At 31.5% G+C, this 57,671-nt stretch carries 51 protein-coding genes and 4 pseudogenes (2 of these 55 cut by a window edge); 18 read left to right on the top strand and 37 right to left on the bottom strand.

Features of this window, described 5'->3' with window-relative positions; all coding sequences use genetic code 11:
* The 27 genes from AC0L5U_RS06865 to AC0L5U_RS06995 form a co-directional block, all read right to left on the bottom strand.
* A protein-coding gene (locus AC0L5U_RS06865; RefSeq protein WP_473415454.1) for an N-acetylneuraminate synthase family protein crosses the window boundary here: on the bottom strand, positions 1-506 show its 5' portion. The gene continues 496 nt to the left of window position 1, outside the view; 506 of the gene's 1,002 nt are visible here — the first part of the coding sequence; the start codon lies at positions 504-506; the stop codon falls past the left edge of the window.
* Between the two features lie 157 nt (positions 507-663).
* Positions 664-1,155, bottom strand: a complete 492-nt coding sequence (locus AC0L5U_RS06870) for a class I SAM-dependent methyltransferase (RefSeq protein ID WP_473415455.1) — start codon at positions 1,153-1,155, stop codon at positions 664-666.
* A gap of 32 nt (positions 1,156-1,187) precedes the next feature.
* Positions 1,188-2,096: a glycosyltransferase family 2 protein gene (locus AC0L5U_RS06875; protein ID WP_473415457.1), complete on the bottom strand. Its 909-nt coding sequence runs from the start codon at positions 2,094-2,096 to the stop codon at positions 1,188-1,190.
* Complete coding sequence (locus AC0L5U_RS06880) at positions 2,089-2,754, bottom strand: glycosyltransferase family protein (protein ID WP_473415459.1); 666 nt, start codon at positions 2,752-2,754, stop codon at positions 2,089-2,091. The genes AC0L5U_RS06875 and AC0L5U_RS06880 overlap by 8 nt, the downstream gene beginning before the upstream one ends.
* Positions 2,755-3,151: 397 nt before the next feature.
* Positions 3,152-3,346 (bottom strand): hypothetical protein, encoded by a 195-nt coding sequence (locus tag AC0L5U_RS06885; protein WP_473415461.1) that lies wholly within the window; start codon positions 3,344-3,346, stop codon positions 3,152-3,154.
* Between the two features lie 3 nt (positions 3,347-3,349).
* A complete protein-coding gene (gene wecB / locus AC0L5U_RS06890; RefSeq protein WP_473415462.1) occupies positions 3,350-4,444 on the bottom strand; it encodes a non-hydrolyzing UDP-N-acetylglucosamine 2-epimerase in 1,095 nt (364 codons plus the stop codon).
* Positions 4,416-4,649: a hypothetical protein gene (locus AC0L5U_RS06895; protein WP_473415464.1), complete on the bottom strand. Its 234-nt coding sequence runs from the start codon at positions 4,647-4,649 to the stop codon at positions 4,416-4,418. The genes wecB and AC0L5U_RS06895 overlap by 29 nt, the downstream gene beginning before the upstream one ends.
* A gap of 403 nt (positions 4,650-5,052) precedes the next feature.
* Positions 5,053-5,571, bottom strand: coding sequence for a glycosyltransferase family 2 protein (locus AC0L5U_RS06900; RefSeq protein ID WP_473415466.1), 519 nt, complete (start codon positions 5,569-5,571; stop codon positions 5,053-5,055).
* Between the two features lie 223 nt (positions 5,572-5,794).
* The gene (locus AC0L5U_RS06905; protein WP_473415467.1) at positions 5,795-6,400 is read right to left on the bottom strand and encodes a glycosyltransferase family 2 protein; all 606 of its coding nucleotides are present in this window, start codon (positions 6,398-6,400) and stop codon (positions 5,795-5,797) included.
* Positions 6,393-6,827 (bottom strand): glycosyltransferase, encoded by a 435-nt coding sequence (locus tag AC0L5U_RS06910; protein WP_473415468.1) that lies wholly within the window; start codon positions 6,825-6,827, stop codon positions 6,393-6,395. Before AC0L5U_RS06910 ends, AC0L5U_RS06905 begins: the two co-directional genes overlap by 8 nt.
* A complete protein-coding gene (locus tag AC0L5U_RS06915; protein WP_473415469.1) occupies positions 6,827-7,132 on the bottom strand; it encodes a hypothetical protein in 306 nt (101 codons plus the stop codon). Before AC0L5U_RS06915 ends, AC0L5U_RS06910 begins: the two co-directional genes overlap by 1 nt.
* 183 nt (positions 7,133-7,315) lie before the next feature.
* Entirely contained in the window at positions 7,316-7,534 is a 219-nt protein-coding gene (locus tag AC0L5U_RS06920) for a hypothetical protein (RefSeq protein WP_473415470.1), read from the bottom strand.
* A gap of 52 nt (positions 7,535-7,586) precedes the next feature.
* Entirely contained in the window at positions 7,587-8,417 is an 831-nt protein-coding gene (locus AC0L5U_RS06925; RefSeq protein WP_473415472.1) for a glycosyltransferase, read from the bottom strand.
* A gap of 62 nt (positions 8,418-8,479) precedes the next feature.
* A complete protein-coding gene (locus tag AC0L5U_RS06930) occupies positions 8,480-8,794 on the bottom strand; it encodes a hypothetical protein (protein WP_473415474.1) in 315 nt (104 codons plus the stop codon).
* Positions 8,795-9,101: 307 nt separating this feature from the next.
* Complete coding sequence (locus AC0L5U_RS06935; RefSeq protein ID WP_473415476.1) at positions 9,102-9,455, bottom strand: glycosyltransferase family 2 protein; 354 nt, start codon at positions 9,453-9,455, stop codon at positions 9,102-9,104.
* Positions 9,456-9,490: 35 nt separating this feature from the next.
* Positions 9,491-10,294 (bottom strand): glycosyltransferase family 2 protein, encoded by an 804-nt coding sequence (locus AC0L5U_RS06940; protein ID WP_473415477.1) that lies wholly within the window; start codon positions 10,292-10,294, stop codon positions 9,491-9,493.
* Between the two features lie 6 nt (positions 10,295-10,300).
* A complete protein-coding gene (locus AC0L5U_RS06945) occupies positions 10,301-10,939 on the bottom strand; it encodes a class I SAM-dependent methyltransferase (protein WP_473416196.1) in 639 nt (212 codons plus the stop codon).
* 104 nt (positions 10,940-11,043) lie between these two features.
* A complete protein-coding gene (locus AC0L5U_RS06950; protein WP_473415479.1) occupies positions 11,044-11,478 on the bottom strand; it encodes a GNAT family N-acetyltransferase in 435 nt (144 codons plus the stop codon).
* Positions 11,479-11,483: 5 nt separating this feature from the next.
* Positions 11,484-12,458 (bottom strand): glycoside hydrolase family protein, encoded by a 975-nt coding sequence (locus AC0L5U_RS06955; protein WP_473415481.1) that lies wholly within the window; start codon positions 12,456-12,458, stop codon positions 11,484-11,486.
* Between the two features lie 5 nt (positions 12,459-12,463).
* On the bottom strand, positions 12,464-13,423 hold the full coding sequence (locus tag AC0L5U_RS06960) for a glycoside hydrolase family protein (protein ID WP_473415483.1): 960 nt from the start codon (positions 13,421-13,423) through the stop codon (positions 12,464-12,466).
* Between the two features lie 8 nt (positions 13,424-13,431).
* Entirely contained in the window at positions 13,432-14,133 is a 702-nt protein-coding gene (locus AC0L5U_RS06965) for a WbqC family protein (protein WP_473415485.1), read from the bottom strand.
* Entirely contained in the window at positions 14,130-15,203 is a 1,074-nt protein-coding gene (locus tag AC0L5U_RS06970) for a DegT/DnrJ/EryC1/StrS family aminotransferase (protein WP_473415487.1), read from the bottom strand. Before AC0L5U_RS06970 ends, AC0L5U_RS06965 begins: the two co-directional genes overlap by 4 nt.
* Entirely contained in the window at positions 15,200-15,955 is a 756-nt protein-coding gene (locus AC0L5U_RS06975) for an FkbM family methyltransferase (protein WP_473415488.1), read from the bottom strand. The genes AC0L5U_RS06970 and AC0L5U_RS06975 overlap by 4 nt, the downstream gene beginning before the upstream one ends.
* Positions 15,956-16,339: 384 nt before the next feature.
* Positions 16,340-17,599: an ABC transporter ATP-binding protein gene (locus AC0L5U_RS06980; RefSeq protein WP_473415491.1), complete on the bottom strand. Its 1,260-nt coding sequence runs from the start codon at positions 17,597-17,599 to the stop codon at positions 16,340-16,342.
* Positions 17,600-17,618: 19 nt separating this feature from the next.
* Positions 17,619-18,482: an ABC transporter permease gene (locus AC0L5U_RS06985; RefSeq protein ID WP_473415493.1), complete on the bottom strand. Its 864-nt coding sequence runs from the start codon at positions 18,480-18,482 to the stop codon at positions 17,619-17,621.
* Complete coding sequence (locus AC0L5U_RS06990; protein ID WP_473415494.1) at positions 18,479-20,977, bottom strand: exopolysaccharide transport family protein; 2,499 nt, start codon at positions 20,975-20,977, stop codon at positions 18,479-18,481. Before AC0L5U_RS06990 ends, AC0L5U_RS06985 begins: the two co-directional genes overlap by 4 nt.
* A 7-nt stretch (positions 20,978-20,984) precedes the next feature.
* The gene (locus AC0L5U_RS06995; protein ID WP_473415496.1) at positions 20,985-21,776 is read right to left on the bottom strand and encodes a polysaccharide biosynthesis/export family protein; all 792 of its coding nucleotides are present in this window, start codon (positions 21,774-21,776) and stop codon (positions 20,985-20,987) included.
* A gap of 172 nt (positions 21,777-21,948) precedes the next feature.
* Here AC0L5U_RS06995 and AC0L5U_RS07000 point away from each other — a divergent pair.
* A pseudogene (locus tag AC0L5U_RS07000) lies at positions 21,949-23,813 on the top strand (ABC-F family ATP-binding cassette domain-containing protein).
* A gap of 2 nt (positions 23,814-23,815) precedes the next feature.
* Complete coding sequence (locus AC0L5U_RS07005) at positions 23,816-24,580, top strand: O-methyltransferase (protein ID WP_473415498.1); 765 nt, start codon at positions 23,816-23,818, stop codon at positions 24,578-24,580.
* 37 nt (positions 24,581-24,617) lie between these two features.
* Here AC0L5U_RS07005 and AC0L5U_RS07010 read toward each other — a convergent pair whose 3' ends face one another.
* Positions 24,618-26,159, bottom strand: a complete 1,542-nt coding sequence (locus tag AC0L5U_RS07010) for a DUF5723 family protein (protein WP_473415500.1) — start codon at positions 26,157-26,159, stop codon at positions 24,618-24,620.
* A 370-nt stretch (positions 26,160-26,529) separates the two neighbouring features.
* Here AC0L5U_RS07010 and AC0L5U_RS07015 point away from each other — a divergent pair, with 370 nt between their 5' ends.
* The 7 genes and pseudogenes from AC0L5U_RS07015 to AC0L5U_RS07045 all read left to right on the top strand — a co-directional run bounded on the left by AC0L5U_RS07015 (position 26,530) and on the right by AC0L5U_RS07045 (position 35,644).
* Complete coding sequence (locus AC0L5U_RS07015; protein WP_473415503.1) at positions 26,530-26,955, top strand: hypothetical protein; 426 nt, start codon at positions 26,530-26,532, stop codon at positions 26,953-26,955.
* Positions 26,956-27,011: 56 nt separating this feature from the next.
* A complete protein-coding gene (locus AC0L5U_RS07020; protein ID WP_473415504.1) occupies positions 27,012-27,584 on the top strand; it encodes a cob(I)yrinic acid a,c-diamide adenosyltransferase in 573 nt (190 codons plus the stop codon).
* 364 nt (positions 27,585-27,948) lie between these two features.
* Entirely contained in the window at positions 27,949-28,170 is a 222-nt protein-coding gene (locus tag AC0L5U_RS07025; protein ID WP_019387375.1) for a DUF2795 domain-containing protein, read from the top strand.
* A gap of 167 nt (positions 28,171-28,337) precedes the next feature.
* Positions 28,338-31,690: pseudogene (gene secA, locus AC0L5U_RS07030) on the top strand (preprotein translocase subunit SecA).
* A gap of 391 nt (positions 31,691-32,081) precedes the next feature.
* The gene (locus AC0L5U_RS07035; RefSeq protein ID WP_473415506.1) at positions 32,082-32,519 is read left to right on the top strand and encodes a DUF1801 domain-containing protein; all 438 of its coding nucleotides are present in this window, start codon (positions 32,082-32,084) and stop codon (positions 32,517-32,519) included.
* Positions 32,520-33,267: 748 nt separating this feature from the next.
* Complete coding sequence (locus tag AC0L5U_RS07040; RefSeq protein ID WP_473415508.1) at positions 33,268-34,440, top strand: SMP-30/gluconolactonase/LRE family protein; 1,173 nt, start codon at positions 33,268-33,270, stop codon at positions 34,438-34,440.
* 187 nt (positions 34,441-34,627) lie between these two features.
* On the top strand, positions 34,628-35,644 hold the full coding sequence (locus AC0L5U_RS07045; protein ID WP_473415510.1) for an alpha/beta hydrolase family protein: 1,017 nt from the start codon (positions 34,628-34,630) through the stop codon (positions 35,642-35,644).
* Positions 35,645-35,672: 28 nt separating this feature from the next.
* Here AC0L5U_RS07045 and AC0L5U_RS07050 read toward each other — a convergent pair whose 3' ends face one another.
* Entirely contained in the window at positions 35,673-37,826 is a 2,154-nt protein-coding gene (locus AC0L5U_RS07050; RefSeq protein WP_473415512.1) for a TonB-dependent receptor, read from the bottom strand.
* A 171-nt stretch (positions 37,827-37,997) separates the two neighbouring features.
* On the opposite strand from AC0L5U_RS07050, the gene AC0L5U_RS07055 reads away from it, so the two are divergent.
* The 3 genes from AC0L5U_RS07055 (at position 37,998) to AC0L5U_RS07065 (ending at position 40,159) form a co-directional block, all read left to right on the top strand.
* On the top strand, positions 37,998-38,708 hold the full coding sequence (locus tag AC0L5U_RS07055) for a DUF998 domain-containing protein (protein ID WP_473415514.1): 711 nt from the start codon (positions 37,998-38,000) through the stop codon (positions 38,706-38,708).
* 319 nt (positions 38,709-39,027) lie between these two features.
* The gene (locus AC0L5U_RS07060) at positions 39,028-39,522 is read left to right on the top strand and encodes an RNA polymerase sigma factor (RefSeq protein WP_473415515.1); all 495 of its coding nucleotides are present in this window, start codon (positions 39,028-39,030) and stop codon (positions 39,520-39,522) included.
* Positions 39,523-39,526: 4 nt separating this feature from the next.
* Positions 39,527-40,159: a hypothetical protein gene (locus AC0L5U_RS07065; RefSeq protein WP_473415516.1), complete on the top strand. Its 633-nt coding sequence runs from the start codon at positions 39,527-39,529 to the stop codon at positions 40,157-40,159.
* Here AC0L5U_RS07065 and AC0L5U_RS07070 read toward each other — a convergent pair.
* From AC0L5U_RS07070 to AC0L5U_RS07080, 3 genes and pseudogenes are all read right to left on the bottom strand, one after another.
* Positions 40,148-40,728 (bottom strand): annotated as a pseudogene (locus AC0L5U_RS07070) (pseudouridine synthase). The gene AC0L5U_RS07065 and the pseudogene AC0L5U_RS07070 sit on opposite strands and share 12 nt — an antisense overlap.
* Before the next feature lie 4 nt (positions 40,729-40,732).
* Positions 40,733-43,020, bottom strand: a pseudogene (locus tag AC0L5U_RS07075) (type IA DNA topoisomerase).
* Positions 43,021-43,418: 398 nt separating this feature from the next.
* A complete protein-coding gene (locus AC0L5U_RS07080) occupies positions 43,419-45,854 on the bottom strand; it encodes a T9SS type B sorting domain-containing protein (protein ID WP_473415517.1) in 2,436 nt (811 codons plus the stop codon).
* Between the two features lie 303 nt (positions 45,855-46,157).
* Between AC0L5U_RS07080 and AC0L5U_RS07085 the strand changes: the two genes are divergently transcribed.
* Positions 46,158-47,273 (top strand): fibrinogen-like YCDxxxxGGGW domain-containing protein, encoded by a 1,116-nt coding sequence (locus tag AC0L5U_RS07085; RefSeq protein ID WP_473415519.1) that lies wholly within the window; start codon positions 46,158-46,160, stop codon positions 47,271-47,273.
* A 119-nt stretch (positions 47,274-47,392) separates the two neighbouring features.
* On the opposite strand, the gene AC0L5U_RS07090 is transcribed toward AC0L5U_RS07085, so the two are convergent.
* The 3 genes from AC0L5U_RS07090 to AC0L5U_RS07100 all read right to left on the bottom strand — a co-directional run bounded on the left by AC0L5U_RS07090 (position 47,393) and on the right by AC0L5U_RS07100 (position 50,728).
* Positions 47,393-48,856, bottom strand: a complete 1,464-nt coding sequence (locus tag AC0L5U_RS07090; RefSeq protein ID WP_473415521.1) for a PQQ-dependent sugar dehydrogenase — start codon at positions 48,854-48,856, stop codon at positions 47,393-47,395.
* 374 nt (positions 48,857-49,230) lie between these two features.
* Positions 49,231-50,037 carry a lysophospholipid acyltransferase family protein gene (locus AC0L5U_RS07095; protein ID WP_473415523.1) on the bottom strand — a complete coding sequence of 269 codons (807 nt, stop codon included), beginning with the start codon at positions 50,035-50,037 and terminating at the stop codon, positions 49,231-49,233.
* A gap of 49 nt (positions 50,038-50,086) precedes the next feature.
* The gene (locus AC0L5U_RS07100) at positions 50,087-50,728 is read right to left on the bottom strand and encodes an NUDIX hydrolase (protein WP_473415526.1); all 642 of its coding nucleotides are present in this window, start codon (positions 50,726-50,728) and stop codon (positions 50,087-50,089) included.
* Positions 50,729-50,733: 5 nt separating this feature from the next.
* Between AC0L5U_RS07100 and AC0L5U_RS07105 the strand changes: the two genes are divergently transcribed.
* Positions 50,734-51,444, top strand: a complete 711-nt coding sequence (locus AC0L5U_RS07105; protein WP_473415528.1) for a peptidylprolyl isomerase — start codon at positions 50,734-50,736, stop codon at positions 51,442-51,444.
* Positions 51,445-51,505: 61 nt separating this feature from the next.
* On the top strand, positions 51,506-53,263 hold the full coding sequence (locus AC0L5U_RS07110) for a sulfatase-like hydrolase/transferase (protein WP_473415530.1): 1,758 nt from the start codon (positions 51,506-51,508) through the stop codon (positions 53,261-53,263).
* Positions 53,264-53,274: 11 nt separating this feature from the next.
* Here AC0L5U_RS07110 and AC0L5U_RS07115 read toward each other — a convergent pair whose 3' ends face one another.
* Both AC0L5U_RS07115 and AC0L5U_RS07120 read right to left on the bottom strand, forming a co-directional pair.
* Positions 53,275-53,886: a trimeric intracellular cation channel family protein gene (locus tag AC0L5U_RS07115; RefSeq protein ID WP_473415531.1), complete on the bottom strand. Its 612-nt coding sequence runs from the start codon at positions 53,884-53,886 to the stop codon at positions 53,275-53,277.
* A 142-nt stretch (positions 53,887-54,028) separates the two neighbouring features.
* Entirely contained in the window at positions 54,029-54,748 is a 720-nt protein-coding gene (locus AC0L5U_RS07120) for an RDD family protein (RefSeq protein ID WP_473415535.1), read from the bottom strand.
* A gap of 25 nt (positions 54,749-54,773) precedes the next feature.
* Here AC0L5U_RS07120 and AC0L5U_RS07125 point away from each other — a divergent pair, with 25 nt between their 5' ends.
* The 3 genes in view from AC0L5U_RS07125 to AC0L5U_RS07135 are tightly spaced (each overlapping or abutting the next) and all read left to right on the top strand, a layout consistent with a single transcriptional unit that may run on beyond the window.
* On the top strand, positions 54,774-55,757 hold the full coding sequence (locus tag AC0L5U_RS07125) for a stage II sporulation protein M (protein WP_473415538.1): 984 nt from the start codon (positions 54,774-54,776) through the stop codon (positions 55,755-55,757).
* Entirely contained in the window at positions 55,758-56,483 is a 726-nt protein-coding gene (locus AC0L5U_RS07130) for a hypothetical protein (protein ID WP_473415540.1), read from the top strand. It abuts the gene before it with no gap.
* On the top strand, positions 56,484-57,671 hold the 5' portion of the coding sequence (locus tag AC0L5U_RS07135; RefSeq protein WP_473415543.1) for a DUF4350 domain-containing protein. 18 nt of this gene lie beyond the right edge of the window; only the first 1,188 of its 1,206 coding nucleotides appear in the window; its start codon is at positions 56,484-56,486; the stop codon falls past the right edge of the window.

Genomic DNA, 57,671 nt, shown 5'->3' on the forward strand with positions numbered 1-57,671 from the left:
GATGTTGTGCATTGTAATATTGAAAAATCTATTTGCTTGGACTTTAAAAACGCTACAGTTTTATCCAATTCTTCATAAGAACTCATTCCTGATGACAGAATAATTGGCTTACCAGTTTGTGCAATTTTTTCCAGTAACAAAAAATTATTAACCTCTCCTGAACCAATTTTATAACGTTTAATACCAACAACTTCTAGAACATCAACCGCCGCGTTACTAAATGGCGAGCTCATAAATTCCAATCCAACTTCATCGCAATGTTGCTTAATATCTTTCCATTGTTCTAGAGTAAATTCCATGCGCTTCCAATAGTCAAAACGGGTATTATCCTGTTTCGAAAACTTGACTCTAAAAGGCTCGTAAATACTACTTTCGGCTTCAGCTATGTGCGTTTGGAATTTTATGGCATTAACACCTGTTTTAGCTAAGGTATCAATGTAACTATGTGCGGTACCCAAACTTCCATCGTGTGCTTGTCCTATTTCAGCTATTAATTTTACGCTCATTATTTAATTTTTCGTGCTACCAAACCATAACTCATACCTTTTGCTAACGGATTTTTATGTTCTATATAAGATTCAATATTGTATTTCACCCAGTCTTTAAAAGAATTCCTTCTTATGTCTTTGTACTGTGTATCTACAATTGCATACTCTAAAACTTCTAAATTACTTCTTTTAAAAATTCGTAAACAACATGTTTCCAAGGTGTAAATACATGATTTTCTACAATATGCTTTTCTTGAAATGCATAAAGAGAGCCTCTTAAAAACAAACTTAATGTATTTTTACTAGACTGAGGATTTGGAGTGCTTAAGATTAAAATACCTCCCTTTTCCATATGATTTGAGATATTTTGAATTCCTAAAAACGGGTTATCTAAATGTTCTAAAACTTCCAGAAAAATAACCATTCCTGCTTTTTTAACACCTGCAGGCACAGGGTTGTTTAAATCCCAAATAACTGCTTCTTCTATTTTTCTCACATAATCAAAGGGTTGCCATTTGCCTCCAATATTTTCGACTTCAATTTTCATATTACCAAATCCAGAACCAATATCGCTTACAACTTTATTTGGTACTTGGGATGTATACTTTTGCAACATGCTTTTAGCAAATTCTGCTCTGTTTCTGTATGTTTTTATGTTTGACTCCAAACTCTCTTAAATTTAAATGTATTTAACTACTTTTACTTTGCTGGCGACCAATATAACCTTGCATCAGACAATTTAGAATAATCTAAAAACTCCTTTTTAGTAAGCCTATTTGATTCTTTTATAAGTCTTATCATATTAAATAATAAATCGACAAATGCCAGAAAAACAGCTTTAAGCGCCTTAAAATCACCTTTAAAAACCTTTAGTTTTAGTTGCATCCATAACGTGTAGACTATGCGCTTAGGAATTACTTTTAAAGGATAAAACAATATATAGAGATACCATCCTGATCGTAAAGATAGCCTAAGTCTTCTTACATAATCTTTCTGCTTTTTTCGTTTTTTCAAGTCAACTCTATGATGTACAAAAAAATCTGGTGTATAATGTACTTCTTTGCCCTTTTTAAATAATTGAATTGACATAAACTCTTCTTCTCCATAAAACACAAACCATTCTGGTAATTTAGGAATAGATTTCCAATCTTTCATTTTAATAGCATGTCCACCAGCTCCGAAAGACTTTACTTGAACAGGAACTTCGTTGGACTCCAAAATATTTGGTAATTCTTCTCCCCAAAAAATCCTAAATGCCATTATAGCACATTCGGTATGAGTTTCAAAGTAATTAAATATATTCTTTACATCAAATGATTTTACAAAATTAATATCATCATCTATAGTAATAGCATACTTAGTTTTCACATTACTAAACATTAAATTTCTACTGTAAAAAATCCCCATCTGTTTTTCATTTCTCAAGAGTTTGATTTTTGGAAACTCTTTTTGAATATAATTAGAGGTTCCATCTGTAGAACTATCATCACATATTATGAATTCTACCCTCTCATCTTCCAGTAAAAAAGCACTTCTTTCTAATGTTTTTTGAAGTTCTTTCAAACGATTTCTAGTGGCGATTAAAACTGTTACCTGGCTTTTATTCATTATACAAATTGATAATTTGTTCCTTCAAATAGGACGGTGAAATATAATTCTCAATATCTTTTCTATTTAATTGAAAACCTTCCTTATTTGTTTTCCATTCAATGTAAAGATCTCTAATTTTAGATGCAATTGCATTAAAATCATCAATTTCAGCATGATATTGATAATCTTCTCCTAACAACCTTAAAACCTCGCTTTTCTCAGGGCCTAGATGCAAAATAGCCTTATTAGCAGCTATACAATGTGGGAACTTACCAGGTAAAAATGGACTTACTTTGGCCTTAGCTTCTAAAATTACATTTACTGAAACATGTTGTTGTAACCAGTAAACATTTTTAAAAGGTAAACTTTTTAGGTTAGCATATAATCCACTTATTTTGTTATTATAACATTCTATTAAGTGTCTATGATATTCCGCATTACCAATTAACAATAAATTAGAATCTTCTACAGCACTTGGAGTGTTTTTAAGGAATAATTGAAAACCCTTCAAGAGCCCTTCAGGGTTTCGAGGTTTCATTAAATTACCTGCATGTAATACATTAAATTTATTCTTATTGAAAAAATCAGGTGACTGAATATCTTTTATTTCCAATTTAAAATTTTGGTGCGGAATTACCATTCCTGTTTTATTGAAGTTTTCAAAAAAATCCCCCATCCACTCTTTTAATAATAAACTAGGGAATGCTGAGTATTTTGCATTTTTAGCAACTTCATGAAAAAACTTTTCTTTTATTTTAAAACCAGGCTCTTTCCAATCATAAGGAAAAGGGTAACAGCTAAAAGGAAATGGATCATGAACATATGCTATCCATTTTTTATGAAATTCTGGTAAATCATTAATTGCATAATGTGGTCTAAAACTAGCTGCTTTACTAAGCGTTAGTACAAAATCTATTTTAGAGATATCAACATTCTTAAGTTCAGATTTGATACTATTAACATCATTAAAAAAGTGAATGAAAAACCAAATAGAGGCTCAATATATTGGGCTAAATTAATTTTAAAAACCCTTTGTATAACACGTTGCAGACGACTTAGCACATATAGATAATTCAACTTTTTTCCTTAATTGCTACACATTTAATAGTGTCTAGTTTTATAATTTTTCTTGTAAAATGTAAAACAGTAAGATTAAAACCAGCTTTCGCAAGGTTATTAATAAGAGCTACTCTTCCTTTTGAAGCGCTACTATCATTAATATCAATAGAATCTACTATAATTAATATGTGCCTATCAGCTTCTACCACGAACTATACAAGAATTTTATTTATTAAAACATCTACAATTCTTTGTGCCGCTTTTCCATCCCATTTCTCTGGAATACCTCCATCCTTCCATTTATTTTCAAAAAGTTTATTTAAAATAGGTTTAAACGCTTTAGGATTTGTTCCTATTAATTCATTTGTTCCTACATGAATTGTTTCTGGTCTTTCAGTATTATCTCTAAACGTGATACATGGCACACCCATTACTGTAGTTTCCTCGGTTATTCCGCCAGAATCAGTAATTACAACTTTAGAATTTTTAGTAAGAAAGTTAAATTGTAGATATCCTAAAGGTTCAATAACATGTAGGTTTTCATACTCTATGTTTAAAGTTTTAAATACTTTTAATGTTCTAGGGTGTACAGAAAAAACAACAGGTAACCCTCTTACATTTTCACAGACAGCGGCTATTATTGATTTTAATGTTTTTGCATCATCCACATTTGATGGTCTATGCATTGTGAGTAAAACAAATTTTTTGTTTTCTAATTGTAATTCATTCCAAAATACTGGTTTTTCAAACTTAGAATAAAACTTTTTTAAAGTATCAATCATTACGTTTCCAACAAAATATATTTTTGAGGGCTCAACTCCTTCATTAATCAAATTGTTACCTGATAAATGAGATGTTGTGAAATAATAATCAGTAATACTATCTGTAATCATTCGGTTTATTTCTTCAGGCATTGTAATATCTCTTGATCTTATTCCTGCTTCTACATGTGCTACTTTAATATTACTTTTCTTTGCTACTATAGCACAAGCCATTGTTGAATTTACATCTCCAACAACGATACATAAATCACTTTTTTCTTTTTCAAGTAAATTCTCATAATTTAACATTATTGCCCCTGTTTGCGAAGCTTGAGAGCCGCCACCAACATTAAAGTTTATGTGAGGTTTTGGGATTTCTAAATCCTCAAAAAATTGCGAGCTCATATTTTTATCATAATGTTGCCCAGTATGTATTAATCTGAACCTAAGTTTAACTCCATTTCTAACTTTATGCTCAATTGCATCTATTATAGGTGCTATTTTAATAAAGTTTGGCCTAGCTCCAGCGATTAAGTCTATAATCATTTACTTTTTTTAATATTTTTAAATGGTGTTTTTCTGAAACTTCATTGTTAAGATCTCCAAAAATTACAGCTACGTATTCGTTAAAAACTTTACTATCAAGTCTTACTAAATTTGTTGAAGCTATTTTAGTCCCTATTACAGGTTTTATGATAGGACTAATATAAACGTTATCTCCAAATATTTTTAAAATGAATACTTTTTCCATTTTATTTTTTATTCCATTTTTTAATAAACACCCAAATTGGGTATAACACGAATTTCGATTTGTAGAAGATTTCTGTTTTTACAGCAAAATTAGAAATCCTAAAAATAGTTTTTAATAGATTAAAATCCCTGAACGAAATTGCCAAATTCACTAAATAATTAAAAATATTTGGAGATAACATTCCTGCTTTTTCTAAATTTGAAACAATTAATATTAGTGCCTTTTTTTCGAACCTACTTTAACTGAATCATTTTTCCAAAACTGCCCTGTATTTGACGCCACATGTTTTCTATTATAGTACAAAATATTATTGAGCGATATTCCCTCAACACCATTTAACATTACCCTTGTATAACATTCCCATTCTTCTGCATACATTAGAGTTTCATTAAATCTAATGGTCTCAAAACATTTTTTTCCACAAAACCGTGCAAGACGCTAAACTATGATTCCCATTAATAATATCCTCGATATCATCTTTGGTTATAGTATTGTATATTTTTAAATCTTCAGTTTTAACTTGAGGCAACTTATTTTCAAAAGATTGCTTTTGGTAATGACAAAAATCTGTTTGAGTTTCGCCTATTGCTTTTAAACCATACTCTAGATTATTTGGATGTACAAAATCATCGTCATCAAAAAAAATAACATAATCACCTTTAGCCAAGTCTAAACCATAATTTCTAGCCCCAGGTAATCCTTTTAAATATTTATCTGGTCGTTTAAAAAACTTGAATCTTAAATCCTTAGTTAAAATATCAGCAATAACTTCTTTTGTATTATCTGTACCACCATCATCTACTATAATACATTCCCAATTTGAGTGAGTCTGCTCTTGAATTGAATGTAATGCTTCAAGAATAAATTTAGACCTATTATAAGTGGCCATTATAATACTTACCATTGGAAAGCGGACAATCATGATAATAAATTCTTAAAAAAACTTAACGGTTTTATCAGTAGTTTTCCTGTTTTATACTCTATAGTTGATTCTTTTTTTATCTTTTCTTTTTCCTCTCTCTCTATTCTTCCCAATAAATATTGCACAAACAATTCATAATTATCTGTATACACGTCCTTGTGCTTTAAGTAAATGTATTTTAATAAATCATACTTTTTAAAATTTGCTTTTTGCGTTGTAGAGTTTAAACGCCTTCTATAGTTAAAAAGGGTTCTTCTATAATATGTACATTTCCACCATTTTTTAATACCCTTATATAAAATTCCCAATCTTCGAAACCATTTCGCATAGCTTCATCATAACCATTAATTGCATTCCAGTCCTTCTGTCGAAACATTAAACTTCCCAGAGCTGTATTATTTAGTAACATATTCTTTAAGTCACCACCTGATGGTTTATAAATAGATTTAAACTTTTCATCTTCAATAATGTTAGCATAACAACTTACTAATGCTACTTTTTCTGAATTAGAAAATATATTTACTGCTTTCTCACAAAAAGTTGGCTCAAAAAAATCATCGCTATCCAAAACCAAAATATATTCTCCTTTAGCTTCTTTAACCCCTCTATTTCGTGCTGTACTCTGACCTTTATTCTCTTGAGTAATTAACTTTGAGATTCTTGACTCTAATTGTTCTAAAACCTGTTTAGTCTTATTATTTGAACCATCATCTACAATTATGATTTCTTTATTTTCATAAGATTGCTGTATTGCTGAATTTAATGATTTCTCAATAAATTCGGCATCATTATAACATGGTATTATTATAGAAACTAACGGACTATTCATGCTTAAAAATTTTCATCAATTTCGCTCCTTTTTTAGAGTTTGATAAGCTGTCTTTATAATGATTTCTAATATTCAAAAGTAAACTAAGTTTTTCATTTTGTGATAAGTTACAAAAACTAAGTGCAGCATTACACAACTCATTAAACGAACCGTTTACAATATAAGGAAACAGTGAAAATCTGTCGGCCATGGCACCTACATTATAACTTAGCAACATTCTTCCTGCAGCTGCGGCTTCCAGAGCTGTAATTGGACCACCTTCGTGTTTAGAGGTTACTAAAAAAACATCAATTTGCTTGTAAAACAAGTGAGATTTGCTGGGGCAAGTATGTGTATCTCTAAAATCTATATGTTTTATGACATCAAACTCGCTGGCCATTTTTTTTATCGCCTCAACATAGTTTTTATTACCTATACCTTGAATCATTAAAGTACAAGATTTGTTTTTTTGTTTATTAAATAATCTAAAAGCTTGATGATGTCTTCAATATTTTTTTCTTCTGAAATACGCCCTAAATAACCAAATTTAAGAGGTTTCTCTTCGTAAAACTTAGGCTCGTGTAAACCCAACAAATTCTCTTCATTTGGAATGATGATATCTTGAACTATAACATTGTTCAATTTATTTTCTGAGTTCCAAAATGATTTTTGAATATTATTAAAGACTATTATATTTTTTAAATACTTGTAAAACTTAACATCCTTTTCAGGTATTTTAAAAAAATGCCACATTGTTATTTTTGCAACACATTTTTTTTAGCATTTACGGCTTTAGCAATCGGAAAAAAATAAACACTTTTTGGGTAAGCCAGCATAAAAAAAGCATTGTATAAACTTCCTTTTAACTTCCAAAATAAATATTCTGAAATATTATATTGAAATCCATTTTTTTAAATAATCTATCAAATAATTTTATTACTCTTTTTGAAAAAAAGTTGGATACGTTAAAAAGTCTATCGAGCGATTTTCTATTAAATTTTCAAACAGACTTTTATCTAATTCTCCAGCAGAAAAAACTGTAACTTTATCATAACTATTGGAGTCATAAAAAGAAATCGCAGTAGTTACTGCTTCTATCTCGGTACCGCCAATACTATTTAAAAAAGGAGCTGTTACAATTAGAGATTTTTTCAACACAAAATGATTTAAAAAAAGTATAGTACCTTTTTTTTATAAATGATACTTTTTAGGAGTCGTTTATTAAACTTAAAGAATATTTTTTTTCGAAATATTTCAAGTGTGTAAGATATAAACTTAACCATTGTGAAACGCTTAATTTTGATTTTTTTAGAATGGAAACCTCATATTTTCTTATAATATCTAACCTACATCCTTTATCAAACTTATGTAATTTATCATGATATAGCGCTTCTAAAAAAGCTATTTCGGCATCTATTTTTAAGTCTAAATTATCTACTCTTCCTGAGATACTTATTTCAGAAATCCTAACCATAACAAGTGCATCATTTATAGAATAGATAGGTTTATCATTTGAAAAATCTAACCATGCTTTATCATCACTAAAAAACGCCAACGGATATTCTGTAAACTTTTTTTGAGCATATATACTTTTTAAAAATACATACTCTGATAATGAACTTCTTGTTAAACCTCTAACCTTTCTGCAATAGGACTGGTAGGCACTTTCCCAAGTAGGATGTTTAAATATGCTCTCAGTAATATCACCTTCCTCCTCATTTATAACTTTACTAGCAAACCTTACCAAATTTGATTTTGTATTAAACTCTTCATGATGCTTGTAAAAAGATGCAACAACATCTTCACTAATTTTGTCATCATCTCCAAGAATCATTATCCATTCTTCATTCTCAACCAAATTTAAGCAACGTTCCCATTGTTTTACTAAAGATGTGCTTCCAAAGTTTTCATCAAACCTTGTGTATTTAAAATCTATTTTATTTTTGTATGAATTTAGTAATGTTTCTGGGTTTTCTGGGCTTGCATCATCTCCTATATAAACTTTAAATCTAGTATCAGTTTGATTGGCTAAAGCCATTAAAGTAGCTTTAAAAAAAGTTAGTTTGTAAAATGGGATAACTATAGCTAGCATTAAAAATATTACTTAAGGTTTAGTATTCTTCTAATACAATTTCTCATCGTTTTTTTTAAAAGTCTTCTACTGAAAAAGACACCGCAAATGGCACTAAAATATTTTTTTTGTTCTATTAATGCACTTGCTCTTTTATATGTAAGTCTTTCTTTTTCATTTTTATACCCATTTTTTATAGCAATCAAATTTTTAGGATTTTGATGTTCAATAAAGTTAAACATATCAGATTTCATCTTAATCTCCATTTCTAAAATTTTTGGCAACCCACTTTCTTCATCAGCTTTTGCTATAACGCTTTTTTCATGAAATCTAAAATAGTTCATAGATTCTGAAATAAACGCAACCTTTTTATTACAAATAAGTTGCGCATAATAAAGCCAATCGGCAGTATATTTTAAATAAGGTTTAAAATCTAATGGCAAAATTTTTTTAGAATACTCTTTTTAATAATTACAGCACCTGCATTTGGAATTACATTTTTATGAATTAAAAAACGTTCTATGAATAAATTACCATCCATAATAAAATCTTTTTGAAATGGATTATCTTTAAATTTTGCTGTATGGCTAATCCAATTTCCTGTAACAACACCGCTACTATTAACTCTATGTGATTGACAGTATGATAATGCTATTTCTTTATCTTTAAAAAGGGAGTTATTACATGTTCTAAAAAATGTGTTTCACAAAAATCATCTGTTTCTGCTATCCAAATATAATCACCTTTTGCAAGTTCTACCCCCTTATTCCATTGCTTAAATGTACTTCCAGAGTTTTCCTTGTTAAAAATACAATGACTTACTTTGCTATGGGTATTGTAACTTTTAATTATCTCCGCACTATTGTCTGTACTTTTATCATCCAATAAAATAACTTCGAAATTACCGTAGGTTTGGTTAAAAACACTCTCCAAACGCTGTTTTAAATAATCTTCGTGATTATAATTTGGAACTATTACCGATATTAGAGGAAGTTCTTTATTCAAAATTTATTTAAAAATATTTATTTTATTTATAATACTTAAAAAAGGATTTTTTTCTTTGGTAATTGATTTCTAAAATCTTTGATACTATTTTTTAATATCGTTTTAGCTTCCGGTGTTACTTCATTAGAGTTTAGAATTAACTCAAAACTTTTTATACTATTTAAAAGACGATACTGATTTGTTTTTGTAGCCCAAACACTTAAATTATGTACTCTGTAAACAGCCATTATATCATCAAGTTTTTTTATTTTTTTATCTTTTATGGCGAGCATATAAAGTCCCCAATCCCCTATTGGCATACTTGTGAACCATTCTGGTAAAGCAAAATTGTTTCTTAAAACTACTGAGGGTGTGTGTATAAAATTCCCTTTAGCCAAATCGTTTACATTTGTTGTTTCTTGAACTTTTCGAGTGTTATTTATTAATTCAAATTCTTTTTTATTTTGATTATACGTTTTAACATTATGAAAACAAATATTATAATCATTATTGCTTTCTAGAAAATCAACTTGTTTTTGCAATTTTAAAGGGTCCAACCAATAATCGTCTCCTTCAAAATAAGCTATATATTTTACTTGTGGATTTGGAGCTGTAATTAAGTGCATCCAGTTTTTTGCTGGCCCTAAATTTTTCTTTTGTAATATCAGAGTTATTAAATCTGGATGTTTCTTTTTGTACTCAATTAAAATCTCCCTAGTTCCATCTGTAGAAAAATCATCTGCTATAATTAATTCAATAGAGAAATTAGTTTTTTGCATCAAAACCCCATCTATAGCTTCACGGATATAGTCTTTATGATTGTAAGTTATTAAACATACCGAAAGAAGTGGTAAATCCATAAATATCTATCCCTTTTCACACATTAAAAATATACTTGAGCATAAATCTGGATACTGTTGCCCCAACTCATAACAACCATCTAAATACTCTCTAGAAATGATATCTGTCTGCATTAGTTTATCCCATTGAAAATTTGCTAACGCCTTAAAGAATATTCCAGATCGATGCACTACCTTTAATCCTGCTTTTTTAGCATCACGTTCCAAAGTGTCTAGGGTATATGTAATATGATGTCCGTGTGCCTTTTCAGAAGGTGTTACTGCTGAATTATGACTAATTAATCCCATTTTAACAGCTATTTGTCTTGATGGTGCATTTGCATTAGGACACACTAAAAAGAACCGCCCATTATCTGATAACCATTCATCATTAATTCTTTTCAAAACTCGAACTGGATCATCAAGATGCTCCAAAACATGTGTTAAAACAATATTATCATATTTTTTAGGTAGCCCAACAGTTTCAAATAGCGCATTGACAAACTTAACTTTTTCTCCTAGATTATCTTTAGCTATTTTAATTGCCTCATCAGAGGCTTCAACGCATGTTATATCATTAAAATAAGGTAAAAATCGTTTAGTAAAATCCCCTTTAAAACTGCCCAATTCAAGTAAGTTTCCTTTCTTAAAAAAGGGGCAAATGATTTTAACATAAAAGGGTGCATTACATCAAAATCAAAATTATAAGCATAGTTATGATCTTTGGTATCCCTGAATTCTTTGTTATAATCTCTATTGCTCATCTTTTATTATTTTAAATCTAAACTCATTGTAACAATATCTAAATTATTGGAAACACGTTTAAAATTATGTTTGGTGTAAAATGAAATAACTTTTTTATTACTACAACTAACTTCTAAATTCATAGTATCAAAATCATCTTTCATAGCATATTTCAGGGCTTGATTAATTAAATTACCTGCAATTCCTTTTTTTTGAAAATTAGGCAATACACTTAAATTAGAAATAAACCCAATATTAGATTCTTTATTAAAATATGCTCCAATAAGTCCAACTAATTCTTTTTTATGCCATGCTTCAAAAGTAGTAGACATTTTAAACAATTTAGATGCATACTCTTCAATATTGGCTCGCTCACTTAATTTTGGAAAAAAAGCATTATCGCACTTTACTAAATGCAATAAAATATCATTTTCAGTTGCTATTTTAATTTTATAATGCATAACATTTAATGCTTGCTTGTATTGGTATGTAAATCAACAATACCAAATCCATATTTTCCAAATTCATTTCCATTATACAACAAATATACTTTAGAATCACACTCAAATATATGAGGATAACACATCATATTTGAATCCCATGAATCTTGACTTAGACTAATTCCTGAGTTTTCATCATCTCGAATCCATGTTTTTAAATTATCAGAATAGGCATAGCCTAATTTATAACCTCTTTTTGGGTTTTTTCTGAAATCTGTTGCCTCTCTAAAACAAAAATACATGTGATATCTATTGCCTATTTTTATAACAGTAGGCAAGGCTTGACATTCATTTTCGTTTAATACATCCGAAATTATTTGCAACCCTTCTTCCTTTTCCCAATAAATACCATCTGTTGACATTGCATGAGCTATTTTATAAACTCTTGCTTCTGGTTCATACTCTTTTGCTGGTATCCATTTTTTTCCAAATATATACCACATATGATAAATACCATCTATTTTTTTAACAAACCCATCACCTACCAAAGCAGGCTCATTAATAGATGAACTCAATATCGGTCCGTGCCCCTGCTTTTCAAAAGTAAGTCCTCCATCATTACTTATAGCCAAACCTATTGATGTTTCAACCGAAACACTTACTCTTCTACTCCAACCTGTTGTATATGCTAAAATTCTATCACCATCCTTTAATACATTAATTGGAAAAATTCCATGCTCATCAAAAGTTCCTAATTCTCCCAATGGTATAATTTCGTTTGTAGAAGAATTCAATATATTTTGCAATTTCTTATCAACATCAATAAAAGCAATAAAACTAAGATATTTACCTGTAGCATTATCTTTTTTACGAGTTGAAAAATATATTCTAATAAAATCATCAAAAACTATAGCTTGTGGAGATTGAGCAAATTCGCTACAACCATTTGCCAATTTAAATTTAGTAGGGTCAAATAACTTTCTTTTATTTATCCACTTCATATCCATCAATCTACTATTAATTTAGCAAGTCCAAAACCATGTTTACCAACTCCATTACCTAAATAAAACATATAAATTTCATTATCTAATTCAAACACATGAGGATAACTAATCATTTCAGAATCCCAACCTTCTTCTGAAACGTCAATACCTACTTTAGAATCATCTCTTGTCCAATTAATTAAATCTGTTGAAGAAGCATAACCAATCCTATATCCGTTTTCTTTCCCTCTATAATTCGTACTCTTTCGGTAACAAAAAAACATATGATATTTATCGTTTAAAAAAATAACATCAGGACTTGCCTGAGCTTCATTTTCTTCAATAACAGAGTTTATTATATCCTTATCTAATTTTTGCCAATTTATTCCATCTTGTGATGTAGCCATTCTTATTTTATAAACTGGTTCTGGCTTTTCATTATCCAAAATCCATTTACTACCAGCTATATAAAACAAATACCAAATACCACTAAATTTCCTTATTTTAGGACCACTCAATATAAATGGTTCATTCTGCGAATAAGACAAAACCGGACCTTCTCCTATCTTTTGGAACGTTTTCCCTTCATTTTTACTAAAACCTAAACCAATAGCAACATTAAATGGTACAGATTCGCATCTTGTCCAACCTGCATAATACACTCTAAATTGTTCTTCATCTTTTATAACTGAAGCTGGGTAAGTACCAAACTCATCAAATGTACCCAATTTACCTAATTCTAAAATTGGTTCTTTACCAATATCATTTATTGCAAAAAGATTTCTTCTATCTAAATCTACATAAGCAGAGTAACTTACGTATTGACCATTTATATCTGGTTTTGGTCTGCAGGAAAAATAAACTCTAACAAAATCATCAAAAATAATGGTAGAAGGTGCTTGTGCAAATTCATTCATCCAATCTGGTCTATCCTTAAAATCCCTAGGATCAAAGACTCTACCTAATTTTTCCCATTTAAACATAGTTGATTTTATTGTAAAGCGTACTTATTTAAGTAGTCCTTTACTTTAGATTTAGAGTTAAACATTATAACATCAATTATTGATAACCAAGGTATAAAATCGTTATCAAATTGCTTATATAAAACTGGCGCAGACTTAAGAAAATTTAGTTCTATACCTTTCTGTTCAAAGTCCTCTTTACTGTATAAATCTAATCCACCAATTGGATTTATATATGTTTTGGCATCTAACTTTTCACATATAGCAATAACTTTACTTTGAGATTTTAAATTATGGTCTATATCTATTTCTGAAGATATTATTATTTTAGTTTTAATCTCTAAGAAATGTAACACTTTAATTAAGGAAAAATAAATGTATTTAAACAAATTAGTTTCTTTATGAGTTAGTATACTTTTCAGTAATGGAAATACAGTTTTAAAATAAGGTGCTTTCCTATAGGAAGCTTCAATTTTATTTAAAATTTTAGTAGATTCTTTTTTAAAATTTTCTGCTACTTCTTTTTCAGAAACCAATGTGAAATCTGAAGATTTTTTTAATGGGATTGTGAAATAATTATCAGTAGCATTCATCAAAAACCGATTTCTATTTACCCACCCTTTTTTAGTGTACTCAATATTATCATAAATAACAAAGGTGTCCACACAATTAATCAACTGAAAGTAACCTATATAAGGTAAAAGATAAGGTTGCATTATCGCTAGTTTCATAACTGCTTTAAAATTATAGAAATTATTCTCTGCACATCTACTCCGGGTAAATCATGGTATAATGGCAAACACAATACACGTTTAGAAATGTTATCAGAAACAACTTTTATATCGCTTTTTACATAGAAAACATTATTCAAACTTGGATAAAAATAGCGTCTTGGAATAATTTGTTGTTTTATCAAAGCTTCTTTAACATTCAATAACTGTGTTTCATTTTCAAAAATAACTGGATAATAACTATAATTCCACTCTGTAAATTCTCTAATCTTTAGTAATTGTAAATTAACATTTTTAAAAGCCTCGGAATAGCTATTACATATAACTTTTCTTTTATTCAAAATTTTATCCATGTATGGTAAAACTGTCAACCCCATGGCTCCCTGAAGTTCACTCATTTTGGCATTAATTCCTAGACCTTGGAAATCTTCAGGTCCATCGTGCCCAAAATTATGGTGATAGAATAATTTGGATAATAAGCCTTTATCTTTACAGAATAGAGCTCCTCCTTCACCCGTATGAAACAATTTTGTGGCATGAAAACTACAAGTACTTACATCACCATAATTAAATATAGATTGCCCTTTATATTTAACACCAAAGCAATGTGCTGCATCATAAATTACCTTTAAGTTATGTTTTCTAGCAATACTTTCAATTTTCTCAACATCACATGGGTTACCGAATACATGAGTTGCCAATATTGCAGATGTTTTTGATGTTATAGCTGCTTCTATTTTTTCATCATCAATAGTTAAATATTCTGGATGAATATCTACAAAAACTGGTGTGCAACCCTCCCAAGCAATAGATGATGTTGTGGCTATATAACTAAATGGTGTAGTTATAATTTCTCCTGACAACTCTAAAGTTTTAAGAGCAATTTGCAAAGGCAAGGTACCATTAGTGGTAGCTATGACATTTGGAACATTTAAATACTCTTTTAACTGATTTTCTAATTCTTGCACCAAAGGTCCTCTATTTGTAATCCAGTTAGCATCCCATGCCTTTTTTAATATGGCTTGATATTCTTCTTGAGAAGGTAAAAAAGCTTTTGTTACATTAATCATGAAATTCCATTTTTGGGTTTTGCAAAACAAATAGTTTCCTCTGAGTGAATAGTATAATGCCCTATAAAAATTTCATAATCCAAATTTAGATTTAGTATCCAATTAGGAATTTCAACAAAATCCTCAAAACTATGATAAGTAGCAATTGCTAGTTTAGGTTTGAATTTTTTGATGGTTTTTATTGCTCCTTGTAACGCCATAGGTTCTGCGCCTTCAATGTCCATTTTGATAAAATCAACTTTCTTTAATTTATTATTCTCAACAAAATCGTCTATAGAAATAGTTTTAGCTTCACCAGTTTGATCTTGAAATGGTTCAAACTCAACTCTACTACTAGGCCCAGAATCTTTAAAATACACACTATCATTAGATTGATTAGAAACTGGATGTTTAATTAAGTTTATTCTATTCTTTAATTTAGGATTTAAAGCTGTATTAATTTCAAAAAGTTTAATATTATCAGGAATAAACTCAAAAGAGTATACCCGGCCATTAATTCCAGACTTATGGGCAAAATACATTGCTGTATCTCCCCAACAAGCTCCTATATCTAAAACCACATCGCCACTTTCTACTGAAACAACATTTTTGTTTTTAATTTTATATGTGTATTGTTCAATAATAAAATCTATTGCTACTCCAATTTCAGAAAAATAAAATTTTATATCATATCCAATTGGCTTTAAATCAAATTTTTCCAAAATAAAATGTATAAAATCAGGGTCATATGTGTCTTCTGGATTAGATAACAATTTTGCATCTTCAATAGCCTTCCAATAGAATGCATTATTTCTTGGTAATTTTACTTTTTTATAACCTAATATCCTATATGCAATTAATGCAACAAATAGTTTTCTATCATCTTCAGAAATATTGTTCCAAATATTTTCTAAACCTATTAAAGACTTGTTAATGTGATTATTTGTGTTTTCATAATAAACACGATGTTCGGGATGATAGCCAATACTGTTTTTTATAAATTTTTTTATGGTTTTAATAGTGAGTGGCTTGCTATTATCTTTTTTTTGTTCAGTTACTTTATGAGGATATTCTCCGAATCTATATTCGTCATAATTATTAATACCATAATTATTATTAATAGATTTTTTTATTTTTTTAAATAATTTTTTTTGAAATTACTCATCAATTTTCTTCTTATTCCATTCAAAATTCTGAGGTCTCACTAGACCTGGGAATTGCCCTAACCAAGCCTCTTCTCTTTTATTTTCTATTCCCTTTATTGTTAAAACATTTATTATTTCATGTAAAACCTTTGGTCCCTTTTCAACAACCATTAAATTAATAGCATAAGTAATATCATTTAATGTTCCACTAGGTACTATACATTTAAAAACATATTTCCCAATTTCTTGCGGTAATGGTTCTGAACAGGTAACAAAAATATTTGTTTCGTGTTCAGTATTAAAAAACAGGTTAATACTAATTTGCTCAAACACCTTAAAACATATTACTTCAACTTCTAATTCTAAATCTTTTTCAATATCAAAATTCCCACTTACTCCAATATCTGAGATACGTATTGAATTAACTAAAAAATCATTAGAATTAGTGTCTATTTTCCTGTAAGAAGCAACACCAGTACTGTATTCAGATAAATATAAGTCTACAATTTCCTCTACTCTTCCTTGTTTTCTTATTTTTCCATTTTGAAGTAAAATTGCTGATGAACATAAAGATTTTACTGCTAGCATATTATGACTTACAAATAAAACAGTACGTCCCTCACCTTTACTAATATCTTGCATTTTCCCAATAGCCTTCTTTTGAAACTCTGCATCACCAACCGCCAAAACCTCATCAATAATTAAAATATCTGGTTCTAAAAATGCCGCAACTGCAAATGCTAAACGTACTGTCATCCCACTAGAATATCTTTTAACTGGAGTATCAATATAACGTTCGCATCCAGAAAACTCTATAATTTCGTCAATTTTAGAACTAATCTCAGCTTTAGTCATCCCTAGAATAGCACCATTTAGAAAAATATTTTCTCTTCCTGTAAGCTCGTTATGAAAACCTGTACCAACTTCTAATAATGATGCTATTCGTCCTTTGGTTTTAATTTCGCCAGTAGTAGGGCTCGTTATTTTAGATAATATCTTTAAAAGTGTAGATTTACCAGCACCATTTTTACCAATAATACCTAAAACTTCTCCTCGTTTTACTTCAAAGTTAATGTCTTTTAATGCCCATACATAATTTGTCTTCCCCTTTTCACTCCTGTCATTTACTTCCCCAATTTTTAAAAAAGGATCTTCCTTACCACTTATATTATACCACCATCGTTTTAAATCATCTCTAATAGTACCAGAGCCAATTACACCTAGACGATATTGCTTGCTTATATTCTCTATTTTAAGTATGATGTCGCTCACTTTGTTTAATAGTTTTGTTTTAAACTGTGTCTATAAAACGTTTCTCTACTTTATTAAAAATGATAATCCCTATAAAAAAAACAATTAAAGAAATACCTAAAGTATAAATAAACATACTAATATTAAATTTCCCAACATTTAATAACATATGTCTTACACTCTCTATAACAAATGCCAAAGGATTGTACTCAACAATCCAAGAATACTCTGGTATTTTTTCAACGAAAAAAGATACTGGATACATAACTGCCGAAAGATACATCAACAACTGCATTCCAAAACTAATCAACACTTTTAAATCCCTATATTTAGTTACTAAAGACGATATTATCATCCCTAATCCTAATCCTAATAGTGCCATAATAATAACCATAACAGGGAATAAAAAGGCATAGGCATTTAAAATAATCTCATATCCCTGACAATAGTAATAAACATAAAAACAAACAAATATTAATAATTGAATTCCGAACTTAAATAAGTTAGAAATTACAACAGATAGAGGTACAATTATACGAGGAAAATATACTTTTCCAAAAATAGCAGCATTTGAAGAAAACGTATTAGAAGTAGAAGTAAAACACACCTTAAAATAGTTCCAAATAGTAATCCCTGCTAAGTTAAATAAAAAAGGAGGCACTTCACCTGTAGAAATATTTGCTACATTATTAAATATTAATGTAAAAATTACTGAAGTAAACAACGGCTCAATTAAATACCATAAAGGCCCTAAAACAGTTTGCTTGTATACCGTAACAATATCTCGCTTTACGAAAAGCAAAAGTAAATCTCTATATCTCCAAACTTCCTTAAAATTAAAATCAATTAATTTTCTGTTAGATGAAATGGTATATAACCAATTATTATCGCTAGATGCGTTCAATTTTTTAAAATTTGAGGTTTAGATTTATAACTTAAAAAGCGTTTTATTTTATCTAAAAAAGTTATCTTTTTAGACTTTTCATGATATGCATTTCCATACACACCATAACCATAACCATAACCATAGCCGTAGCCATATTTATGAGTGGATTTATGTTTATAAAAATTCAGGATATAACTTATATTTTTTATTTCGCCAGATTTGTGTTTAGCATTAATTAGTTCCAACATACCTTTACGGGTATAATTAAGTCTTAAAACAAATAGTGAAGCATCTGCATATTTCACCAAATCTAAAGCATCAGTTACTAACCCCAACGGAGGAGTATCTAGCACGATCATATCATAAGTTATTTTTAACTTTTCGATAAGACGCTCTAAATTTTCACCAATTAATAATTCCGAAGGATTAGGAGGAACGGGACCAGATGGTATGATTTCCAAATTTGATATGTGAGTTTTATGAATAACATCTTCTATTGGTAACTCATCAATTAAATAATTCACAATACCTTTTTCATTTGAAATACCAAAATCTTCAACAATTTTTGGTTTTCTTAAATCCAAACCTAATAATATGGTTTTTTTGCCAGAAACCGCATAAGCTGTGGCAATATTTATAGAGCAAAATGTTTTCCCTTCTCCACTAACTGAGGACGTTAACAAAACAACTCTGGAATTGGTTTTACCTTCTCGTCTGTAAATAAATTCTAAACTAGATCTTATAGAACGAAATGCCTCTGCTACAGCAGATTTTGGCTTATCATAAACAACCAAATTATTTTCATGAACATCTTTACCTATTAGTCCTAAAATTGAAATTTTTGATAATCGCTCAACATCTTCAACACCTTTTATGGTATTGTCTAGTAAAAATAAAGCGAAAACTAAAACTAAAGGGATAAAAGTACCCAACAACAGCGCCATCATGTAGTTAAGATTTCTATTTGGGCCTATAGGCCCTTCTCCAATATCCTTAGCAGCATCAATAACATTAATATCTGAGACGTTTGCTGCTTTAACAATTGCTGCTTCACTACGCTTTGCCAAATACACATTGTAAGCCTCTTGACTTAAGTTTAATTTACGCTGTATTTTTAGGTAATTTTGCTGATCTTCAGGCAGTTTACTTAATTTAGATTCCAAATTAGCAATTTGTCTATTTAAACTAGATATTTGAATATTTATAGTTCTTTTAGTTGCTTTAATGGTCTCTAATAATACTGCCTTTTCTGCATCAATTTTTCTGTCTATGGCCTTAAATAATTCAGAATCTTCTCTGGCGATAGACTCTAAATTTTGACGTTCTATGGACAATGCTGTTATTCTTCCAACACTATTAATAATATTCATTTCATCTATCCCAACAGTTGTAGGTGCTGCAATATCAACAAACTTATTTTTTGTAGTAATATAGTCTTCTAGAGTATTTAAATAATTAAGCTTATTATTCTCACCTTCTTTATCTACCTCATATGCTTGTAATTTAGATGACGTTTGTACCATTTCATCATCAAGGTTAAACACCTTATTTTTCTTCCTGAAAGAATCCATCTCGTTTGACACGTCCTTCAAGTCTAAATTTACAGCCTGTAAACTACTATCAATAAACTTTATAGTATTTGTTGCGTAAAGGTTTTTACGTTCCAATTCTGTTCTACTTAAAATTGAAGACGTAGCATTTAAATAATCTACTATTTTAGATTTATTATTGCCATTTAGTCTAAGCCTTAAAACTGAAGGAGACTCTTTTGAAAATACTGTAGAACTTACAGCTGTTTTATAACTATTTACAACACCGTCAAAACTAGAAAATCTTAGAAAATACTCTGAGTTAGGAACAATATTCGCGTTTTCCCTCTTAACAATTCTACCATTAAAAAAAGGTAAATTAATTAATTCTCCGAATTTATAAGTTTGTCTAAAATCTCCAAGTTTGACAGTTGCATTACTTATTGATTTATCTTCATAATGCTGCACAGATATATATTCAGATTCAAAAGTTAAAAAAGTTTCAAATTCTTGATCGTTCAAAAAGCGAATTCCAATCGGGATATTTAACATTTGCCCTTTGCGCTTATCTATATCTGCATAAAAAGGTGCTCTCTTGTAAACATTATCCTTTCTGTATTTACCTTCAACCAAGTAGTTTATATAATATTGAAGAGAATCTACAACAAGAGTGTTATGCTTCCTAGTTTGTAAAGTTGTAATTACTTTTCCAACCTTATCTGAAACACCGCCCCAATTAAATGAAATACTTGTATTAGCTGTAAAAAAAGGGTTTTGATCGTTTTCAACTGAAATCAAAGACTCTAAACTATATATATTCTGTTTTCTATCATTTACTAAATAGGCGATTACAAAACCTAAAGCGATACTTATGATGAATAGCCACCAAAAGGAGATGAGCTTAAAAACAAATCCTTTTAAATCAAAAGACATTCCTCCACCAGAATCAAAATTATCGTCGTTTTCAAACTCGAACTGCGCCATAACTATCTTAATTTCTAAGTAATAATACTGTTGTAGTTAATAATGATAAAATGGTTGCAACAGAAGCAATGTTTTGTAATGCATTTGTTCCTGTACCCCAAGATTTTTGTTTTAGAGGTTTCACATAAATCATATCATTAGGTTGAACATAGTAGTATGGAGAATTCATAATATTTGCATCAGTCAAATCCAGATGAAATATTTTTTGTCCTTGAGGATACAACCTAATCAATAATACATCTTTTTTATCACCAACATCTTTTACTTCTCCAGAATTAGCAATTGCTTCAAAAATATTTACCCGTTCTTGAAATAAAGTTTGTGTTCCAGGACTCCCTACTTCTCCAGTAACAGTAAACCTCAATCCAGTTAATTTTACAGTAACAAATATTTTAGCAGTTTCTTTAAAAGCTTCCTCTAAGAGTTTTTGTTCAATAATTTTTTCAATTTCATCTGTGGTATACCCTAAAACATTTATTTTCCCTAAAATAGGTACTTTAATTTTGCCATGTAAATCTATTGTAAACCCATCAAAATAGGCGCGTTCTGAACTACTAGCATTTAAATTACCATCTCCAACAGGATTAAAAATTTCAGCATTTTTTTGGTCAGTTACTTTTATTCTAATATTTAAAATATCATTTATTTGAACACGATAAGGCTTTTGTTTTTCAACAATAATTTGTGTAGCATCTGTAGCCGCACTTTTATTCTGTAAATACAATGTGTCTTTATAAGGTATACAAGAGGAAAATTGAGCAAGTACAATAATGCAAGTCAGTAAAACGCATTTCTTCATTATAGAGGGCTATTTTGAGCAAATATAGCTTTTCATCGTGAATTATAAAACTTTTATCGATTTTTATAGTGTTTTGATTTTCACAACAATAGTATATTTGAGTTAACTTATTAAAAGAAATAACGAAAGGATATTTTGGTTTTTTATCCGTTATTTGCAAAAAATATTTCCATTGAATTATCTAACAGTAGAAAACATATCGAAATCTTATGGAGAACTTACTTTGTTTGAAAATATTTCATTCAGCGTCCATAAATACCAAAAAATAGCTTTTGTAGCTAAAAATGGAACAGGCAAAACATCTATCTTAAATATTTTGTCTGGAGAAGATGCTGCTGATTCTGGAGAAGTTATTTACAGAAAAGATATTAAAGTTTCTTTTTTATCTCAAGATCCCAAATTTGACAACAAACTCACCATAGAAGATGCCATTTTAGCAAGCGAAAACCCGATTCTAAAAGTAATTTCAAATTATGAAAAAGCACTTTTAAATCCTGAAGACACAGATAACTACCAATCTGCTTTTGATGCTATGGAAAGACACCAAGCATGGGATTTCGAAACACTCTATAAACAAATTCTTTTTAAATTAAAACTTGAAAATTTAGAACAAAAAGTTAGTGTACTTTCTGGTGGGCAAAAAAAAGACTTGCTCTTGCTAATGCTTTAATAAACAAACCAGATTTATTAATTCTTGACGAACCTACCAATCACCTAGATTTAGAAATGATTGAATGGTTAGAAGGTTTTTTCACCAAAGAAAACATCACACTTTTTATGGTAACGCATGATCGCTACTTTTTAGAGCGTGTGTGTAACGAAATTATAGAACTAGATGCTGGCGAACTTTACAGTTATAAAGGTAACTACTCTTATTACCTAGAAAAACGAGATGCAAGAATTGAACGAGAAGCTGTTGAGACTGGTAAAGCAAAACAATTATTTAAAAAAGAATTGGCTTGGATGCGCCGCCAACCTAAAGCGAGAACAACAAAATCTAAATCTAGAATTGACGATTTTGCCGATATTAAGCATAGAGCACATCAACGTAGAAACGACCACGAAGTTCAGCTTGAATTGAACATGGAGCGTTTAGGAAGTAAAATTTTAGAATTTCATAAAGTATCTAAAGCGTTTAAAGATAAAATCATTTTAAATAGTTTTGATTACACCTTCAAAAAAGGCGAACGTGTTGGTATTATTGGAAAAAACGGCACAGGCAAAACAACTTTTCTTAATATTTTAACTCAAACTGCCAAACCAGATGGCGGAAAAGTAGTTAAAGGAGAAACCGTAAAGTTTGGTTATTATACTCAAAATGGCATTACTATAAAACCAGAGCAAAAGGTTATCGACGTAATTCGCGAGTTTGGAGATTATATTCCATTAAAAAAAGGACGTCAAATTAGTGCTCAACAACTACTAGAACGTTTTTTATTCAGTAGAAAAAAACAATATGATTTTGTTGAAAAATTGAGTGGTGGTGAACGTAAACGCTTATATTTATGTACGGTTTTAATTCAGAATCCTAATTTTTTAATACTTGATGAGCCTACCAATGATTTGGATATTGTTACCTTAAATGTTCTTGAAAGTTTTCTTTTAGATTTTCCTGGGTGTGTAATTGTTGTAACTCACGACCGTTATTTTATGGATAAAGTGATAGACCATTTATTTATCTTTAAAGGCGAAGGTGTTATTGAAGATTTTCCTGGAAATTATAGTGACTACAGAGTTTATGAAGATAGCCAACCTATTGTTTCTAAAACCGCTTCAGATGACAAAAAAGACAGTACATCTTGGAAACAAAATGAGGCTTCTAAATTATCTTATAATGAAGAAAAGGAGTTAAAGAATATTGAAAGCAAACTAAAATCTTTAGCTTACGATAAGAAAGCATTGGAGCGTAAGTTTAATAATCCAGAGTTATCACAAGATGATATAAAAAAACTATCTGATGAACTTCAGGGTATTATTGATACAATTGAAACTAAAGAAGAACGTTGGTTTGAATTGTCTGCAAAACTAGAGGAATAAATTTGTATCAAATTATTCAATACATAAAATTCATATTAAAATCCACCAATCAACATGGTGTGCACTCTCCTTTTGTATATAATGTAGTAACAAAATGTTTTTACGATAAAACTAATTACGAAGAGTACAAAAACATTACAAAATACTTTAATCACTTAATTAGAAATGATAGCATTCTAAAAATAAAAGATTTAGGAGCTGGATCACGCAAAATAGATAGCAAAGAAAGGAGCGTCAAGGAAATAGCTAAAACCTCTGGAACTACTCCAAAACGTGCAAAATTAATATTTCGATTATCACGCCATTTTAAATTTAATACTATTTTAGAACTAGGTACATCTTTAGGTATTTCTTCTCATGCTTTACATTTGGGTAATCCTAAAGCAAAAATAACAACTTTAGAAGGAGTTCCTGAAATTTCAATTTTTAGTAAAACCAGACTCAATGCGTTTCAAAATATAAATGTAGAAACAGGAAATTTTGATGATTTACTTCCAAAATTTAAGAATAACAAATACGACCTAATATTCTTTGACGGAAACCACCAAAAAGAAGCAACTTTGAATTATTTTGAAACTTTACTTCAAACCGCTCAAAACAATTCTATGTTCATTTTTGATGATATTTATTGGTCTAAAGGCATGACTGAAGCTTGGGGAATTATAAAAACCCACCCAAAAGTTACCGTTACTATTGATACATTTTACTGGGGCATTGTATTTTTTAGAAAAGAGCAAGTTAAGGAACACTTTGCTGTAAGAGTTTGACGTCTTATTTCTCGAAATTAAAAAAACTTGTAAATTTTTAAGGACACCCATCTTTATCTATCGACCCAGGCACATCTGGACATTTATCTAGATTATCCATAACACCATCTACATCTCTATCTAAATAAGGGCAACCATTATTTTCTATTGGTCCAACCTCATTTGGGCAATTATCCAGCTTATCTTCTACACCATCTCCATCTCTATCGTTATTCTTAGATTTAGATTGATAAATTGGCAATTTCAATCCTGCAAATACATCTCCCCCCATATTTTCATCGTTTGAGAATACTGAAATTAGTGAACCAGATCCAATGTAAAGTGGGCCAGTTCTTAAACCTGCTCCTATTTGAAAACCACTATACTCCACCATACTTAATGGCACATAAAAACTTAACCATTTGCTTTCAAAACGCGGTGTTAATGTTACTGAATTTAAAATTTTGCTTGTGTTTTCGGCTGTTTTAGATACTAGAGAATAGTCAGCATTAGCATTTAAATATATTTTATTGGTCAAACTCCAATCTATGTTTAAATGAGCTGCAGTTGGTAATGATGCCTTAAAACCTCTAAATCTACTTGTCAGTGCGTACAGGTTATTTAAAATATTATTTAAATCATCTTCATTTTCAATATCTTCTTCGCTTATATTGTTATTTGTTATGTCAAAAGTTTCTTCAATACCATTATCATAATTAATAAAACCAATATCAGTAACAGATAAACCTATCTTAAGTTTGTACTTGTTTTTATATTTTAGCATTTGTGTTGTACCGTCTTCATGTGTCACACTATAATCGGCATATTTAGGTCTGTATTCATAAACTAAACCTATATCTCCGCCAAAACCATTTGAGTTTTCAGGTATTTCATAGTCGTAATTACTGTCATCAAAATTATCATAACGACCATAAGTTAATGCCCCGGTGGAATTAAAACTTCCAGTAGTTTCACCGCCTCCTAAATTGGTTCCGTCGGCATCATAATTTATGGTTATGTTTTTCCCTTGTAAATAAGCACTACCTGCTCCTTGTAGGTATTTAACCGAGAAGCCTCCCTTTAAAAAATGTGTTTCATTGTTTACAATAACACTAGCGTAGGTTAATCCTACCTCAGCCCAAGTTTGCCCGAAAGCATAAAAATCGCCTTCATTTATGTTATAATCTTCTGATGTATCATCATCTAAAGCATCAGCAGTTTCTCCGTTAATTTCATTTATATTTGTAAAAGATCGCGCTCTTGAAAATAAAGCAATTGAACTATTTGAGGTAAGATTAAACATAAATGAAGGCCCTAAAACATCAATATTAGAACCAAAATTATTATTCATAGTTGGTGATTTTTTAGCATCTAAATCAAAATCAAAATCGTCTTTAAACGCATCCAAAATATTCACACCGTAGTAATCATTGGCAGCAAAAGCACTTAAACCTATAAAATTAACATCTAACTTATAACGAGAATCTGCAATAGTCGCTGGATTTGAAATAACGCCATGCACACCGCTATAATTATCTGACAAAAACCCTAAATAAGATTGCGCATTTAAATAAATTGCAGGGAGAAACAGTAAAAGCAAAAATGTATTTTTTTCATAGCGTACATTTAGTTTTTAGTAAAAATAAAAGTTTAACATTAAAACAAGACAAATACTCGTTTAAAGGCTATAAAACGATGTTTCATAGATGTTTAGCATGAATTTTTCGATGAGCTGAATTACACTCTTAAACTCCGAGAAAACTTAAGTCAAATCAAACTATTTAAAGACATAAAATGTAATTTTAAAATATATTTTCTACATTGATAAATTAAAATCAACATGATTCCTATTTTAATACTCCTTGGAATATTTTTTCTAGTAAAAGCAATTTCAAAAAAATTGAGTAGACAAAGAGAAATTAAATACCGAAATTCAATATTTAGAAAACAAAAATTTTAGAAGCTGATTTATGAATACATATTGGTTAATTATAGCTTTGATTATTGGAGGCATACTAACTTATTTAAACAATCGAAAAAAGTTCTTTGGCACATTCTATAAACATTTAAACAACACCCAATTAAAAGAAGAAGCCGTGAAATTTTTAAATGAAATTACAAATAGTTTTGATGAAAACTCAAACTTTATTTATACCAAATATAAAGACATTCATCACCTAAAGTCTGAAGTAGAAAAGCTTATTAAAAATATAGAACAAAGCTCTATTGAAGATTTGCAGCATACAACATCTTTAAACACCCATGATTTTCTTTTTATGGAGTTAGCAAAAATAAATAATTGGCCTAAAAGTAAATTAAAACTCATTGAAGATTTAGATTTAATATTTATTGAAATCTCAATACGACAAGGACTTTTACCTAGAGATTACCATTAACTATTTTTAACTTAATCTTTTGTGTTTTCTAGTTTTAACTTTTAACTTCGTAAGCTATGAAAATTTACACAAAAACAGGAGATAAAGGCACTACCGCATTATTTGGCGGTACGCGTGTACCAAAACACCATATTCGCATTGAAAGCTATGGTACAGTAGATGAATTAAACTCGCATTTAGGACTAATTCGCGATCAAGATATTAACGAACATTACCAAGATTTGTTAATGGATATTCAAGATAAACTATTTACTGTTGGTGCTGTTTTAGCTACCGATCCTGAGAAAGCGATTTTAAAAAACGGCAAGGAACGTTTGAATATTCAAAAAATTTCTACAGAAGATATTGAACGTTTAGAACAAGAAATGGATACCATGAACGATGCTTTGCCGGCAATGACCCACTTTGTACTTCCTGGTGGACATCAAACGGTGTCATTCTGTCATATTGCACGCTGTGTTTGTAGACGTGCTGAACGTTTAGCTTCGGCTTTGAATGAAATTGAACCTTTTGAAGCCAATACCTTAACTTACCTAAACCGTCTTTCTGACTACCTTTTTGTATTGGCACGAAAGTTGTCATCTGATTTACAAGCAAATGAAGTTAAGTGGATTCCTGAGAAGCAGTAAGCTGGAAGTTTGAAGCACGAAGTTAGAAGTTTACAAACACGCCTTTTGATGTTGGATTGAAAACGAATAACTGCGGATTAGCCCGCGTTAGGGATTGAGCGATTGTTGGAGCTCCTTGAAAAGAGCGACTCGCGAAAGCCCGACCGTAGCGTTTCCTGCAAGGTTTTTTCAACCTTGTAGGTATAAAGCGAAGGGAACGCCCAAATAATTAATTTGCCACATTATTATTAACCTCGCAGGAATAATTGCAAGGGTTTGGAGTACAAAAAGATACGTTCTTATAATTAATGATTAAATATTTCATTTTTTTCTTGTGTGTTTGAACTAAAAAATTATTTTTGCAGAAAATTAAACACAAAAAGAAATGTATTGGACTTTAGAATTAGCATCGTATTTAAGTGATGCGCCTTGGCCAGCAACAAAAGACGAATTAATAGATTACGCTATTAGAACCGGTGCTCCTTTGGAGGTTGTTGAGAATTTACAGTCGATTGAAGATGAAGGTGACTCATACGATTCAATTGAAGAAATCTGGTCAGACTATCCAACCGATGAGGATTACCTTTGGAACGAAGATGAATATTAAATAAAAGCATAAAGAATAGTTAAAAAGTCTCGATTTGAGGCTTTTTTTTGGTCTAAACTGCACGAAAAAGCATTACAAAATGTATCTTTGAGGGCATTTTAAAATGCAATTTTTACAACGATAAAACCTAGGAATTAACCTAGTTAAAATATATAAAATTTACACATATGAGTTTTTTAGATTCAGTCTTAAAAGTATTTGTAGGAGACAAATCGAAACAGGACGTTAAAGCGATTTCGCCTTTAGTTGATAAGGTTAAGACCTTTGAAAAAGCTATTGAAGCACTTTCTCATGACGAGTTAAGAGCTAAAACCGCAGAGTTTAAAGCAAAAATTGCTGAGGCAACTAAAGACATTAACGACCAAATGACAAGTCTGCTAGAAGAGGCCGAAAACACAGAAGATATTGATGCTCGTGAAGATATTTATGAACGTGTAGACCAATTAAAAGACGATGCCTACAAAGTTACCGAAGACGTTTTAAATGAGATACAACCTGAAGCTTTTGCTGTTGTTAAAGAAACAGCGAAGCGTTTTGTAAACAATACTTCCATTACAGTTAAAGCCAATGAATTTGACAGAACAATTTCTGGCGAAAAAGATTATGTAACGCTAGATGGCGATAATGCAACTTGGGCAAATTCTTGGGATGCTGCTGGAAAACCTATTACTTGGGATATGGTGCATTACGATGTACAACTTATAGGTGGTATTGCACTACACCAAGGTAAAATTGCTGAAATGCAAACTGGTGAGGGTAAAACATTGGTAGCAACGTTACCTGTTTATTTGAATGCCTTAGCTGAAAAAGGTGTGCATTTGGTAACAGTAAACGATTACTTAGCTAAACGTGATAGTGCTTGGATGGCGCCAATTTTTGAGTTTCATGGTATGAGTGTGGATTGTATAGACTACCACCAACCCAACTCTGACGCTCGAAGAAAAGCTTATAATGCAGATATTACTTACGGTACAAATAACGAATTTGGCTTTGATTATTTACGTGATAACATGGCACATTCGCCAGAGGATTTAGTACAACGTCCACACCACTATGCTATTGTAGATGAGGTAGATTCTGTTTTAGTGGATGATGCGCGTACACCGTTGATTATTTCTGGCCCAATCCCAAAAGGAGATCGTCATGAATTTAACGAGTTAAAACCTAAAGTTGATGATATTGTTAGTGTACAACGCAAATATTTAACTGGTGTTTTAGCAGAAGCTAAAAAACTAATCAAGGAAGGCGATACTAAAGAAGGTGGCATTAAGTTATTACGTGTGTATCGTGGTATTCCTAAAAATAAAGCATTAATTAAATTTCTATCAGAAGAAGGTGTTAAGCAATTACTACAGAAAACTGAGAACTTTTACATGCAAGACAACAACCGCGAAATGCCAAAGATTGATGCGGAATTGTACTATGTGATTGAAGAAAAGAATAATCAGATTGAATTGACAGATAAAGGTGTTGAATACATTTCTGGAAAAGACAATCCTGATTTCTTTGTAATGCCAGAAATTGGTATTGAAGTTGCTAAAATTGAAGCTCAGAATCTTGAAAAAGAAAAAGAAGCTGAACTTAAAGAAGAATTATTTAAAGAGTTTGGTGTAAAATCTGAGCGTATTCATACTCTAAATCAGTTATTAAAAGCATATGCTTTATTTGAAAAAGACACGCAGTATGTGGTTATGGATAATAAAGTAATGATTGTTGATGAGCAAACGGGTCGTATTATGGATGGGCGTCGTTACTCTGACGGTTTACATCAAGCCATTGAAGCTAAGGAAAATGTAAAGATTGAAGATGCTACACAAACTTTTGCCACAGTAACTTTACAAAATTACTTTAGAATGTACCGTAAACTGTCTGGTATGACTGGTACTGCGGTTACGGAAGCTGGTGAATTCTGGGAAATTTACAAATTGGATGTAGTTGAAATTCCAACCAACCGTCCAATTGCCCGTGATGATAGAGAAGATTTAGTTTATAAAACAAAACGTGAAAAATACAATGCCGTTATTGATGAAGTGACCAAATTATCAGAAGCTGGTCGTCCAGTTTTAATTGGTACAACCTCTGTTGAGATTTCTGAGTTACTTGGTAAAATGTTAAGCATTAGAAAAATACCGCATAACGTATTAAATGCGAAACAACACAAAAAAGAAGCTGAAATAGTTGATGAAGCTGGTAGAACAGGCCAAGTAACTATTGCAACAAATATGGCTGGTCGTGGCACAGATATTAAACTGTCGGACGAAGTTAAAAAAGCTGGAGGTTTAGCCATTGTAGGCACAGAGCGCCACGATTCGCGTCGTGTTGATAGACAGTTACGTGGTCGTGCTGGTCGTCAAGGAGATGTTGGTAGTTCTCAATTTTATGTGTCGTTAGAAGATAATTTAATGCGTTTATTTGGTAGTGAGCGTATTGCAAAAATGATGGATAAAATGGGATTAAAAGAAGGTGAAGTTATTCAGCATTCTATGATTTCAAAATCTATTGAACGTGCTCAGAAAAAAGTTGAAGAAAATCAATTTGGTGTTCGTAAGCGATTGTTAGAATACGATGATGTTATGAATGCACAACGTGAGGTGGTATACAAACGTCGTTACAATGCCTTAAATGGCGAGCGTTTACGTGTGGATTTAGCCAACATGATTTTTGATACTTCAGAAGGTATTGCAGAAACAAACAAAGGCGCTAATGATTTTAAGAACTTTGAGTTTGAGTTGATTCGTTATTTCTCAATGAGTTCTCCAATTACAGAAGAAGAATTCGGGAGATTAACGGCTATTGAAATTACTTCAAAAATTTATAAAACGGCTTTTGAACATTACAGAAAAAAATGGAACGTAATGCTGAAATTGCATTCCCTGTAATTAAAAATGTATATGAAACCCAACGTGACAAATTTAAACGCATTGTGGTGCCATTTACCGATGGCGTAAAGTCTCTAAACGTAGTTACAGATTTAGAAAAAGCTTACGAAACCAATGGTAAACAATTAATTACTGATTTTGAAAAGAACATTACATTGGCCATTATTGACGATGCTTGGAAAACCCATTTACGAAAAATGGATGAGTTAAAGCAATCGGTACAATTGGCAGTTCATGAGCAAAAAGATCCTTTATTAATTTATAAGTTTGAAGCTTTTGAATTATTTAAAGCGATGATAGACGAAGTGAACAAAGATGTAATATCCTTCTTATTTAAAGGAGAGCTACCACAAGAAACACAAAGTACCATTCAAGAAGCGAGAGCTCGTAAACAAGAGAAATTAAATACTCAAAAAGACGAGATTCCGAATTTAGATGAACGTTCAGCTCAAAATAGAGCTGCCGGAAATACACAACGCAAACAAGAAGTTATAGAAACTATAGTTCGTGATAAACCTAAGATTGGACGCAATGACCGTGTTACAATTAAGCATGTGATGAATGGCGAAAACAAAACCTTAAAATATAAGCAAGCTGAACCTTTAATAGCTAAAGGCGACTGGGTTTTGGTTGAAGATTAAACACATCATTAAGTTACTATTGAAGTATTGTTTCGACTAATTATTCTAGTAGAAACAATACTTTTTATTTTTATATAAACACTATAACATCTTAAAAGTATAATTATTGGTACTAAATTAACGGGATGAACCTAAACCCTTTCTTTTGTGCTTTCTGGTTTATTCTATAAGTAAACTTAAGATGGCTATAATAAATAATACATAAATTGTTATATTTAAAGGCTTGAAAGTATTTGTTAAGCACACAACATCTTTTAGGTTTAGCAATTAAAAAACAAAGACAATTACAAAACAAAAAAAATTCTTACCTGCCCCTCCACTTACCATAGCCTAAATGATGGTAAGCATTCAAGTACAAAGTTGAAATATAATTAATAAACACACTATTGGAATGACAAAGAACAAAACAACTGTTACTGAAATTGATGTATTAGATTTTGTCAATACTTATGTTGAAAACGAGCAAAAGAAATCGGATAGTCATGAACTCATAAAATTAATAAGCAAATGGTCTGGTTTTGAACCAAAGATGTGGGGACCAACTATTATTGGTTTTGGCAGCTATCACTATAAATATGCAAGTGGTCATGAAGGAGATGCACCGATGCTAGGGTTCTCGCCAAGAAAAGCACAGTTTTCATTATACATTTATTCAAAAACAAATAAGAGCGACGAGTTATTGAAAAAGTTTGGAAAATTTAAAATGGGAAAAGCTTGTATCTATGTCAAAAAACTTGCAGACATTGATATTTCAATCTTAGAACAAATCTGTAAAGAAACAATCGTATTTCTGAATAAAAATCATGAATGTGGAGCATGCAGAAATTAATAACTACTTACAACACAATAGTTATAATTCATTGTGGTTTTGTGTCACACCAAAATAAAGTATAAATCAACGATTAATTTCTCAGCTGAATCAGAGCCAAGACCATTGGCAGTACTTAAATCAAACATCACGATAAAATTATAAACACCTAAATTTAAACAAGATAATATTTCAAAACTAGACATGGTATTGACTATTCCAACACGGAATGAAATCTAAGCGTTATTTTAGCTTGTTTATGGTATTTAAATTAGTGATATTTAATTCTTATGCCCAAACATTACAAAGAAAAAGCGCTTCTAGCTACAATATACAAAATCCAGCGTTTGAAAGAACAATCTGGTTTTTTTAAAAAAACTTAAATAAGGTTATTATATTAGGTGTTGTTTTTTCTTTTTGTGCTCCTTTTTATAATAGTGAAGATGGAAAATCAGTTAAAGATCAATCAGGGATGACTTATACCAATTCTGTTCTATTTTCATTTGTAGTAGTTTTTTCTTTATGCTTAATAGCCCATATTGCTTGGACTATTCAAGATAAAAAACGATTAAAAAGATTAATTAAAAGGAAAGAAGAGTTAGAGGAACAGATAAAATCTTATGATACCAAATAGCCCTATTTTTTTAAATTCAATAATAGTTTGTATAAAGTCCAAAATTCTTATCAAAAGATAAAAATAGCTAATTAAGGGGTAATTTTAAACCTTAAAAAAATATCTAAGCACATAGTTTCGCAGCAAAAATAAACTATGAAATTAAAACTACTTCTTTTTGTTTTGCTATTTAGCTACAGCGCTACTATTTTTTCGCAGACCGCAGTAAAATTAAGTACTGGTCAATTTGGATTTAACGAAGGTCCAGTATGGGATCGTTCTGATAAAATTTACTTTTCTGATGTAGGTACGCGTAAAGTAGAAATTTATACTGTTACAAACAATACTTTTTCTACGGCTTTTACATCAACTGTAAGAACTAATGGGCTTATGTTTGATGAAAATTTAAACTTAGTAATTTGTGAATTTCAAGGAGGAAATGCTTCCCAAAGAAACACTTCTGGTTCAATTTTAGAAACCTTGGCAACAGGTTTTTCTAACCCAAATGATTTATGCATAGATAAAAAAGGTGGTATTTATATTTCTAGTCCTAGTGGGTTTGGTAATCCTTCTGCTTACACGAATGAGATTTACTATATAAGTCCTGGACCAACTAGAACAAAGACTTTAATTGATAGTAGTATTACTTTCCCTAATGGCGTTCTAATTTCTAATGATGGAAAATCACTATATGTGAGTGATTCTGTAGGCTATACAATTTATAAATTTGATATTGATCTAGATACTGGTTTAATTAACAACAGAGTAAATTTTGCGACTTTAACAGATACTGATAATACCGAAGCAAATTCACTTGCAGACGGCATGGCTCTAGATACTAATGGCAACTTATATGTTGCTGCAAAAAAGTCTATACAGGTTTTTAATACTACTGGAACGTTAACAAACACTATTAATTTTACCGAAAACCCAACCAACTGCACATTTGGCGGTTCTAGTTTAAGCACATTATATATTACTACACCTAATGATTTATACAAAATTGATTTTACTGGAGTTACTGGATTTCAACACCCTTTTGATTTACCAGAATCAAATTTATCAGTTGATGATTTGGAAAAACTTTCTTTCAAAATATTCCCTAATCCTACTTCAAACCACAAACTAAATATTGCAGTAAGGAATATAAACATAGATGACATTTCATTATACAATAGCATTGGACAGAAAGTTGGGACTTATGAATCAACAAGGATTAACAACACTATTTCTATTGATTTAAATCCGAAATTAAAAAGTAATATTTACATTTTAACCATTATCACTTCTGAAGGTTCAACTCTGAGTAAGAAGGTTATTATTGAATAAATAGTTTTTTGATTTTTAACACTTATTTAAAGAATTCCGATAAATTTATCGGGATTCTTTGTTTTATATATGTGCGTGCTTGTATCTATACAACTCATATTGATAACTACTAACGTATTTGACTTTACAGAAAATTTAAACTAATTTGGCTAATCTTTAAATAATTGGTTAATGATGAAAATCCACAATGAAAAACAAACTTTTTAAAGTGATGCTTTTATTGCTTGTTTTATGTATTGGAATTGCGTCAGGTGCATATTTAAGACATAATACTGCTTCATGGTCTTTCATAAAAACTTCAATAACCAAACTTAGGAATAACCAAAAAGAGATATGGCATAAAAATTTTGAAGAAATTGAAATTATATCAAGTATTGATAACACCATTCAAAAAGCATATTTATACACATCAACATCAAGGAAACCTCAGCCATTAGTTGTGAGTTTACACACTTGGAGCGGAGACTACAAACAATATGATGCTTTAGCCGAATTAAGCATGCAAAAAGACGTAAACTATATTCACCCTAATTTCAGAGGTCCAAACAACACCTTACAGGCTTGCTGTAGTGACTTAGTGATTTCAGATATTGATGATGCCATATCCTATGCGATTAAAAACTCTAATATTGATACTGAAAACATTTTCATCATAGGACTAAGCGGCGGCGGATACGCAACTTTAAGTGCATTTATGAAATCTAAACACAATATCAAAAAGTTCTCTGCTTGGGCTTCAATTTCAGATTTAACAGCTTGGTATGACGAATTAAATATTAGAAATATTCCCTACACTATAGATATCCTTAAGTGTACTGGTTCTGAAAATGAGCTTAATCTAGAAGCAGCTAAATCTAAATCTCCCTTATTTTGGAAAACACCTATTAAAAAATTTCAGTATTCTGAATTATCGATTTACGCGGGTGTATATGATGGTACTCAAGGAAGTGTTCCTATTTCTCATTCAATTAATTTTTACAACAAATTACTTAATGATCTATCTGTTAAAGACACTTCAAAATATGTTTCCGATACTGAAAAACTAAAATTAATGGCGCATAAAAAAACATCCGGAACACATAGTAATATTGCAGATAGAGACATCTTTCTTAAAAAAGAATTTGACAACTTAAACCTCACTATTTTTAGGGGTAATCATGAAATGCTTTCTGAATACGCCTTAAACGAATTACTGAAACAATAGCACTTTGTGCAACGTTTTAAAATTGAAATTACAAATTATCTAACTGATTACTAGTTTTATCATCACTAATAGTCCAAAAGAAACCTACAAAGAAAAACTGATCTAATGCTGGACGTAACGATCGACGGTTAAAATTACCATTCATATCAGGTGTATTTGCGTATTGGTAGCCATTCACATTTTTAAATCCTAAAGCATTATTTACAGAAGCGTATAGTATTTTTTGTGGACTAATTAAATATGCCCAATTCACGCTTAAACTATTAAATGCCTTTGTTTTTTCATTTAAAAATCCTGGTTTATTAGGGTTTGTAAAAGTTCTTCCAGAAGCGTAGGCATAGCTAAACCCTACTTGACTTTTCCAATCGTCTATCCAATATTTTCCAACTGCTGAAAAATTATGTGTGTTTGCAAAATTAGGTTGTGCTTTAACAGGATAATTTCTATCGTTTCTTTTTGTATCTAAATAAGAATAACTCAACCAATAATCTACATTCTTAATGCTTTTACTATCTCTCCAGAAGAAATCTATACCTTTAGCAAAACCTGAACCATTACTGCTAAAATCACTTCCAAAACTTGGAAATGTAGTGTCATATTTTGCCAAATTGCTATAAGCTTTATAATACGCCTCTGCTCTAAATATTTTCCTATCGGCATTATACTGGTAATTTAAAATATAATGCTGTGTGTTTTGGGGTTTAAAATCTTGGTTAAATTTTAAAACATTACTCGTTGGATTTTGATAAAAATCCCCATAAGCCAATGATAATTGACTTTTAGGAGACACCTTATAAGCTATAGAAACTCTCGGCGCTAAGGTAAAATTTTTAAAAATTTCACTATATTCTGCTCTTAAACCTGTTTTAAAAGCTAAGTTTTTTGAGATAAAAATATCAGCTTCGGCAAATGCAGCAGCTATATTATTATCAAATCCGTACGCAACGTTATCAATAGTTTCATCTTTGTATTGCTCTTCAAAATCTGTAGCGAAGTATTCAGCACCAAAATAAAGCTTAAAACGGTTACTGATACGGTTTTTAAATTTAAGCTTTGTGTGTATAGAGTTTTCAGTATCTCGAATATCACGCTCGCCAAAGTTTATTTTGTTTTTTGCATGAGTATAACTAAAACCTGTTTGCATGCTCCAAGTAGCATTTAAAATACCAGCATAAGAACCATTTAAATATAAATTGTTGTTATTTAATTTGATATACTGACCTTCTGGAAGATTAATATCTTCTTGAATTAATTCAAAATTACTAACATCAAAAGCACTATAAAGTTTAAATAATCCTGAATTCGTTTTTCTTCTCAAAACCGCCTCACCTGAAGCTGTCTCAAATGGTTTTATAAAATTATTCCTATTTGAAAAAATCGCATTGTAAGGCGCTAAATTAATGTATGATGCATTAACACTTACAGAACTCCTTTTCCATTTTTGGGTGTTTCCTAAAGTTGCACCTACTGTCATAATCCCGATATCTGTTTTCTCTTGATCTGGTTCATCGATTGTATTTAAAAGCAATACACTAGATAATGCTTGTCCATATTCAGCTGAATAACCACCTGTAGAAAACGTAATACCATCAAATAGGAAAGGAGAATAACGTCCTCTTGTTGGTGCATTGTTAGTTGTTGGTGTATATGGCGTAAATACACGAATCCCGTCTATAAAAATTTGAGTTTCACTTGCATCACCACCACGAACAAATAAACGCCCATCTTCAGCAACGGTAGTCGTTCCAGGTAGGGTTTGTAATGCACCAACAAAATCACCCAAAGCACTTGCCGTAGTTACAACATCCATAGGCTTTAAAACATTTACTTTACTATTATCCCCAGCCGAGAACGTTCCTGCAGACAATACAACAGCATCTAACGCATTTACATCATCTCTAAGCTTAACAGTTATATTTTTCATATAAGACACATCTCCAACCATGGTAAATGTCTCATATGACAAATAAGAAACTACTAAAGTTTGTGTACCTTTTTCAGAGGTTGAAAATGAAAATTTTCCAGTTTCATCTGTTGTACCACCATCATAAGTACCTTCTAAATAAATATTTGCGCCAGATATAGTTTGATTTTTTGAGTTGGTAACAATACCACTAATGGTAGTTTGAGCAACTAGTTGAACTGTAATTAGAAGAATTAAAGCTGTTAGTATTTGTTTCATTATTTGTAGCTATATGTTTTTGATACCACAAATTTGCATCAGAACATCATCTTTTGAAATTTCAAATTACCGAACTGTAACTTTTTAAAGACGAATTGTATGTTGTAACAAATACTAGTAAATTTTCTAATTCAGAAATATTGTTAACTTAGAACACTAAAACTAACTATTATGTCTACTAACCAAGACTTAAAACCGCAACAAACTGATGCAGATAAGCTCATATCATACGATCTTTTAAAAAAAGTTATTGGCTGCTTGGCATTCTTTTTACCCATAGTATTAGCTATAGGTGGTATCATTTACGCAAATTGCGATTGTGTAGAAAATTCCATTAGCGACTATTACCATACTGAAATGCGAAATGTACTCGTAGGTACATTATGCGCCGTTGCCATGTTCATGTTTGCCTATCGTGGCCCAACAAAACTTCATGCTCGTGCTGGAAATGCAGCGTGCTTTAGCGCGATATTTGTAGCGCTTTTTCCAACAAGTGTCGATGCGGCTTCAAGTTGTGCCACAAACTGCATTGAATACAGGTCTTGGGTTGTTATAGTCCATCTTTTTGCAGCACTCATATTTTTCGCAATACTTGTTTATTTTTCCTTAAGATTATTTCCATCTAAATACGATAATACAGAACCAGAAACCCACAAATCTCATTTAAGGGATAGGATATACTACACAACAGGTTATACTATGATAATATGTGTACTACTCATAATTTTGTATTTTACTATCAAAAAAGTATACCCTGAATCAGAATTGAGATTAGAAAAATACAAACCCGTTTTTGTTTTAGAAACAATCGCTCTCTGGGCATTCGGAATTTCATGGTTAACCAAAGGTAAATTTTTCTATAAAGACAAAAAATCTAGTTAAAATAATTTCGATTGAAGCGTGTCAATTTTAAAATTATCACCTTATGGCTTAATATAAAAATATAAGTAAAAACAAGCAAAATACCTCAAAAAAGCATCATAGATAATATCTATATAAATACATTAAAAAACTATTAATCAGAATAATTACATGTTTTATATAAACAAATACTTTACATGTTGATTTCTAGACCATCCTTAATACATGTTTTCAAAACACAACTACTTCTCGACTTAAAATTTAGCAAAAAAATATCTAACAACAAGTGTAACAAATCAACATTAAAAGCTACTTATAAATAACTAAACCATCAAAATTTTTGACACAAGAACTAGAACATAGCTTTGTTGAATTATTAGAAAAGCATCAAAATATCATACATAAGGTATGTAGACTATACACCAATACTTATGATGCCCATAATGATTTATTTCAAGAAATAACCATTCAGCTCTGGAAAGCCTATCCAAAGTTTCGTGGCGATGCAAAATTCAGTACTTGGGCATATCGGGTAGGACTTAATACAGCAATTACACTTTATCGAAAATCAAAACGACGTATTAAAACCCAAGATTTTGAGGGTGTTGCTTTTAAAATGAAGACAGAAGATTATGACAACACAGAAGAAGAACAATTAAAAGTACTATACAAAGCTGTACACAGATTAAACGATATTGAAAAAGCACTTGTTTTCCTATACTTGGAAGACAAAGACTATAGAGAAATAAGCGAAACACTTGGAATTAGCGAAGTGAATGCAAGAGTGAAAATGAATAGAATAAAAACTAAACTAAGAAACATTTTAAATCCGTAATATCATGGATGGACTAGATTTATTAAAAAAAGACTGGAATAAACAGTCAGCAGAAAAAAAATTATCGACTAAAGACATCTACCCGATGTTACACAAAAAATCATCTTCCATAGTTAAAACACTATTCTACATTAGTATTGCAGAACTTGCGCTTTGGATTTTAATCAATTTAATTCCTTTTTTCGCCTCAGAAGCATATAAACAAAAACTTGAGATGATATATTCTAACAAGTTTTTATTCACAGGTTTAACGATTTTTGGATATTTGATAATTTTTATATTTATTTTTCTTCTTTACAAATCATATAAATCCATTTCAGTTACAGATACCGCCAAAAAACTCATGGAGGACATCCTAAGAACTCGAAAAATCATCAAATACTACGTTATTTACAGTTTAGTAATGGCTGGAGTATCTGTTATAATAGCATCATGTTTTGCAGTACAAAATGACCCTAAAACCATTGAATTTATTGAGAAAATTGGAGAAAACGGACTCATCATCTATTCAGTCATTATGATTGCGTTTTCAATAATCTTCATTTTAATCTTTTGGCTATTCTATAGACTTATTTACGGTTTGCTACTAAAGCGCTTAAACCGAAATTATACTGAACTTAAAAAATTAGAAGCCTAAAGCCTTAAACCCTCCAACCTCTAAAACATCACCAACTTGCATACCGCCTAACCAAATAACCCCTACCCGAACTCGAACTAAGCGAAGCGTTGGAAAACCTACTGCTGATGTCATTTTTCTAACCTGACGAAATTTACCTTCATTCAAAGTAATAGAAACCCATGATGTTGGCCCGTGTCTATCATCCCTAATCTTTTTAGAACGCTTTGGGAGTTCTGGTGCATTTTCTAACTTAGATACTTTACAAGGTTTTGTTTGATACTTTTTACCATCAAAACCAATTTCAACACCCTTTTGCATTTGTAAAATAGCTGCATCCGAAATACTACCATCCACTTGCGCATAGTATTCCTTATCTACTTTTTGACTGTTTACATAAGCACTCATTTTACCATCAGTAGTTAACAACAATAAACCTTCAGATTTTTCATCAAGACGTCCTATCGCCATAATTCCGTCAGGAAAACCATGAAGCTCCCCTAAAAATGTTTCGACTGTTGTTTGGAGTCATGGCTTTTAAATTGGCTCAAAAAACCATAAGGTTTGTAGATTACAAAATGTTTATGTATCACTTTATATAGAGGTATTCAAAATACTGTAAACTAATTCTTTTGTTGGCTTTTTATTATTCAGCTTCGATACCACTACGCTGAAAGCAACTTTAAAATCACAACCCGATTTATAAGCAGTACAACCATAGGCAGTTTTACCTTTTATAACCGTTCCTTTTTTACATTTAGGACATACCAATTCATCTGATTTTGGTTTTACCGAATTCTGTTTTGGTTCTAATTTAAGCTTGAAATTTTCATCAAACCGCAACAAACCTTCAACTTTACCAGCATCGGTTTTAAAACCTTTTAAATTAACAGTAGACCCTTTTTGAAACAATCTGATGAATTGCTTTTCTGAAATCTTTTTTTCATTAAAAACAAAAGGCATTACAAAATTACAGCCAGATTTATAGCTACTACAACCATAGGCAGACTTCCCTTTTATAATTTGCCCCTCTTTACATTTTGGGCATTTTTCAGCAGTAATACCTGCGCTTTTTTTAGCTTCTGCTTTAGCCGAACGTTTTTTAACAGTCGCCGCATGCGAAATGTTGGCGCGTTTTTCACTCCGCACCTCATACACCAAAGCATCTACCATACGTTTCATATTTTTTATAAACGCACCGGCGCTAAACTCCCCTTTTTCAATGTCCTTTAATTGTTTTTCCCAAGAACCTGTTAATTCTGCCGATTTTAACAAATCATTTTTAATGGTATCAATCAATTGAATTCCCGTTTCAGTTGGCAATACTTGTTTTTTATTGCGTTTAATGTATTTCCGTCTAAAAAGCGTTTCTATAATATTTGCACGAGTAGATGGGCGACCAATACCGTTTTCTTTCATTAAATCTCGCAATTCATCGTCATCCACCTGTTTTCCTGCCGTTTCCATAGCTCGTAGCAACGAAGCTTCTGTAAACTGATTTGGCGGTTTGGTTTCTTTTTCTAAAAAAGAAGGTTCATGCGGTCCTTTTTCGCCTTTTTCAAAGCTTGGTAAAATTCCAGACTCTTTTTCTTTCTTATTTGGGTTTTCAAAAACAACACGCCAACCCTTATCTAAAATCTCTTTTCCTGTGGTCTTAAAAGCGACTTTAGCAGCACTACCTATCACAGTTGTGTTTGCCACAGCGCAATCGTCATAAAATACAGCAATAAAGCGTTTTACAATAATATCATACACTTGTTGTTGATTGTACTGCAAATTGGTTTGCATGCCTGTTGGAATAATCGCGTGATGATCGGTTACTTTTTTATCATTAAAAACTCTAGATGATTTTTTTATCTTTTTACCTAAAAGGAGCTGTGTTAATTGCGAATAGTTGGTTAACTTTTGTAAAATCCCTGATACTTTAGGATACACATCATTTGGCAGAAATGTTGTATCCACTCTTGGATACGTTACTACCTTGCGCTCATACAACGCCTGAACTATTTTTAAGGTCTCATCTGCCGAAAAGCCAAACTTTGTATTACAATATACCTGTAAACCCGTTAAATCGAATAATTTGGGCGCATATTCTTTACCTTTCTTTTGGTAATGGATTCTATTTCGAAATCACTTTCCTTTACTTTATTCGCTAAAGCTTCGCCATCTTCTTTTTTTAAGAAACGTCCGTCTTCATAACTAAACAAAGTGTCTCGATACATGGTTTGCAACTCCCAATACGGTTGCGGCTTAAAGTTTTCAATGTCTTTAAAACGACTTACAACCATTGCTAACGTTGGTGTTTGCACACGCCCAACAGATAATACTTGCTTATAACCACCATGTTTTACGGTATATAATCTGGTAGCATTTATGCCGAGCAACCAATCGCCAATAGATCTAGAAAACCCTGCGTAGTATAAATTATCGTAATCTTGTGATGGTTTTAAATTCTGGAAGCCTTCTTTAATCGCTTCGGTTGTTAAAGACGAAATCCACAAGCGTTGTACTTCGCCTTTATAATTCGCCTCATTCATAACCCATCGCTGGATAAGTTCCCCCTCTTGTCCTGCATCCCCACAGTTTATCACAAGTTCGGCTTTATCAAATAAACTTTTTACAATATTAAATTGTTTTTTAATCCCCGAATTTGAAGACACCTTGGTTTCAAACTTTTCGGGAAGCATGGGTAGATTGTTTAAATCCCAACTTTTCCAATACGGTTTGTAATCTACGGGCTCTTTAAGCGTGCATAAATGCCCGAAGGTGTATGTTACTGCATAACCGTTACCTTCAAAATAACCATCGCGCTTTGTGCTTGCTCCCAAAACAGCAGCAATTTCGCGGGCAACACTTGGTTTTTCGGCTATACAGACTTTCATTTACGTTTCTTAAAATAGAAACGCAAATTAGAAATTTTAATGGCTTTTTTAAAAGCGAGTTGTTAGGAGTTATTAACTGAATTTGGATGTGAAAAATTTATATTTCGTTTAATGTTCTCTGATAAAAAATCGTTTTAATGTTTTTTATCATTCGTTAAACGAAGTTCGTTATTTTTTCTGACAAAGTCAAGTTTTGAAAATTTAATACTAAATGTTTTTTTGACAAGACGGATTCGCGTTAGGGATTGCAGCGGCATCCTTTTGTGAAGCTTTTAAATATTAATATTTCTATTTGAAATATGGAATTAATTGACAAGAAGATCCCGAAACAAATTAGGGACTGCTTCTCAAAAAGATATAGCGAAAAGCCCGACCCTTGTGGTAACGCCCGAAAATCATTAACGTTTCAGCACAAAATGACCTATAATCTTTCTTCCTTGGTCTGTTATAAAATGAAACCAATAATCTGAGGATGGCATATCCATATTATTAAATTTACCATTCCAACCGAGAGACGCGTTGGTTAGTGTTTTTAATAGTTTACCATATCTGTCGTAAATATATAATGTGTACGCTGTGGTTTCTCCACCCCTGATATTCCATAACTCATTATTTCCATCTCCATTTGGAGTGAAAAACTTTGGATAGCCTATAACAGCTTGCTGCGATTGTAATATAGCACCACATCCGTTTTTATCTTTTACGTAAACCGTGTATAGGTTTGGACTTAGATTCTCAAATAAATTGGAGTCTTGGTAATTCACACCGTCTATAGAATATTCGTAATCTCCAATTCCTGAGGTATTTATAAGCATACTATTATTTGGGCTATTATCTATAACATCTACATTAATGCTTGCAGGCTCGCCTGAAAAGCGAACTGTAACTGTTGATTGATCCACACAAAATCCAGTATCTACCGTAAAAGCATAAACACCTTCTCTATCTATTGCTGGATTAAACACACCTGTACCACTACTTAAAGTTGGTGTCCAGATGCCATTTAAGTCTGGATTGCCTCCTACGGAATTTATTAAATCTTCTGGGCTTGCCCCTGTACAAAATATTTTATTTCCATCTGTGCCAGCATAAGGAAGTTTAAGAACGGTAAGTTCTACAATTTCTGTTATAACTGCAGAGGTACAGAAAGTATGTATTGCTCTAAACCAATTTTCGTTGAATGTTATTGGCACATTAGACAGCTCTAAATTATCGGTATTAATACCAGAAAAAACAGAATTATTTGTTACATCTGTCCAGGTAGCACCAAAATCTGTACTAATTTGCCATTGTGCAGTAAAAGCATTTGAAGTAGTAATTGGTATTACCAAATTATCTTTTTCACAAATAGTTATCGCGCTTTTTGGCTGGACCACAACCGAAGGTATTTTAACAGTTACGGTTGATTGTGAAACAGCGCAATAACCATTATCAATGGAATACGTGTATACATCTTGTGCATCAATACTTGGATTAAAAACACCCGTACCACTATTTAATGCTGGACTCCAAGTGCCATTAGGGTCTGGTGTGCCGTTTAAAAAATTTATTAAATCTTGTGATGCATCATCTGTGCACACTATTTTTTCTGCATCTTCTCCCGTATCGGGGATTTTTAAAACAACGAGTTCAAAAACATCTGAATAAACTGGTGCATTACAGAATTCATCTAATTTAGCACGATACAAATATCCATTATACGATAAGGGCACTACTGTTAATTGAATGTTTTCTGCAGAAAGCTCAAAATATACAGAATCTCTATCTAAATCCTCCCAAGTTACACCTGAGTCTATACTAACCTGCCACCTTATGCTTAAAGAGTTTGAAACAGTAATAGGTACTGCTATATCACTTTGTTCGCATATTATATATCTAGCTTCGGGCTGTAAAACAAATAACGGACGAATGTCTTCCTGAAAATCTAAAACAGTATTTGCATCTGCATCTAATGGTGCGGTATAGCCTGTGGATTCATTTATTATTAAACCATCTGAATTTACAGTATCTGGTAAACCTCCTAGAGTACCGTTGGCATCTGGATCTTCAAAACCAGCTTCAATAACATCTAAACATCCGTCGTTATCACTATCTAAATCTAATGAATCAATATATCCGTCATTGTCTGTATCTAAAAGTGAATTTCCATTTAATTCAACAGTATCCAGAATACCATCGTTATCGTCATCTAAATCATCTTTATCAGGGATACCATCCTGATCAAAATCAAAATCGCAGGACGGTAGTTCCCAGATGATCTCAATTAAATCACCAATGCCATTTATTCCAGCTAATTCAAATTGAAAATCAACTTGACTAAACACTCCATTAATTTGAACTGAACCTGCAGCTCCTCCTGATTGAGCAGACCCGCATTCAGCAGTTGGATTATTGATAATTTGATTTGAAGTTCTATTTATTGATCTATTTGAAACCTCAAAATGAGCCCCACTACCCGATAATCTGGTTAATGATAAGCCAGGATCCAAAAGTGTTAGTAAAACAGAATTTGATTCATTTCCATACCAGCCTCCTATTTTATCTAGATGTAAAATAGGATCTGTTACTATATTTGAAAAGGTAAATGTTAAGATACCCTTACCTCCAGAATTTCCATTATAATTTAAATATGCTGTTAAAGCAGGATTACTTAAAACACTACCTAAAGAAAACGTATTAGGTAAATTACATCCTATAAAATCAGTATCAAAATCAATCGAAGCCCCATTTTGCAATCCAGAAACTGATGTTGATACAGTAATGTCGCATATTTCTGCTGTCCATACCGAGTCACTTCCACTCCATGCTCCAGTTATATCTTGGGAAAAAAGCATGAAATGAAACAAAAAAAAGAATAAGAAGTACAACCTTTTTGAAATAACATTTTTTGGCAATTAATATCTCGGTCTATAAAAATAGTTTTATTTCTTTCATAAACAATACACTATGAGTAAGCATCTTAAAAAAATGCTTCAAAGGACACTATTGCCATATTACAATAGCTACCAATACTATATTAGAATGCTGTAAAGTATGAAATAATCTACATTTATATATTTTACATATATTTGTTAAAAAATTGTAATTTCTCTCTATTCTCCCCAAATAATGATTAAAAAAATATAGTTATTGCTATTTTGCTATTAATTTGTAGTTCTCATACTTTCGCACAGGTTGGTATTGGAACAACAAATCCAGATCCGTCATCCGCTTTAGACATACAATCCACAACTCAAGGTTTTTTGCCTCCTAGAATGACATCTGCACAAATAAGTGCCATTGATAGCCCTGCAGAAGGTTTGTTTATTTTTAACACAGATAGTAAATGTTTTCAATTTTTTAATGGTACCAACTGGTCTGGTTGTTTAGGAGAATTCCCTACTAACTCTCTAGACTGTGGCTCTATAACTGCTAATGGCTCCTATTCTATTGGCAATACTTTAAATACCAGTAATACAATAACTATAAACGTCCTTGTTAACGTTATAGAAACATACACCATAAGCTCAAATACTGTTAATGGCTATAGTTTTTCTGCATCAGGAGCTTTTAGCTCGATTGGAGTTAATACGATAACACTTACCGGAACTGGCACTCCAATATCAGATCAAACAGATACTTTCACTATTACTTTTGCTGGAAAAGGAGACACTTGTAATACAGACATAACCGTTACAACTGTTCTACCTAATTGTTTGGCATATTTAAATGCTGGATTTACTACTGATGGCGTATATACAATTGACCCTGATGGTGCTGGAGCTAATCCTGCTTATGATTGTTATTGTGATATGACGAATGATGGTGGAGGTTGGACTTTAGTTTTTAATCATAATACTGCTGGTGGCTATTGGACTAACGATACTGAAGCCAATGAATTTAATGTTGCCACACCGAATATAACTACTAATAAATACTCTATTCTCAGTAAATTGGATGAATTAAAAAGTGCAGCGCCTTATGAGTTTAGGTTGCATTACCCAACCATAGGAGTAACAAACCATTGGAGCCAAACATTTGACCCTAGAAGTGGTGGTTCTCCAACAAGACCTGTTGCAGGATATACTGCTATAAACATTGATTCTACAAGTAATTATTGGGGAGGTCTAGAACAAAATAGCGGGAGCACCTATTTAGATGGCTCTGTAAACCATGGAAATTGGTGGTATTCGCTAGGTAGTGTTAATGCATATAGCGGTGGTGTTCCTGGACCAGGTTCTGTTGTTACTCAAATGCAATTGTTTATTAGGTAATTACTAGTTATAATATTATCTGAATTTTAATCAAATTATCAATTACCACCTGAAATTTAAATTTCAAAAAAGAGCTTTTTTGTCAATTTCAAGACAAATAAAAACTCAAACACTTGCTATTATTGCTCTGGAACTAGGCGTATCAGTCTACCAGGATTCTCAACTAAAATATATACATAAGCATCATTACCCATTGTAACATCTCGTATACGACCAATATCTTTTAACAATTCCTCTTGCCCTACTACTGTATTTCCATCCATTTTAAGCCTATGTAAGTAAGCAAACTTTAGAGAACCAACAAAAAGGTCGTTTTCCCAATTCCCATAAAAATTACTTGCTATAAAATCCATACCACACGGTGCAATAGATGGCACCCAATAATGAATAGGTTGTTCCATACCATCCATTTCTGTGTTATTTGTAATGGGTGTACCATTATAATTTATACCATATGTAATTACTGGCCAACCGTAATTTTTACCAGCTTCTAATATATTAATTTCATCGCCTCCTTGAGGTCCATGCTCCCCTTCCCAAATAGCACCTGTTACTGGATGTATCGCAAGACCTTGAGGATTCCTGATACCATAACTAAAAGTAGATTTTGTGGCGTCTTGTGTATTGAAATATGGATTGTCTGTTGGAATTTGTCCGTCATCATTAATTCTATGCACCTTACCTATTGAATTATTCAATGCTTGCGGATACACATCCCTGAATCCACGATCGCCAACAGAAACATATAGATAACCATCTTCATCGAATAACAACCTTGAACCAAAATGCCGTGTTGTATTTACATAAGGAAGCGCTACAAAAATTTCCTCAGTTTGCTGTAAACTGTTTCCTGAAAGCTTAGCTCTAGATACTGCTGTTGTTCTTTGTGATGAATTATTAGGATTAACTTTTGAATACGATAGATATACGAAATTATTGTTTTCAAAATCTGGATGAATAGCTATATCTAACAAACCTCCTTGACCACCTGATACCAGATCTGGTAGGCCTGAAATCTCAGTTAATCCTGAATTACCTCCAACACTAAATAGTTTTCCGCCACGTTCTGTAACCAAAAATTTTCCATTGGGTAATTGAGCCATACCCCAAGGCACACCTGAAATTTTATCTGTGATAGTTTCTAAACGAAAGTTAAGATCATCAGACTCAATTAAACCCGAAAGATCTGGATTATTTTCCTGAAGTGTTTCTTTTGTTTTTCCTTCAATTTCTTGCAGAATATATTGCGCTAAATCTCTAATTTCTTGAGCAGTAAAGGTGTTTTCATAGGATGGCATACCGTTTTGTTCGTAACCTGTTTTAATTGAATTTAACAAAGATTCTTGGGTACTGCCATACAACCAGTTACGTTCGATAAAAGATTCAAAATTTTGTCCGTGACATCCTCCACAATGATTGCGATAATTAAGAGCTGCTTTTTCTCCATCAAATAGCTCCATTTGCTCTTCTTCTTTCTCTTCTTCTCCCTCTTCAGGAGTAGTTGTGTCATTTGTACAACTAAATATTAGACTTACAAAGCATAACATTACAACTCCTAATAGGTATTTGCTAAACTTTTTCATAGTTTTTTATTTTGCAGTTTTAATAAAACTGTTATTTTTTCATTTCTGACACTTATTTTATATGATAACGGAAAAATTTAATAATTTCTTGTAACGAGACTTAAAGTTAAGTGTTTTTTATTGATTCTAAGCTTTAACAATTTTAAAAACACTACAGTAAAGACAAACTGGAAAACAAATTGCAACAAATTTAAGGATATGACGAATTCGCGCTAAGAATTGCAACGGCAGGCTTTTACTTTTATACAAATTGGTTAAAAACCTATTTTGAATCTAAACTTCTATTAGTAATTCCTGCTTTCGTAGGAATGACAAAAATTAAAAGATATAGCGAAAAGCCCTATCCTTGGGTAGCGCCCTAAACACCTATTAAGTTAATCTTTTTTCCATTTACGCAACTCATCTAATTCCGCTTGAGCCTTTAGCTCTGCTTCGGGAATTACTTTTAAGAATGAAGGATGCTGCTCTATGGCATACTCGATTTTTTTAACGATTTCCTCGGTAGTTTCATTATCATAATCAATTTCTAACGGCGATTTAATCTCCATAGATTGTAGAATATTTTTCTTTTTAATACGCAATCCTTTTTTATCGAAAGAGCGACGAAAACCATCAATAACTATAGGAACTACAATAGGTTTGTAGCGTTTTATTATATGAGCCGTACCTTTCCTGATAGGTTTAAAAGGCGTAGTTGTACCTTGCGGAAATGTAATAACCCAACCATCATCTAGAGCTTTACCTATATTAGAAATATCACTCATGCGCACCTGTCTATTTACATTTTGACCTTCTGATCGCCATGTGCGCTCTATGCTTACAGAACCTACATATGCCAAAATTTTGGGCAATAAACCTGCCTTCATCGTTTCTTTGGCAGCAACGTAATAGATATTTAGTTTTGGATTCCAGAGGTAACCTACATTTTTTATGGAATCTGTACGTCCGCTTAAACTAGCGTTAAATACATGAAACATAGATACAACATCGGCAAAATATGTTTGGTGGTTTGATATAAACAGTACATTTTTATCTGGTAAATCTTTAATAATTTCAGAGCCTTCAATTTGCAATTCATTAAAACCACGAAAACGCCTATGCGTCATTGCTCCCAAAATACGGATGAGCCATTTTTTTACAAAAAGTATGTGTCCAAAAGGGTTTCTTTTAAACAATCCCATATATCATTCTTCATTAAGGTTGGAAACACAAAGGTAGTAAATCTATATACTACACCAATTGCTTGATGATATCTTTAACTTCACTAAGCATCATAGCTGTGGCACCCCAAACCGTAAAGTTGTTTAATTTAAATGCAGGCGCCTCAACATCAACACTATATGATGTTGATACTTTTGTATTTATGGAATTATTTGAGTTTAACAAATCTTTCAGTTTTACCTGAATAAGCTCCTCTACTTCATCATCTTGCTTTTTAAAATTAGGAGTTTTCTCTACAATACCGATAAAAGGTTGTACGTAAAAATTACTAGGAGGAATATATACTTGTGATATTTTTTTAATTACTTTAATTGTTTCTCTTAGCACTCCTACTTCCTCATAAGTCTCTCTAACTGCTGTTTGCTCCAAGGTTTTATCTTGCAACTCCAGCTTACCACCAGGAAACGATACTTGCGCTGAATGCACACCTTTGTATGTATTTCTTAATATTAAAACAAAATGAGTTTCGTTTGTTTCATCTGGATAAAATAGTGCCAAAACTCCAGCTTGTTTTGCGTTTTTTATGGCTTTTTCTTGTTTTTTAAGCAACTCTTGCCTGTGAGGTGGCATCATTTTAAAATGAGATGTTTCGGCTGGTAGCGGTATATTTTTTATTTTTGAAAGCAGTTTCACAAATTCATCAAATCTCATAATCTATGCGCGCGATATTGTTTTTAAGCTTTTTTGTTTTATTTCTGAATTGTGAAGATAAGAAATCTCAAAAAAAATCAGATTCTAAAATTAGTAATGATTCTATTGTTCAAAAAGAATTAGTCATAACCAAAGAAACTAACAACATTGACACTCCAGAATTCCCTGTTTTGAATACCAAAAATGCCATGGAGTTTTTCTTAATTTACGAAACCGAGAATAAAGAAAACAAAGTTAGGATCACTACAGATTACGGTAGTTTTGATATTTTATTATTTAATGAAACCAAGTTCCATCGCGCCAACTTTATTTACCTCACAAAGCGTAATTACTATAAAGGCACTCAATTTTACCGTGTAATTGATAATTTTATTATCCAAGGTGGTAGTGGAGATGATAGAAAAACGGGGGTAAAACGCCATAATATTGGGCGCTATTTATTACCCGTGGATGCCGACAGAGGGTTTAAACACGAAAGAGGTGTGATTTCTATGCCTAGTAGTGATATTGATAACCCGCATAAACTAGCTTCTCCTTATGAGTTTTTTATTGTGCAGCAAAAAGGAGGCGCACATTTTTTAGATGGCGATTTCACAGTATTTGGAAAAGTGATTAGAGGTATGGATGTTGTGGATAAAATTGCTGCCGTTGAAACTGATGAAGCCGATTGGCCTTTACAAAATATTTATATTAGAAATGTGGATATTATTAGATAATAACAAAAGTGCAACTATATTTTTAATAGATTAGTAATCAAATAAAATAAGCATACTACATATGAATATTTCAAAATTAACTCTATTGTTAGGTTGTTTAATATTGTATAGCAATTGTAACTCTCAATCTTCTGCTCGTATAACAAATCAAAAACAAAATGTAGTTCTCATTCTTATTGACGATTTAAGTCATTATGGAGTAACGGCTTATGATGCAAATAGAATTACTTCCAATAGAGGTTCATTTGAAAATGAAATATTTGCTACACCTCAAATGGATAAGCTTGCTAATAATGGTATAATGTTTAACAATGCTCATGCTTACCCTTTATGCGAGGCAACCCGTATTGCTTTAATGTCTGGAAAACATAACTCTAGAAATTATTTACGTTGCAAATCGCAACATGCATCAGATATTACTTTTGGAGATGTGTTTAAAAAAAGTGGTTATGCTACAGGTATGTTTGGTAAATGGAAACAAACCAGAGGCACCAAAGAAATACCTGGAAAGGATTATATTTTTGAATTTGGTTGGGACGAGTTTACATGTTTTGATGTAGCTACTGCAGGACAACGATTTATCAATCCTAATTTGGTGAAAAATGGTAAAATAATTAATTATGAAGGGAGAACCGATTTAGATCCAGAAACTGGAAGACGTTGGTACGGACCCGATATATGTAATAGAGATGCTTTAAGTTTTATTGATAAAAACAAAGACAAGCCTTTTTTCTTATACTACCCAATGCTTTTAGTGCATGATGAACACCAACCCACTCCTGACACTAAACCTAATAGTGTTTTTGACACTTTTAAAGGCGATAGAAAAAAAGGATACAAACCAGATGACCATAACTTTTTTCCTGATATGATAGAATACACCGATAAACTTATTGGAAAGGTTATAGCTAAATTAGAGGAACACAATTTAAGTGACAATACATTAGTGGTTATTATGGGAGACAATGGCACTAAAGAATCGTTTACACATGTACTAAATAATGGAGATATTTACCCAGCTAGAAAAGGCGGAACTTCTGATAATGGAACTCATGTCCCTCTTATCTTTTATGCTCCAAATGAATTACCAAAGCCTACCACTTATGATGGTTTAGTAAATCTTACCGATATTTTCCCAACTATTTGTGATGCCGTAAAAATTAAAATCCCAAGACAACAGGATATTGATGGTATTAGTTTCTGGAACGCACTAAAAACAGGCAAGCAAAAACATCGAGATGTCATTTATACATGGTACAATGCCAATAATCTTTATACTGATGATTCAGAATTGCTAAAATTTGCTTTCAATAAAGATTTTAAATATTATGCACCTACACCTAAATTTCCTGAAGGCAGATTTTTTGATTTAAGAACTGACCCTCTAGAACGAAAAGGCGATTATTTTGAAGAACGCAGATTTAAAGTAATGCTCTATAGTGGTCTAAATCTCAAAGATTTAGATGATGAACAAAGAAGAGCTTATTTGTTATTGAAAGATGAAATTAAAAAGAACGATTATGTTGCAGTTCAAGGCTTAAAAATAAAATCACCTAAGAACACTTTCAAAGCTGGAGAAACTACACAACTCAAACACCTTGTCATTCCAAACAACGCTACTAGGAATAATGTAATTTGGTATTCAGAAAACCCTGAAATAGCTACAGTTGACAAGTTTGGCCTAGTAACTACTCATAAAGTTGGTACTGCAAAAATTAAATTATATTCTTGGGATGATGCATACCCGCAATCTGCAAATACACCTATCACTTTTAAAACAGACGGGGTTCAAGATATGATTGAGATTAATATTAAATAGTAAAAACAGCGTCAATTTTTGTAAATTACAGGTAATGCTATTTTAAACTTTACTGCCAATAAACGTGTTACTATTACAACCAATCCTGAAATAATAAAAATAACATCGTTATTAATTGGGAATAGAATTAGTACAAAATATACAACACCACCTAAAATACAAGCAGTAGCATAAATTTCTTTTCTAAAAATAACTGGAATTTCGTTACACAAAATATCTCGGATAACACCACCAAAACTTGCGGTTATGGTTCCTAGCGCTATACAAATTATGGGGTGCAATTCTGCATTTATACCTTTCTGTATACCAACTACTGTATATAAACCTATCCCGATAGTATCGAATAAAAACAACGAAGTTCTTAAATAATTTATCTTACTTCTGAATATGATGGCAAATACTGCTGATGCTAAAATCACATAAGTATATGTAATGTCTCGCATCCAACTTACTGGCGTGTCTCCAATTAGTAAATCTCGTAATGTTCCTCCACCAACTGCTGTTACAAATGCAATAATTAAAATACCAAATACGTCCATTTTTTTATGGAATGCTATTAATACACCTGAAATAGCGAAGGCGATGGTTCCTAGTATGTCTAGTGTGTCTAGTGTGTAGAACATTGGGTTGTTTAGTTGATTTTGTTTTTTAATTGAATTTAAAAATAGTTTTATCAATTGTTTGTTAATTTGAAAAAAATGAAATCCCGAGACGAGCTCGGAATAAGCGATTCACACACTTTTTCTAAAAAAAGTGGTTCTCTGCTTACATATCTTGAGTATAATAATTATAATCTTTTAAAATCACATCTATAAATTCGATATCATTACTTTGCTTAACTTCTTTAATGCCAACCACTTCAATTAATTTATTTCTTAATTTAATTAAAGTAGAGTAATCTTTTGAGGCCCTTGCTCTAATAAATGTGTCTTTGATAATTCTTGCGTCATTATCTGATAGTTTTATCACATTCGGATAAGTAGGTTTGTAGTCGGTTTTTAACTGCTCCAAAATAGTATGATTGATATTTACTTTATCTTTTAAACTTACAACTCCAGTTCCTGCAGCCATATCGCCTAATCGCTGTAGTTTTTTACTAAAGATAATCACGAAAAATCCAATTCCTAGAAGCCAAATATCAACTATTCTAAAAAACCATCGCACTACATAATCTGAAAATGTGGCTTGAAAACCATCAATTTTAACCACTTTGATTTTTAAAGCACGTTTCCCAATAGTTTGTCCATCCAAAACTGTCTCTAAAGCTAAAGTATAAAACATTGCCGGAAACCCCAGAACAGTACTTATACCAATTTGCGACCATTGGTCTAGATCTTCAAAAACACCAAAAAATTTATTTAGTATTAATAAATACCCAAATTTAATAGCGGTATCAATAATAAATGCAACCAATCGTTCACCAACTCCTGCGGCAGTAAACTTTATTTTTACATTTTGCGTCGTGTTAATTTGTAACTCTGACATTTTATATTTTAATTTATCTCATATTATGAGAGAAGTTGCATTTATTAAGCAAAATAAAGAAAAATGGTTGAGTTTTGAGACAGCTATTACTAATAATGATTTTAAAGACCCTGACGAACTCGCTTCTCAGTACACACATTTAATAAATGATTTGGCCTATGCACAAACCTATTACCCTAAAAGTAAGGTTATTATATATTTAAATCAGCTTGCAGCCAAAGCCTTTCAAAAAATTTATAAAACAAAACGACAAGACACCAATAGAATTATTGGTTTTTGGAAAACCGAAGTGCCATTAATTTGTTATCAATACCGAAAATTTATTTACGTTGCCTTTATCATTTTTTTTGCGTTTACGTTTATTGGTGCAATTTCAGCTGCTAACGATGGGGAGTTTGTCCGTTCTATTCTAGGAGACGAATATGTAAACATGACCCTAGAAAATATAGAAGCTGGCGATCCTGTAGCAGTTTACAAAAGCGGCAGTAATTGGGGAAGTTTTATTGGTATTACTGTTAATAACCTTCGTGTTGGCATCATTGCTTTTATTTTAGGTGTATTTTTAGGCATCGGCACACTCTACATTATGTTTAAAAACTGTGTGATGTTAGGTTCTTTTCAATACTTCTTCTATGAAAAACAAGTATTTTGGGAAAGTGTACGTGGCATTTGGATTCATGGTGCTATGGAAATTTTCGCCATTGTGATTGAATGTGCTGCAGGTTTAATTCTTGGTGCCAGTATTTTGTTCCCAGCCACACATTCCAGATATACATCGTTTAAATTAGGTGCTAAAACAGGTATTAAAATCTTGATTAGCACTTTTCCATTTACATTTTCGGCTGGGTTTTTAGAGGGATTTATTACTAGATATTCTAACATTATGCCTAATTGGTTATCGGTTGGTATTATTTTAATTACGCTTAGCGTTATTAGTTATTATTACCTTATTTATCCTTATAAAATTCAGAAACAAATTACCCAAACCCCTATTCTACTTTCAGTTTAAATGAACAGAAAATCATTATATATATTATTTTTTCTGATGCTTATGATGAGCTATCATCAAACTGCATTCGGAAGTTCTTCACTTCAAGATCCTGAAGTAAATCGTGTTTTCGATTCTGATTTCAAAGAACGTTATACCGATGACAAGTATAATTATGAAGGTAGAAAAGTAGTTGGTAAAACCAAATCTGGTTCTGGCAAATATGAAGACTACGACAAAGGAAAAGTAAAAACAAGAGAAAAAAATGATTCCGAAGAAACCATTATAAACTTTGGTATGTTTGGATGGTTATTCTATCTAGTTTTAATTATAGCAGTTGGGTATTTAGTATATATCTTACTCAATGAAGGCGGTTCAGGTTTATTTACTTCAGGGAAAAATAAATCCATTCAACGTTATGATGATATTACTGCCGAAAATATTGAACATGCCGATATTCACGCTCTCATAAAACAAGCCGAAAACGACAACGATTACCGACTGGCCATTCGCTATTATTATCTTTTGGTGTTAAAAACATTAAGTTTAAAAAATCACATAAAATTTGAAGATGATAAAACCAACGCAGAGTATTTAAATGAACTCAATGAAAAGCCTTTTATTAAAGCCTTTTCATACGCCTCCTACCTATATAATTATATTTGGTATGGAAAATTTAGTCTGGATGTTTCTCAATATTCTAAAGCAAAGGACAATTTCACAACGCTTTTAAATCAGGTAAAATAAATGAAGAAAACTTTACCTATCATCATCGTTATCGTTGTGCTCATCATTGTTGCAGCCTTGTCTATTAGCATTAAACGCACAAGAACTATCGATTGGGAAGAATCTTTTAACGAAAAAAGCAACAAACCATATGGTGTGAGTGTGCTTTACAAAGAATTACCTAACCTATTTGAAAGCTTTAAAATAAGAACAGTTTACCATCAACCTTCAAGTTATTTAACTGCTAATTCTGAATTTGGTTATGGAGACCATGAAGCTAAAGGTAATTTTATTATTATCGGTAACTCAGACTATCTTTCTGATTTTTCAGTAGAAAAATTATTAGGTTTTGTAAGTGAAGGCAATACATTATTTATTTCAGATTATTACTATGCGCAAAAGATTCATGATACCTTAGGAATTGATATCGATTTTGAATACAACTCAAAAAAAGATAGTATTTCTAAGCTCTCATTTCAAAATAAAAACTTCAACGAAATTACTATTGATAAAAATGAAGGCGATTATTATTTCTCAAGTTTTGATAGTATCAATTACACCATTTTAGGGCATTCAAAAACTGACAAAAAGAGAGTTAATTTTATTGAAGCGCCTTTCGGAAAAGGAAAAATCCTATTGCATACAGAACCTAAAGCCTTTACCAATTATAATATCTTAAAGGAAGACCGCTACCAATATGCAGAAGGCGTACTCTCCTATTTACCAGATGATGATGTGTATTTTGACTCTTATGTAAAGAAACAATCTGCTTATGGAGACGCAGAAGAAAAATCTAACTTAAGTTGGTTTTTAGAACAGTTATCTTTCAGATGGGCATGGTATACGGCATTAGCTTTCTTATTGCTTTTTATGATTTTTAATGCCAAACGACGACAACGTGTTATTAAGATTATAAAACCGTTACAAAACACGACGTTAGCTTTTGTAAAAACCATATCGAACTTATATATAGAAACCGAAGATTATAAAAATATTATTGATAAAAAAATAACGTACTTTTTAGAAAAAATTAGAACTGATTTTAATTTAGATACTTCCGTTCTTGATGACGATTTTATAACGAAATTAGCAGGAAAAGCAGGTCGTAAAAAAGAAGACGTTAAACAATTGACAAACTACATAAAGTGGTTACGTACAAAAAATGAGTTTTTTGAGGAAAACCTCATTAAATTAAACAGATACATAGAA

This window comes from Jejuia sp. G7-7 (assembly GCF_055808955.1).

Excerpts from the sequence above, each read along its gene's own strand:
- AC0L5U_RS06875 (WP_473415457.1), bottom strand. The coding sequence starts at position 2,096 with ATGAATAAAAGCCAGGTAACAGTTTTAATCGCCACTAGAAATCGTTTG.
- AC0L5U_RS06880 (WP_473415459.1), bottom strand. The coding sequence starts at position 2,754 with ATGGGGGATTTTTTTGAAAACTTCAATAAAACAGGAATGGTAATTCCG.
- wecB (WP_473415462.1), bottom strand. The coding sequence starts at position 4,444 with ATGATTATAGACTTAATCGCTGGAGCTAGGCCAAACTTTATTAAAATA.
- AC0L5U_RS06895 (WP_473415464.1), bottom strand. The coding sequence starts at position 4,649 with ATGGAAAAAGTATTCATTTTAAAAATATTTGGAGATAACGTTTATATT.
- AC0L5U_RS06900 (WP_473415466.1), bottom strand. The coding sequence starts at position 5,571 with ATGATTGTCCGCTTTCCAATGGTAAGTATTATAATGGCCACTTATAAT.
- AC0L5U_RS06905 (WP_473415467.1), bottom strand. The coding sequence starts at position 6,400 with ATGAATAGTCCGTTAGTTTCTATAATAATACCATGTTATAATGATGCC.
- AC0L5U_RS06910 (WP_473415468.1), bottom strand. The coding sequence starts at position 6,827 with ATGATTCAAGGTATAGGTAATAAAAACTATGTTGAGGCGATAAAAAAA.
- AC0L5U_RS06915 (WP_473415469.1), bottom strand. The coding sequence starts at position 7,132 with ATGTGGCATTTTTTTAAAATACCTGAAAAGGATGTTAAGTTTTACAAG.
- AC0L5U_RS06925 (WP_473415472.1), bottom strand. The coding sequence starts at position 8,417 with ATGGCTTTAGCCAATCAAACTGATACTAGATTTAAAGTTTATATAGGA.
- AC0L5U_RS06930 (WP_473415474.1), bottom strand. The coding sequence starts at position 8,794 with ATGAACTATTTTAGATTTCATGAAAAAAGCGTTATAGCAAAAGCTGAT.
- AC0L5U_RS06940 (WP_473415477.1), bottom strand. The coding sequence starts at position 10,294 with ATGGATTTACCACTTCTTTCGGTATGTTTAATAACTTACAATCATAAA.
- AC0L5U_RS06950 (WP_473415479.1), bottom strand. The coding sequence starts at position 11,478 with ATGCATTATAAAATTAAAATAGCAACTGAAAATGATATTTTATTGCAT.
- AC0L5U_RS06955 (WP_473415481.1), bottom strand. The coding sequence starts at position 12,458 with ATGAAGTGGATAAATAAAAGAAAGTTATTTGACCCTACTAAATTTAAA.
- AC0L5U_RS06960 (WP_473415483.1), bottom strand. The coding sequence starts at position 13,423 with ATGTTTAAATGGGAAAAATTAGGTAGAGTCTTTGATCCTAGGGATTTT.
- AC0L5U_RS06965 (WP_473415485.1), bottom strand. The coding sequence starts at position 14,133 with ATGAAACTAGCGATAATGCAACCTTATCTTTTACCTTATATAGGTTAC.
- AC0L5U_RS06970 (WP_473415487.1), bottom strand. The coding sequence starts at position 15,203 with ATGATTAATGTAACAAAAGCTTTTTTACCTTCTCAAGAAGAATATCAA.
- AC0L5U_RS06990 (WP_473415494.1), bottom strand. The coding sequence starts at position 20,977 with ATGGCGCAGTTCGAGTTTGAAAACGACGATAATTTTGATTCTGGTGGA.
- AC0L5U_RS06995 (WP_473415496.1), bottom strand. The coding sequence starts at position 21,776 with ATGAAGAAATGCGTTTTACTGACTTGCATTATTGTACTTGCTCAATTT.
- AC0L5U_RS07015 (WP_473415503.1), top strand. The coding sequence starts at position 26,530 with ATGAATACATATTGGTTAATTATAGCTTTGATTATTGGAGGCATACTA.
- AC0L5U_RS07020 (WP_473415504.1), top strand. The coding sequence starts at position 27,012 with ATGAAAATTTACACAAAAACAGGAGATAAAGGCACTACCGCATTATTT.
- AC0L5U_RS07025 (WP_019387375.1), top strand. The coding sequence starts at position 27,949 with ATGTATTGGACTTTAGAATTAGCATCGTATTTAAGTGATGCGCCTTGG.
- AC0L5U_RS07035 (WP_473415506.1), top strand. The coding sequence starts at position 32,082 with ATGACAAAGAACAAAACAACTGTTACTGAAATTGATGTATTAGATTTT.
- AC0L5U_RS07040 (WP_473415508.1), top strand. The coding sequence starts at position 33,268 with ATGAAATTAAAACTACTTCTTTTTGTTTTGCTATTTAGCTACAGCGCT.
- AC0L5U_RS07045 (WP_473415510.1), top strand. The coding sequence starts at position 34,628 with ATGAAAAACAAACTTTTTAAAGTGATGCTTTTATTGCTTGTTTTATGT.
- AC0L5U_RS07050 (WP_473415512.1), bottom strand. The coding sequence starts at position 37,826 with ATGAAACAAATACTAACAGCTTTAATTCTTCTAATTACAGTTCAACTA.
- AC0L5U_RS07055 (WP_473415514.1), top strand. The coding sequence starts at position 37,998 with ATGTCTACTAACCAAGACTTAAAACCGCAACAAACTGATGCAGATAAG.
- AC0L5U_RS07065 (WP_473415516.1), top strand. The coding sequence starts at position 39,527 with ATGGATGGACTAGATTTATTAAAAAAAGACTGGAATAAACAGTCAGCA.
- AC0L5U_RS07080 (WP_473415517.1), bottom strand. The coding sequence starts at position 45,854 with ATGCTTTTTTCCCAAGATATAACTGGAGCATGGAGTGGAAGTGACTCG.
- AC0L5U_RS07090 (WP_473415521.1), bottom strand. The coding sequence starts at position 48,856 with ATGAAAAAGTTTAGCAAATACCTATTAGGAGTTGTAATGTTATGCTTT.
- AC0L5U_RS07095 (WP_473415523.1), bottom strand. The coding sequence starts at position 50,037 with ATGGGATTGTTTAAAAGAAACCCTTTTGGACACATACTTTTTGTAAAA.
- AC0L5U_RS07100 (WP_473415526.1), bottom strand. The coding sequence starts at position 50,728 with ATGAGATTTGATGAATTTGTGAAACTGCTTTCAAAAATAAAAAATATA.
- AC0L5U_RS07105 (WP_473415528.1), top strand. The coding sequence starts at position 50,734 with ATGCGCGCGATATTGTTTTTAAGCTTTTTTGTTTTATTTCTGAATTGT.
- AC0L5U_RS07110 (WP_473415530.1), top strand. The coding sequence starts at position 51,506 with ATGAATATTTCAAAATTAACTCTATTGTTAGGTTGTTTAATATTGTAT.
- AC0L5U_RS07115 (WP_473415531.1), bottom strand. The coding sequence starts at position 53,886 with ATGTTCTACACACTAGACACACTAGACATACTAGGAACCATCGCCTTC.
- AC0L5U_RS07120 (WP_473415535.1), bottom strand. The coding sequence starts at position 54,748 with ATGTCAGAGTTACAAATTAACACGACGCAAAATGTAAAAATAAAGTTT.
- AC0L5U_RS07125 (WP_473415538.1), top strand. The coding sequence starts at position 54,774 with ATGAGAGAAGTTGCATTTATTAAGCAAAATAAAGAAAAATGGTTGAGT.
- AC0L5U_RS07130 (WP_473415540.1), top strand. The coding sequence starts at position 55,758 with ATGAACAGAAAATCATTATATATATTATTTTTTCTGATGCTTATGATG.